Source organism: Flavobacterium sp. UW10123 (assembly GCF_040538975.1).
In the GTDB taxonomy this organism is placed as follows: domain Bacteria; phylum Bacteroidota; class Bacteroidia; order Flavobacteriales; family Flavobacteriaceae; genus Flavobacterium.
On the sequence record NZ_JBEWQE010000001.1, the window covers coordinates 57,672 to 115,342 of the forward strand.

Annotated in this window: 52 protein-coding genes and 1 tRNA gene (2 of these 53 cut by a window edge); 31 read left to right on the forward strand and 22 right to left on the reverse strand. The window is 33.4% G+C overall.

The genetic code is table 11. The annotated features are described in order from the left end of the window. The 5 genes in view from ABXT06_RS00240 to ABXT06_RS00260 are tightly spaced (at most 51 nt apart) and all read right to left on the reverse strand, a layout consistent with a single transcriptional unit that may run on beyond the window. Positions 1 to 1,225 carry the 5' portion of a hemolysin family protein gene (locus tag ABXT06_RS00240; protein ID WP_354588953.1) on the reverse strand. The gene continues 32 nt to the left of window position 1, outside the view, so 1,225 of the gene's 1,257 nt are visible here — the first part of the coding sequence; it begins with the start codon at positions 1,223 to 1,225; its stop codon lies off the left edge, out of view. A 2-nt stretch (positions 1,226 to 1,227) separates the two neighbouring features. Then, positions 1,228 to 1,422: a hypothetical protein gene (locus ABXT06_RS00245; RefSeq protein ID WP_111426242.1), complete on the reverse strand. Its 195-nt coding sequence runs from the start codon at positions 1,420 to 1,422 to the stop codon at positions 1,228 to 1,230. Between the two features lie 4 nt (positions 1,423 to 1,426). Continuing rightward, positions 1,427 to 1,984: an LPS export ABC transporter periplasmic protein LptC gene (lptC, locus tag ABXT06_RS00250; RefSeq protein ID WP_354588954.1), complete on the reverse strand. Its 558-nt coding sequence runs from the start codon at positions 1,982 to 1,984 to the stop codon at positions 1,427 to 1,429. A 51-nt stretch (positions 1,985 to 2,035) separates the two neighbouring features. Further along, a complete protein-coding gene (gene bamG, locus ABXT06_RS00255) occupies positions 2,036 to 3,265 on the reverse strand; it encodes a BamG family beta-barrel-assembly machinery protein (protein WP_354588955.1) in 1,230 nt (409 codons plus the stop codon). Then, entirely contained in the window at positions 3,258 to 3,992 is a 735-nt protein-coding gene (locus ABXT06_RS00260; RefSeq protein ID WP_354588956.1) for a type III pantothenate kinase, read from the reverse strand. Before ABXT06_RS00260 ends, bamG begins: the two co-directional genes overlap by 8 nt. A 99-nt stretch (positions 3,993 to 4,091) precedes the next feature. Between ABXT06_RS00260 and ABXT06_RS00265 the strand changes: the two genes are divergently transcribed. The 3 genes from ABXT06_RS00265 (at position 4,092) to ABXT06_RS00275 (ending at position 6,218) form a co-directional block, all read left to right on the forward strand. Continuing rightward, positions 4,092 to 4,164: transfer RNA gene (locus ABXT06_RS00265), tRNA-Phe, on the forward strand. A gap of 309 nt (positions 4,165 to 4,473) precedes the next feature. Then, on the forward strand, positions 4,474 to 5,967 hold the full coding sequence (locus ABXT06_RS00270; protein ID WP_354588957.1) for an MFS transporter: 1,494 nt from the start codon (positions 4,474 to 4,476) through the stop codon (positions 5,965 to 5,967). 14 nt (positions 5,968 to 5,981) lie between these two features. Further along, positions 5,982 to 6,218 carry a DUF6814 family protein gene (locus ABXT06_RS00275; protein WP_354588958.1) on the forward strand — a complete coding sequence of 79 codons (237 nt, stop codon included), beginning with the start codon at positions 5,982 to 5,984 and terminating at the stop codon, positions 6,216 to 6,218. 161 nt (positions 6,219 to 6,379) lie between these two features. Here the strand turns inward: ABXT06_RS00275 and ABXT06_RS00280 are convergent, their stop codons facing one another. The 11 genes from ABXT06_RS00280 to ABXT06_RS00330 all read right to left on the reverse strand — a co-directional run bounded on the left by ABXT06_RS00280 (position 6,380) and on the right by ABXT06_RS00330 (position 23,621). Continuing rightward, positions 6,380 to 9,256 carry an alpha-amylase family glycosyl hydrolase gene (locus tag ABXT06_RS00280; RefSeq protein ID WP_354588959.1) on the reverse strand — a complete coding sequence of 959 codons (2,877 nt, stop codon included), beginning with the start codon at positions 9,254 to 9,256 and terminating at the stop codon, positions 6,380 to 6,382. Between the two features lie 216 nt (positions 9,257 to 9,472). Continuing rightward, positions 9,473 to 10,771 carry an HlyD family secretion protein gene (locus ABXT06_RS00285; protein WP_354588960.1) on the reverse strand — a complete coding sequence of 433 codons (1,299 nt, stop codon included), beginning with the start codon at positions 10,769 to 10,771 and terminating at the stop codon, positions 9,473 to 9,475. 21 nt (positions 10,772 to 10,792) lie between these two features. Beyond that, positions 10,793 to 12,982, reverse strand: a complete 2,190-nt coding sequence (locus tag ABXT06_RS00290) for a peptidase domain-containing ABC transporter (RefSeq protein ID WP_354589290.1) — start codon at positions 12,980 to 12,982, stop codon at positions 10,793 to 10,795. A 2-nt stretch (positions 12,983 to 12,984) separates the two neighbouring features. After that, the gene (locus tag ABXT06_RS00295; protein WP_354588961.1) at positions 12,985 to 14,574 is read right to left on the reverse strand and encodes a vitamin K epoxide reductase family protein; all 1,590 of its coding nucleotides are present in this window, start codon (positions 14,572 to 14,574) and stop codon (positions 12,985 to 12,987) included. After that, positions 14,571 to 15,953: a DUF6734 family protein gene (locus ABXT06_RS00300; RefSeq protein WP_354588962.1), complete on the reverse strand. Its 1,383-nt coding sequence runs from the start codon at positions 15,951 to 15,953 to the stop codon at positions 14,571 to 14,573. The genes ABXT06_RS00295 and ABXT06_RS00300 overlap by 4 nt, the downstream gene beginning before the upstream one ends. A 5-nt stretch (positions 15,954 to 15,958) precedes the next feature. Beyond that, positions 15,959 to 17,125: a DUF6625 family protein gene (locus tag ABXT06_RS00305; RefSeq protein WP_354588963.1), complete on the reverse strand. Its 1,167-nt coding sequence runs from the start codon at positions 17,123 to 17,125 to the stop codon at positions 15,959 to 15,961. Between the two features lie 73 nt (positions 17,126 to 17,198). After that, complete coding sequence (locus tag ABXT06_RS00310) at positions 17,199 to 17,399, reverse strand: hypothetical protein (protein WP_354588964.1); 201 nt, start codon at positions 17,397 to 17,399, stop codon at positions 17,199 to 17,201. Positions 17,400 to 17,477: 78 nt separating this feature from the next. After that, positions 17,478 to 17,678 (reverse strand): hypothetical protein, encoded by a 201-nt coding sequence (locus tag ABXT06_RS00315; protein ID WP_354588965.1) that lies wholly within the window; start codon positions 17,676 to 17,678, stop codon positions 17,478 to 17,480. A gap of 477 nt (positions 17,679 to 18,155) precedes the next feature. After that, a complete protein-coding gene (locus ABXT06_RS00320; RefSeq protein ID WP_354588966.1) occupies positions 18,156 to 18,971 on the reverse strand; it encodes a SusE domain-containing protein in 816 nt (271 codons plus the stop codon). A 24-nt stretch (positions 18,972 to 18,995) separates the two neighbouring features. Further along, on the reverse strand, positions 18,996 to 20,603 hold the full coding sequence (locus ABXT06_RS00325; RefSeq protein ID WP_354588967.1) for a RagB/SusD family nutrient uptake outer membrane protein: 1,608 nt from the start codon (positions 20,601 to 20,603) through the stop codon (positions 18,996 to 18,998). Positions 20,604 to 20,639: 36 nt separating this feature from the next. Continuing rightward, positions 20,640 to 23,621, reverse strand: coding sequence for a SusC/RagA family TonB-linked outer membrane protein (locus ABXT06_RS00330; RefSeq protein ID WP_354588968.1), 2,982 nt, complete (start codon positions 23,619 to 23,621; stop codon positions 20,640 to 20,642). Positions 23,622 to 23,857: 236 nt separating this feature from the next. On the opposite strand from ABXT06_RS00330, the gene ABXT06_RS00335 reads away from it, so the two are divergent. The 14 genes from ABXT06_RS00335 (at position 23,858) to ABXT06_RS00400 (ending at position 41,382) form a co-directional block, all read left to right on the forward strand. Continuing rightward, on the forward strand, positions 23,858 to 24,889 hold the full coding sequence (locus ABXT06_RS00335; protein ID WP_354588969.1) for a LacI family DNA-binding transcriptional regulator: 1,032 nt from the start codon (positions 23,858 to 23,860) through the stop codon (positions 24,887 to 24,889). Between the two features lie 175 nt (positions 24,890 to 25,064). Further along, entirely contained in the window at positions 25,065 to 26,420 is a 1,356-nt protein-coding gene (locus ABXT06_RS00340; protein ID WP_354588970.1) for an MFS transporter, read from the forward strand. 18 nt (positions 26,421 to 26,438) lie between these two features. Further along, positions 26,439 to 27,092 (forward strand): beta-phosphoglucomutase, encoded by a 654-nt coding sequence (gene pgmB / locus ABXT06_RS00345; protein WP_354588971.1) that lies wholly within the window; start codon positions 26,439 to 26,441, stop codon positions 27,090 to 27,092. A gap of 142 nt (positions 27,093 to 27,234) precedes the next feature. Further along, positions 27,235 to 29,538 carry a maltose phosphorylase MdxK gene (gene mdxK, locus ABXT06_RS00350; protein ID WP_354588972.1) on the forward strand — a complete coding sequence of 768 codons (2,304 nt, stop codon included), beginning with the start codon at positions 27,235 to 27,237 and terminating at the stop codon, positions 29,536 to 29,538. A 29-nt stretch (positions 29,539 to 29,567) separates the two neighbouring features. Further along, positions 29,568 to 31,682, forward strand: a complete 2,115-nt coding sequence (locus tag ABXT06_RS00355; RefSeq protein ID WP_354588973.1) for a glycoside hydrolase family 97 protein — start codon at positions 29,568 to 29,570, stop codon at positions 31,680 to 31,682. Between the two features lie 213 nt (positions 31,683 to 31,895). After that, positions 31,896 to 33,749, forward strand: coding sequence for a glycoside hydrolase family 13 protein (locus ABXT06_RS00360; protein ID WP_354588974.1), 1,854 nt, complete (start codon positions 31,896 to 31,898; stop codon positions 33,747 to 33,749). Positions 33,750 to 33,966: 217 nt separating this feature from the next. Then, on the forward strand, positions 33,967 to 35,628 hold the full coding sequence (locus tag ABXT06_RS00365) for an alpha-amylase family glycosyl hydrolase (RefSeq protein WP_354588975.1): 1,662 nt from the start codon (positions 33,967 to 33,969) through the stop codon (positions 35,626 to 35,628). A 177-nt stretch (positions 35,629 to 35,805) separates the two neighbouring features. Next, positions 35,806 to 36,483 carry a glycerophosphodiester phosphodiesterase gene (locus tag ABXT06_RS00370; RefSeq protein WP_354588976.1) on the forward strand — a complete coding sequence of 226 codons (678 nt, stop codon included), beginning with the start codon at positions 35,806 to 35,808 and terminating at the stop codon, positions 36,481 to 36,483. Positions 36,484 to 36,681: 198 nt separating this feature from the next. Then, a complete protein-coding gene (locus ABXT06_RS00375; protein ID WP_354588977.1) occupies positions 36,682 to 37,890 on the forward strand; it encodes a BaiN/RdsA family NAD(P)/FAD-dependent oxidoreductase in 1,209 nt (402 codons plus the stop codon). Between the two features lie 6 nt (positions 37,891 to 37,896). After that, entirely contained in the window at positions 37,897 to 38,544 is a 648-nt protein-coding gene (locus tag ABXT06_RS00380; RefSeq protein ID WP_354588978.1) for an HAD family hydrolase, read from the forward strand. 4 nt (positions 38,545 to 38,548) lie between these two features. Beyond that, positions 38,549 to 39,121, forward strand: a complete 573-nt coding sequence (locus ABXT06_RS00385) for a Crp/Fnr family transcriptional regulator (RefSeq protein ID WP_354588979.1) — start codon at positions 38,549 to 38,551, stop codon at positions 39,119 to 39,121. Positions 39,122 to 39,182: 61 nt separating this feature from the next. Further along, complete coding sequence (locus tag ABXT06_RS00390) at positions 39,183 to 39,851, forward strand: MBL fold metallo-hydrolase (RefSeq protein WP_354588980.1); 669 nt, start codon at positions 39,183 to 39,185, stop codon at positions 39,849 to 39,851. Positions 39,852 to 39,932: 81 nt separating this feature from the next. Continuing rightward, complete coding sequence (locus ABXT06_RS00395; RefSeq protein ID WP_354588981.1) at positions 39,933 to 40,649, forward strand: BamP family beta-assembly machinery protein; 717 nt, start codon at positions 39,933 to 39,935, stop codon at positions 40,647 to 40,649. Between the two features lie 10 nt (positions 40,650 to 40,659). Next, positions 40,660 to 41,382 carry a BamP family beta-assembly machinery protein gene (locus tag ABXT06_RS00400; RefSeq protein WP_354588982.1) on the forward strand — a complete coding sequence of 241 codons (723 nt, stop codon included), beginning with the start codon at positions 40,660 to 40,662 and terminating at the stop codon, positions 41,380 to 41,382. A 36-nt stretch (positions 41,383 to 41,418) separates the two neighbouring features. Here the strand turns inward: ABXT06_RS00400 and ABXT06_RS00405 are convergent, their stop codons facing one another. Further along, positions 41,419 to 41,895 carry a TspO/MBR family protein gene (locus ABXT06_RS00405; RefSeq protein ID WP_354588983.1) on the reverse strand — a complete coding sequence of 159 codons (477 nt, stop codon included), beginning with the start codon at positions 41,893 to 41,895 and terminating at the stop codon, positions 41,419 to 41,421. A gap of 252 nt (positions 41,896 to 42,147) precedes the next feature. On the opposite strand from ABXT06_RS00405, the gene ABXT06_RS00410 reads away from it, so the two are divergent. The 6 genes from ABXT06_RS00410 (at position 42,148) to ABXT06_RS00435 (ending at position 47,445) form a co-directional block, all read left to right on the forward strand. After that, complete coding sequence (locus tag ABXT06_RS00410) at positions 42,148 to 43,248, forward strand: diphosphomevalonate decarboxylase (RefSeq protein WP_354588984.1); 1,101 nt, start codon at positions 42,148 to 42,150, stop codon at positions 43,246 to 43,248. A 46-nt stretch (positions 43,249 to 43,294) separates the two neighbouring features. Beyond that, complete coding sequence (locus ABXT06_RS00415) at positions 43,295 to 43,549, forward strand: hypothetical protein (RefSeq protein WP_354588985.1); 255 nt, start codon at positions 43,295 to 43,297, stop codon at positions 43,547 to 43,549. A 55-nt stretch (positions 43,550 to 43,604) separates the two neighbouring features. Further along, complete coding sequence (locus tag ABXT06_RS00420; protein WP_111367624.1) at positions 43,605 to 44,543, forward strand: mevalonate kinase family protein; 939 nt, start codon at positions 43,605 to 43,607, stop codon at positions 44,541 to 44,543. Positions 44,544 to 44,617: 74 nt separating this feature from the next. After that, entirely contained in the window at positions 44,618 to 45,208 is a 591-nt protein-coding gene (locus tag ABXT06_RS00425; RefSeq protein ID WP_354588986.1) for a DUF502 domain-containing protein, read from the forward strand. A 59-nt stretch (positions 45,209 to 45,267) separates the two neighbouring features. Beyond that, a complete protein-coding gene (locus tag ABXT06_RS00430) occupies positions 45,268 to 46,224 on the forward strand; it encodes a geranylgeranylglycerol-phosphate geranylgeranyltransferase (protein WP_354588987.1) in 957 nt (318 codons plus the stop codon). 312 nt (positions 46,225 to 46,536) lie between these two features. Then, a complete protein-coding gene (locus ABXT06_RS00435; protein ID WP_129746083.1) occupies positions 46,537 to 47,445 on the forward strand; it encodes a pseudouridine synthase in 909 nt (302 codons plus the stop codon). Positions 47,446 to 47,506: 61 nt separating this feature from the next. Here the strand turns inward: ABXT06_RS00435 and ABXT06_RS00440 are convergent, their stop codons facing one another. Both ABXT06_RS00440 and ABXT06_RS00445 read right to left on the reverse strand, forming a co-directional pair. Further along, complete coding sequence (locus tag ABXT06_RS00440; RefSeq protein WP_201998940.1) at positions 47,507 to 48,109, reverse strand: DUF937 domain-containing protein; 603 nt, start codon at positions 48,107 to 48,109, stop codon at positions 47,507 to 47,509. Positions 48,110 to 48,392: 283 nt separating this feature from the next. Next, the gene (locus ABXT06_RS00445) at positions 48,393 to 48,893 is read right to left on the reverse strand and encodes a DUF456 domain-containing protein (protein WP_354588988.1); all 501 of its coding nucleotides are present in this window, start codon (positions 48,891 to 48,893) and stop codon (positions 48,393 to 48,395) included. A gap of 154 nt (positions 48,894 to 49,047) precedes the next feature. Here ABXT06_RS00445 and ABXT06_RS00450 point away from each other — a divergent pair, with 154 nt between their 5' ends. Next, positions 49,048 to 49,533 (forward strand): hypothetical protein, encoded by a 486-nt coding sequence (locus ABXT06_RS00450; protein ID WP_354588989.1) that lies wholly within the window; start codon positions 49,048 to 49,050, stop codon positions 49,531 to 49,533. 108 nt (positions 49,534 to 49,641) lie between these two features. Here ABXT06_RS00450 and ABXT06_RS00455 read toward each other — a convergent pair whose 3' ends face one another. Together ABXT06_RS00455 and ABXT06_RS00460 are read right to left on the reverse strand one after the other, a co-directional pair. Beyond that, on the reverse strand, positions 49,642 to 50,745 hold the full coding sequence (locus ABXT06_RS00455) for a glycosyltransferase family 2 protein (RefSeq protein WP_354588990.1): 1,104 nt from the start codon (positions 50,743 to 50,745) through the stop codon (positions 49,642 to 49,644). Further along, a complete protein-coding gene (locus ABXT06_RS00460) occupies positions 50,742 to 51,686 on the reverse strand; it encodes a hypothetical protein (RefSeq protein WP_354588991.1) in 945 nt (314 codons plus the stop codon). The genes ABXT06_RS00455 and ABXT06_RS00460 overlap by 4 nt, the downstream gene beginning before the upstream one ends. 90 nt (positions 51,687 to 51,776) lie before the next feature. On the opposite strand from ABXT06_RS00460, the gene ruvC reads away from it, so the two are divergent. The 7 genes from ruvC (at position 51,777) to ABXT06_RS00495 (ending at position 56,492) form a co-directional block, all read left to right on the forward strand. Continuing rightward, a complete protein-coding gene (gene ruvC / locus ABXT06_RS00465; protein WP_354588992.1) occupies positions 51,777 to 52,331 on the forward strand; it encodes a crossover junction endodeoxyribonuclease RuvC in 555 nt (184 codons plus the stop codon). A gap of 69 nt (positions 52,332 to 52,400) precedes the next feature. Continuing rightward, positions 52,401 to 53,537 carry a radical SAM family heme chaperone HemW gene (gene hemW / locus ABXT06_RS00470; RefSeq protein WP_354588993.1) on the forward strand — a complete coding sequence of 379 codons (1,137 nt, stop codon included), beginning with the start codon at positions 52,401 to 52,403 and terminating at the stop codon, positions 53,535 to 53,537. Positions 53,538 to 53,616: 79 nt separating this feature from the next. Continuing rightward, positions 53,617 to 54,366 (forward strand): cyclase family protein, encoded by a 750-nt coding sequence (locus tag ABXT06_RS00475; RefSeq protein ID WP_354588994.1) that lies wholly within the window; start codon positions 53,617 to 53,619, stop codon positions 54,364 to 54,366. 187 nt (positions 54,367 to 54,553) lie between these two features. After that, entirely contained in the window at positions 54,554 to 54,955 is a 402-nt protein-coding gene (locus tag ABXT06_RS00480) for a GNAT family N-acetyltransferase (RefSeq protein WP_354588995.1), read from the forward strand. Beyond that, positions 54,952 to 55,302 (forward strand): DUF4260 domain-containing protein, encoded by a 351-nt coding sequence (locus ABXT06_RS00485; RefSeq protein ID WP_354588996.1) that lies wholly within the window; start codon positions 54,952 to 54,954, stop codon positions 55,300 to 55,302. Before ABXT06_RS00480 ends, ABXT06_RS00485 begins: the two co-directional genes overlap by 4 nt. Before the next feature lie 6 nt (positions 55,303 to 55,308). Continuing rightward, positions 55,309 to 55,677, forward strand: a complete 369-nt coding sequence (locus ABXT06_RS00490; RefSeq protein WP_354588997.1) for an MmcQ/YjbR family DNA-binding protein — start codon at positions 55,309 to 55,311, stop codon at positions 55,675 to 55,677. A 110-nt stretch (positions 55,678 to 55,787) separates the two neighbouring features. Next, a complete protein-coding gene (locus ABXT06_RS00495) occupies positions 55,788 to 56,492 on the forward strand; it encodes a PH domain-containing protein (protein WP_354588998.1) in 705 nt (234 codons plus the stop codon). 133 nt (positions 56,493 to 56,625) lie between these two features. Here ABXT06_RS00495 and ABXT06_RS00500 read toward each other — a convergent pair whose 3' ends face one another. Further along, a protein-coding gene (locus tag ABXT06_RS00500) for a DUF4407 domain-containing protein (protein WP_354588999.1) crosses the window boundary here: on the reverse strand, positions 56,626 to 57,671 show its 3' portion. Its footprint extends 55 nt past the window's final position; 1,046 of the gene's 1,101 nt are visible here — the last part of the coding sequence; its start codon lies beyond the right edge, outside the window; its stop codon occupies positions 56,626 to 56,628.

A 57,671-nucleotide genomic window follows, 5' to 3' on the forward strand; every position in this document is an offset into this window, starting at 1 on the left:
TTTTCTTATTTGATGCCTCTTCAATAGAAAAATGGAACTTATCTATTACAATTTTATCTCCTTTTTGAGGGATTTCTTTAGTATGATATACAATAAAACCTCCTAATGTTCCATAAGAATCCTCCTCTGGAATCATTAATTTATAGGTCTCGTTCAAATACTCAACATCTAATCTGGTAGAAAACAAATACTTTCCTTCTCCTATTTCTTCTTCGATCAATTCCTCATCCAAATCATGTTCGTCTTCAATTTCTCCAAAAAGCTCCTCGACAATATCTTCAATTGTAACAATTCCTGAAGTTCCTCCGTATTCATCTAAAACAACTGCAACATTTTTTCGTTTCTTGATCAATAAATTCAAAACATCTTTGATTAGAATTGTTTCTGGAACAAATTCAACTGTCATTAAAACCGATTTTATAGTAGCTGGCTTTTTAAATAAATCGAACGAATGCACATAACCAACAATATCGTCTAATGAATTCTGACTTATAATAATCTTAGAATAACCTGTTTCTATAAATAAAGCCTTAAGATCGTCAACTGTATCAAACAAATCGATATCTACAATTTCTGTTCGGGGTGTCATAATATCACGCGCCTTTACACCAGAAAATTCTAATGCATTTTGAAAAATCTGAATTTCAGAATCTACCTCTTCATCTTCCTCAACCGTGCTCATTTGTTCTGTTATGTAATTCCCTAACTCAATTCGGCTAAACAAATGAATTTGATTTCCTTCTGTTTTAAAAAACTTACTCAGCACAAAATCTGCGATCCAAATAAAGAAAGTCGAGATATAATAAAATAGTCGGTAGAATAAATAAGCCGGAAGCGCCAGAATTTTAATTAAAGAATTGGCATAAATTTGAAAAAACACCTTCGGAAAAAATTCCGAAGTCAATAAAACTATAAATGTAGCAAGAAGAGTCTGAATGAGAATATTCCACCAATCAGAAAAAATCAATCCAAAATAAGCCATCCAGCTTAAAATAAGATCGCCCATAAAAAAACCGTAAATCACCAAAGCCACATTGTTACCAATAAGCATGGCAGCAATAAATTTGGATGGGTTTTCGGTTAGCTTGGTTAAGATTCGAGACAAGAAATCATCTTGTTTCTTTTCGATTTCAAGATAAATTTTGTTGGCGGATGTAAAAGCAATTTCCATCCCAGAAAAAAAGGCTGCTAGTATTAAACATATTATTATAATACTAATTTCCATTTTTATTGGTTTTTGTTTCGGTCGTTGTGCTTGTTAAGAAATCTTCTCCTAAAGAAAAACATAAAAATAGCCATTCCTGCAATTACAAAATAGAAAGGATAGCTTTCATCGCCCTCATTTAGTTTTACGATACCATCATAAGTAAAGAAAACCGCAAAAAGGATGTAAACGTATTGTGTATATTTTAAATAACCCATAATATTATAATTCTTCGTTCGATTCAATTTCACCGCTTATTCGCTGCGAATTAATCACTTTAAAATCTTTGCTAAAATCTATTCCCTGACCATGGGAAACCCCTTTTGCGTCAGTCAACTTAAATTTTCTTTCTGTATAAAACCACTCGTTTTTCTGGTCAAAATACAATTGTTCTGTTTCTAATACCTGTCCCGCTTCTGAAGTGATTTTTACCTTACCAATCAAATCAATTATCTGAGTCGGCTTATACGAAACCGCATAATTTGCTTTTATAAAGGTACGCTTTTGCTTTTTATCGTATAAAGTAACATCGATTCCTTTTGGAAATTCTGTAAAAGGAAAATCAAGATTTGAATAATCTAACATTTTCGGACTTATCAAAATACCTGTAATGCGTCCAGAGTCTGTATATTTAATATTTACAGTATCAGCATCGCTGCCAGGAACAAATTCTGAGAAGTTAATTTTCTGAACTTCTTTAAAATTACTTTCGCATCCAAAAAATAGTGTCACAGCAAAAACTGTGACAGCTATGAGACTATATCTTTTTGGTAAATTCATTTGCCAAATGTAGTAAATTGTAATGAGCTTCGAAAAGATAATATGTTTTGATTATTGGTATTTGCTCTTCACGAACCATTTATCATTGAAAGAGAAACTCAGACTGAAATTAACATAATTCTCTTGAACTAAATCTGCAGCAGTTGTACCTCGTTTACCAAATTCGATTCCGAAGTTTACATTTGAAAATGATCCCGGAATTGGAATTCCTGCTCCCAATGACATTCCGACATCTTTAATTGATTCGTTGTTTACAATCAAACCAATTTTTTCATATTTCAGACCTGCTCTATAGGTGATTCTGCTCATATAACTTGTAAAAGAAGCGTAGTTTGGAAGGTAATATCCTCCAACAGCATATTTAGAATAGCTTTCGTATCTTACATTGTTAGCGGCATTGTAATAGTTCTCTAGCTGCCCATCTCCTTGAAAAGTCATATTTGCTCCCACAAGCCATTTTCTAGCTTCACCAACCCCAAAACCAATGCTTAGCTTGTTTGGAAGCTTTAATTTTGTTGATTCTGTTGGAACTACATAAGGTTCAGGATCTCCTTGAACTGAAATAACTCTAGTATTATCCGAATTTAAATTACTTGCAAAAGAATAACTTAAACTAGAGAAAAGACTAGTTTTTTTGTTGATCTTTTTCTGATACATGGTTCCAAAACTAAATCCTACACCAGAAAGCTCAGAAGTATTTACTTCTGCCGTTCCGTTTTGAACTCCAGTAACTGCTTCTATGCTTGTTGTTGTAATTTTTCCAAAGTTATACTGTGCGTCTAATCCAACATTCCAACCGTGCATTATTTTGTATGACAAACCAAAATATACTTTATTTACACCACCTTTTCCATCAAGCTGAGAACTTGTTGCTCCTTCTGTTGCCGAATTGTCGTCACGAATTTTGTATCCTACCGAACTTACAGGAATTAAACCAAATGAAGCACCGAATTTCCCCATCGGAATTCCTAATGCTAAATAATCAAAAGTAGAACGTTGTGCTTTTTCTGAAGAAGAAGTCGTTTTTAAATTTGAAGTCGCAAATGTTCCTCCAACTGTAAAAGTTGTCTGAATTAAGCTGGCATAACTTGCTGGATTTTCTAAATTTAAGTGAATCGAATCTTGCTCTACTGCAACTCCTGCCATAGATCTGTTTTCAAGAGTTCCCTTGAATCTTACATCTCCTATTCCGAAAAAAGAATAAGGTGAAGCAGTACCTTGTTGAGCGAATGAAACGAACGATATAAGCAAACAAGCGCTTAGTATTACTTTTTTAATCATTGTCGATTTTATATTGATATGTTTGGCTCAAACTCTCCAAAAGGAAATTTGAATTGGCAAATATGGTATTTTTTAATCGTTTAGCCAAAAAATCTGCATCGCCTCCCGTTAAAATTATGATAAAATTTGAAAACTCTTTGCGATATTCATCGATAAAACCGTCAATCTCATAGACGAAACCATTGACAACACCAGAATGTATAGCTTGTGCCGTAGAGTTTCCCACATAAGAATTGGGCTCTTCTAATGTAAGTAACGGCAATCTGGCCGTAAAATTATGAAGTGATTCATATCGCAAACGAAGGCCAGGAGAGATGGCTCCTCCCAAATAATTATCATTTTCGTCGATAAAATCGTAGGTAATGCAAGTTCCTGCATCTATAATCAACCGGTTTTGTTTTGGAAATTGAAGTGTGGCTCCTGCTGCCAAAATCATTCGATCTATACCTAAAGTTTTTGGAGTTGCATATTTATTATGAAAAGGAAAAACATCTTCGTGAGTAAAAAAATGAACTTTCAGCCTATTTTCAAAAGACAAAAATGACTGTTTTTCGATACTTCCTACTGAAGCAACAACCAAATCAGAGCATTTTGGATATTTTTCTAAAATTTTTTCAATTTTTTTTTCGAGTTCATTTTTATCAAAAACAAAATTTTCTAGAGAAGTATTATCCTCAAATACAGACGCTTTAATTCTGGTATTTCCAACATCGACCGTTAAAATCATATTTCCTTTTTTGCTTTTGCGAAGATACGAATTGATTTTTTCTAAAAAATGTTTTGCACAAACCAAAAATGATTATATATTTGCACCCGCAACAAGCACGGTACCTTAGCTCAGATGGTAGAGCAATGGACTGAAAATCCATGTGTCCCTGGTTCGATCCCTGGAGGTACCACAAAACCCGAATAGAAATATTCGGGTTTTTTGTTTTTTATACTTTTCTGTTTTATCTAACCGCAAAGAGCGCAAAGAAAAAAATCGCAAGGTTCGCAAAGTTATTTTTAAACTTTGTGAACCTTTGCGTAAATCTTTACGCTCTTTGCCGTTAAAAACCTCTTCAAATTTACTTTAGTTTTTAAAATCAAAAAGTCAACAAATAAATAGTTTTTGTTAAAAAAGTATTGACTGAATAAAAAATAATCTTATATATTCGTAAAACTGTATTTTTCTTTTTCATTCATTAACAAGATATCAAAGCAGTTTTATGAGCAAAACTTCTACTAAAGGCATTTGGAAAGTAATTTCGGCCTCTTCTATGGGCACCATGATCGAGTGGTACGATTTTTACATTTTTGGCAGTTTGGCTGTCGTTATTTCAACTAAATTTTTTCCAAGTGACAATCCAACCGCGGCGTTTTTATCTACTCTAGCCACATTTGCTGCCGGATTTGTCGTACGCCCATTTGGAGCTTTGTTTTTTGGAAGGCTTGGAGATATTATTGGACGTAAATATACTTTTATGGCCACCTTATTATTAATGGGGGGTTCTACCTTTCTAATAGGCTGTATTCCAAGTTATGAAACAATTGGTTTTCTGGCTCCTTTATTAGTTTTGATTTTACGTCTGCTGCAAGGTCTTGCTCTTGGAGGTGAATATGGTGGTGCAGCAACGTATGTTGCCGAACATGCGCCGGCAGGAGAAAAAGGATATTGGACTTCTTGGATTCAGACTACAGCTACTGTGGGATTATTTATTTCGCTGATGGTTATTCTAGCTACCAAAAGCGTACTTTCTGCCGAGGCTTTTGATTTATGGGGATGGCGTGTTCCTTTTTGGGTTTCTATTGCCATGGTTGGAGTTTCATATCTGATTCGAAAAAATATGGACGAATCTCCTGTTTTTGCGAAAGCTAAAAAGGAAGGAACAACAAGCACAAATCCGTTGAAGGAAAGTTTTGGAAACAGATACAATTTAAAATTTGTTCTTTTGGCTCTGTTTGGAGCTACAATGGGACAAGGTGTTGTTTGGTACACGGGACAATTCTATGCAATGAGTTTCATGAAAACGGTTATGAATGTTGATTCTTCGCAAGTTGATGAATTATTAGGAATTGCACTTTTATTTGGAACTCCATTTTTTATTGTTTTTGGATGGCTGAGCGATAAAATTGGCCGCAAGTATATTATGATGTTTGGTATGCTGATTGCCATACTTTCCTACAGACCTATTTATAAGATGATGTACGATACGACTGACGTAAGCAAAAAAACAGAGATTCTTGAAAATCCAAGGGTTACAACTGAAAACAAGGCTAACGGAAATTCGATTACAACTACAGAAAAAAAATATACCGACGGCACATCCATGGTGGAGAAAAAAACGTATCTGAACAAAAAAGATGCTCAAACTACTGTATCAATACTAATTAATTCAAGCGATAAATGGACATTAACCTTCTTAGTTTTCATTCAAGTATTATTTGTGACTATGGTTTATGGTCCGATTGCAGCATTTTTAGTCGAAATGTTTCCAACTAAAATCAGATATACTTCTATGTCACTTCCTTATCATGTAGGGAATGGAATTTTTGGAGGATTGCTTCCTGCCATTTCAACTTACTTTGTATCACACGCCAAAACAGCAGGCAAGACCGATTTTTATCTGGACGGATTATGGTATCCTATAATTATTGCTGGAATCTGCTTTGTTATTGGAATGATTTATATTGACAACAAAAACAAAATTACTCACCTTTAAAATTTACAAAAAAAATGAATGCGATTAAACAAGTTTTAGGGGCGTTATGGATTGCTTTAGCACTGGCGGCCGCCTACTTTTGCGTATTTGAATTTGGTTTGCCAAAACTTCTTTCAGACCAGCAAGACGATTTAGTATTTGGTGTAATTATCCTATTTATACTAACTCCTCTTATTGTTATGGGCTTAGGAACATTTGGGTATTATTCTTTGATTGGAGAATATAATGATCCTAAAACTAAAAACAAGTAAAACTCAAATAAAAATCAAAATACAAAATACTGCATACTTATTTAATTACCTCAAAAAGACATTTAAGTATTAAAATAAGACGTTTTTATATTATAAAAAAAACTCTAAACAAAAAAAAGGCTGTCCATTTCTAGACAGCCCTTTTTCATTACTAACCAAACCTAATTTTTAATAAACTTCACAACACGAACTTTATTATTCTCATCAAACGTCTTTACGAGATACAATCCAGAAGTCAAATCATTTACAGAGAATTGATATTCTGTATTTCCGTTTGTATTAAATGTCTTTACTAATTGTCCTGTAATAGAATAGATATCTACTTTTGAAGCTGTAAAACCTAAAGTAAAATAATCGGCAACAGGATTTGGATACAGACTAACCTGGTTTCCTTTTTCAAAATCTTCTATTGCCAGATTTGCCTGTTTATTACCATAAATTCTATATTCTCCAGGAGCTATGGTTATTGGCGCATTTACATTTGTAACGTTAATGGTTGAGTTATCCATTAAGTTGTACCACGCGCCAGTATACTGAAATCCTGGAATCATATTTTGTGCAGTTGTTTCAAAATTGGCTAAAATCACAACATCTTTAAGCTGAGCCGAAGTCAGACTACTGTTTGTAATTTTGATATTTACTGTCAAAGTAGCCGTATTGGCCATTGTTGCTGTGCCTAGAAATACAGGTTCTGTCTTTTTTAGGGTAATCATTTTAGCCCACTCATTGTAAATTTTATTTCGATTAGAATCACCTAGCCAGTTTTCTGTCCATTGAGGCTGTGGTTTTAAATCTAATTTACAATCTCCTGGAGTAGTTGTTGTTTCATCATTTACAGTTCCGTTATTACAGCTAAAAATAGAATCGTCCATACCTAATTCACCAAAATGCCAAATCATTTTTGGTCCCGGAATTAGTAACGAAACTGCTCCAATGGCAGACATTCTTGACAATGCTGTATTTAATGTTTTTACATTGTAACTTCCGTTTGAAGCTCCATATTGCACATTTTTATACATCAAACGTTCTTCATCGTGGCTTTCTGCATAACCCATTAAACGATTTTTTGTGAACCCACGGTTTACACTATTCATTCTAAAAATATTACTTTCAGAAGCGTATCCCATTGACAATTGATTGTACTCTTTTGTCATTTTACCCCACATCATTACACCTTTACTTGGTGTTTCTGTAATTCTGTAATTTGCCCATTGCTGTTCTTCAGTATCAGACCCTAAGTGCTCAAAAATAGTATAATGTGTCGGATCTAAACTCCACGAATAATCGGCATATTTTTTTAAAATATCAACACGATCTTGCTGGTATGCATTTGTACAAACTTGATCCGAATCTGTACAAGCTTGTGTAAAACCTTTGGTTAAATCCCAACGGAAACCATCAATTTTATACTCCTCAATCCATTGTTTAATAACTCTATTTACGTAGTACTGGGTTTTTAACGATTGATGATTAAAGTCTTCACCAACACTATAACTATGTTTTGCTACAGTGTTAAAATATGGGTTTTCTGCAGTTGGCGAACCAAAACCATCTCCATCAGGATCATTCATCCACATTCTCACCATTGGATTTCTTCCAAAAGCGTGATTTAAAGCTACATCTAGAATTACAGCGATTCCGTTTTGGTGGCATAAATCAATAAACTCTTTTAATTTATCTGAAGTTCCATAAAACTTATCCAAAGCCATATGAAATGAAGTATTATAACCCCAGCTTTCATTACCTTCAAACTCCATTACTGGCATTAACTCAATTGCATTAATTTTTAGATTTTTAAAATAATCTATTCTATCAATCAAGCTCTGATAACTTCTTGATGCATCAAAATCGCGAATCAAAACTTCATAAACTACTAACTTTTCCTTTTCGGGTTTTACAAAATTGGTCACTTTCCAATTATAACGAGTTTGTCCCGTTTTTAAGACTGTAACCTCAAAATTTTGCCCTGCAGGATAAACTGGCATGTTTGGATATTTAGCTGCAGGAATCGAAGGGTCATCATAAGGAGATAATACTAAAGTAGAATATGGATCTGCCGTTTTTACCATTGATGGCGAATTTGCAAGCGGCGTCGCATCACCAACCCAATATTGATAGGTATTATTTACGCCAGAAACTAGACCTGATATTTCTAACCAAAATTTTCCCGAAGAGGGATCTTTTTTCATAGCATAGGCTGATGTTGGTTGCCAGTTGTTGAAACTTCCGGCAACATATACAAAATCTTTTAAAGGCGCATCTAGAACCAAAGTTGCTTTTGTGACATCTGTCGCATTGTAATTAATTCCATCAACCATACCTGCTGGCATGACTTGTGATACCGTACTTGGATTTACCACAACAGAAAATTTCTTAGAAACTGTTGTTGTTCCTTGAGTTCCAATTAATTCATAATTTTGATTTCCTGTAATATTTGTATGTGTATAAGAATAACTTGAAGTGCTGGTGTTTGTATTAATTGTTGTTCCGTTAGATTTTAAAGTATAACTTCCAGCACCGCCTGTGTTTGTTGCACTGATAGTGAAATTTGAACCAGAATTAATAATTGTAGTGCTATTTTCAGCTGGAGAAGTTAATGTTACTTGAAAAGATCCTACATTAAGAAAAAAATCTGTACAGGAAGGAGCTAGCTTTAATGTCTGAGAACCTGTCGCATTTCTAAACACAATACCCATTTTTGTTGCTGCAGTTTGCTGAGCCGTTGTTAATCCAAAATATGTGCTTGGAGTAATTGTAATACTCCATGTTCCATTTGCATTTTTAGTCATTAATCCGATGCTATCATCAGCACCCCAATTTCCTTTAACAACCTGCCAAGGATTTGCATCTGTACCTATTCCAGAATGCATATATACTTTAGTTGGAGTTGTCCCCATTGTATTGCAAGTACTTGATGAAAATGAAGCCGTAATCGTGATAGGTTCATTAACTTGAAATATAGCAGGAGAAACCGTTATTTGTTGAGAATTTGCAACAAATGACAACCAAAAGAAAAATAAAAGTAAAGTTTTTTTCATAATTTGATCATTATAATTTAAAGCGAGATAGAGATAATTAATTAAAGATATCTTATTAGAAACACTTTTTACTAAAGCGTTTTCGAAACACTGTAACGCAAACGTTGTAGTGTTTAAAACTTTGTTCTAAATATCTGAAAGCGTTCGAAAAACGTGAATTTTTCAGACAGAAAAACAACCCTTAAATAGTAAGTAATAGTCTTTGAAAAAAGCTGATTATCGTTGCATTAGTTTTCTGAATTGATAAAAAACCCGCTCTATTAAACGCATTTGTTCTGTTATGATTTCTGCGGAACCTATTAATTCTTTATCAAACCTTATCTTTTTCCCGTAAGTTGTTTTTAAACCTTGCGGCATTTCAACTTCAATAAAATATTCTCCGTCTTTATCTGTTATTGTCGACATAGATTGAACACGCCCTTCAAGCATCCCGTATTCCTGAAAAGGGAAATTATCGAGTTTAATCAATACTTTTTGGTTAAGTTGAATTTTACCTGAATTTTGCAACGGAACTTTTAAATTTGCAACATACTCACCTTGATTTTCAGGCAATATAGTTGCAAACAGATCTCCTGCTTTTATAAGCTGATTTTCTTTCCATGAATTTTGAAATTTAAAAACACCATCATAAGCCGCAGTAAACAAATAGTTTTGTTTCCAGACATGAATACTTTTTTTTAGCTCATCAAGAGCTTGAAACAATGTACTCAAATTTGTAACATCAACCTTTTCTTGAGTAATCTCGTTTATTACAACCTGCTTTTTTGCTTGATTTATAGCTTCTTTTTGCTGAGAAATAGCCAAATTAGTCTGATCATAACTTTGTTTAGCCTGCAGATTATTTGCTTTTTGAAGATCTAAATCATATTTAGAAATGACTCCTTTTTCAAACAATTGTAACGACCTTTTATATTGAGCATCGCTTAAATTTAATTTTACTTTTTCAAGTTTCTGCTGTTCATATAGTGATGCCAATCTATTCGAATTTTCAGATTGTGAGCTTTTGGCAGCTGCAATTTCTTCTGAATAAGGATGGAGTTTTTGATTTAATTCATTCTCTATATATGCTTTATGAAATTGACTAAATGAAGTTTGAATATCCCCAAGCTGCAAATTATTTAATTTCTGAAAAGGAAAATAAAACAATTCATAATCAGAAGGAATTGAGTTTACTATTTTATCCAATTTCAAAACGTCATTGTAATTAGCTGTACTTTCTAAAATAGCTAACATCGCTCCTCTTTTTACTTTTGAGGAGTTGGATGTGCAAAGCTTAACTATTCTCGAATTAACCTTAGACTCTAATCGTTCTGGCGGATGATGTGAAGTAATTACAGCTTTTGCTGAAATAACGTCGGGGTATTTTATAAACCAGCATCCTATTATAAACAATAGCATCACTCCAAAAATGACAGAAATACCATAGCGAACGATCCAAATCGGTGGATTGGACAGCACTTCTTGAACTGATTCTGACCTCAATTCTATATCATTTAAAACTTTATTCTCTGTCATTTAATTTAATTTTTCAACGTTTTAGCTGCCCAATTCTAATTGGTTTTTTACTAATTGATAGTAGTTTTTTTGTGCAAGGACTAATTCTTTATGAGTTCCAATCTCGACTATTTTCCCTTTTTCAAGCACCACAATTTGATCTGCATTTTTTACAGTCGACAATCTATGTGCAATTATAACAGCTGTTTTACCTACTAAGAATTGATTTAAATTTTCCATAATTATCTTTTCATTATTAGCGTCGAGAGATGAAGTTGCTTCATCAAAAAACAAATAATCAGGATTTTTATAAACTGCTCTGGCAATTAAAAGACGTTGTTTTTGTCCGCCTGAAATCCCAGTACCTTCGTTTCCAATTTTTGTATTATATGAAAGCGGTAAACTTTCAATAAAATCTTTGATATTTGCTGTTTCAACAGCATGAAGCAATTTCTTTTTATCAATATAGTCTTCTCCTACAGCAATATTATTAGCGATTGTATCATTAAATACAAATCCCTCTTGCATTACAACTCCACATTTTCCTCTCCAAGCACTTGGAGAAATTGTATTGAATTTCATTTTCTCTAAAAGAATTTCTCCCGAATTTGGTTCGTAGAATTTCATTAAAAGTTTTAGTAAAGTTGTTTTTCCACTGCCACTTGTTCCCACTATTGCAGTTGTTTTTTGTTTTGGTATTAATAAACTCAAATCCTCTAAAACATAATCTGGATTTCCAGTATATCTAAAGGATACGCTTTTAATAGAAATGTCTGAATGTCCTAAATCATAGATTTTAGGATTCAATAAATCTTCTTCGTCTTCTTTGTCATGAATTTCACCTAATCTTTCTAGACTTATTTTAGCATCCTGAAGTGAACGCACAAAACCTACCATCTGCATTAACGGATTATTTAGCTGTCCAATTATGTACTGAACAGAAAGCATCATCCCTAACGTTAAATCTCCTTTGACTACTAAGGTTGCCGAAAAAAAAGTAATTAATAAATCTTTAAGATGGTTGATAAAATTTGACCCTACAGATTGCCACTGTTCTAAAGTAAGGGACTGCATATTGACTTTAAAAAGACGTATTTGAACAAACTCCCATCCCCAACGTTTTTGTTTTTCGGCATTATGCATTTTTATCTCCTGCATTCCATTTATAAGTTCCATAACCTTAGATTGTTCGTTTGAAACTTGAGAAAAACGTTTATAATCTAATTCTTTTCTCTTTTTTAAAAAAAACAAAATCCAAGCAAGGTAAAGAGTACTGCCAATCAAAAACACCAAAAACAGTTGAAGGTTATAAAAAATAAGCACAAAACTAAATACGACTAGATTTACCAACGAGAACATAACGTTGAGCGAACTACCTGTAAGCAATTGTTCTATTCGCCTATTATCTCCTATTCGCTGCATTATATCTCCTGTCATTCGGCTGTCAAAATAACTAATTGGTAATTTCATGAGCTTTATAAAAAAATCTGAAACCAACGAAATATGAATTCTTGTACTTAAGTGAAGCATTATCCATGAGCGCAGTACTTCTATTGAGGTTTGTCCAGCAAAAAGCATTAACTGAGCCAGAAGAATCAAATAAATAAAATTCAAATCTTGCGTCTGGATTCCAACATCTACAATACTCTGAGTAAGAAAGGGAAACAATAATGAAAATAAACTCGCTGCTGCCAATCCGATTATCAACTGAATTACTAAGCCCTTGTAACGGAAGAGGTATTTGGTCAAATAACTAAAACTCCTTTTAGAGTTTTCGTTATCCCATTCATTTCTGTAAAACTCTGGTGTAGGCTCCAGTAAAAGTGCAATTCCTTCTTCTGTTTTTTCGTGTGCATTTTTGCCAATCCAAAATTTAATAAATTCTTCTTTAGAGTAAGTTATCAAACCATGGCTCGGATCAGACACATAAACCTTATCGCGTTTTATTTGGTAAACTACTACAAAATGCTGATTATTCCAATGCACTATGCATGGCAGAGGCATTTCATTTTGTAAAGTCTCAAAGTTATTTTTTATACCAAGAGTATGAAATCCCAAAGCTTCACCGGCATCACTTAGCCCTAATAAACTGCTTCCCTCACGAGTAGTTTCAGAGAGATTTCGTATTTGCTGTAGTTCAATTACTTTTCCATAGTATTTTGCAATAATGCGTAAACAAGTAGGGCCACAATCTTTAGCATCGGGCTGTTTATAAAAAGGGAAATTCTTTATTTTCAAAATACTAAAGTTTTTTCTTCTATTAAATTGTCAATGAAAAATTGAAGTTCATTAACTTGGTAATCTTTTGGCAATAATTGTTCATTTAGAATGATTGCCGGAGTATGCAAAACCTTATTATTGAGACACCAATTGTATTGCTTTTGTATTATTACCGCGGCTTCTTCCGATGGCTCATTCTTCCATTTTAAATTCCATTCTTCAAGAGTCAATCTTTCAATATGCCAATCTTTCAGTGCTTCTGTGACTTTATAATAATCACCTTCTAGATGATAACTTAAGAGCTGTTTGTATACTGTATTATAAGGGTTTGAATGATTATCAATATTTATATTGAAAATAAGTTTTATGTTTATTTGTTCCAGATGTTTAGTTTGCAATTTCATTAAATTCTCGTAGGCGTTATGGCAATGCATACATGAGGCACTGAGAATAGCGTAAAGTGTAATTGGGGTATTTTCTTCTCCAATTACAATTGTTTTAATACCTTCTAAACTATTTCCATCTACTGCGTGATCAGCATTTAATAATGCTTTAAAAACACTATACTTTCTCTTAAGCTGGTTATATTTTACTTCGCTGTTTTTATTCTTTAGGTTACTCTTAATTATTTTTTTTATTGTCATCCAAACCATTGCAAACAAGGTCAAAATGGCAAAAAACACAACTAGTCCTTTTACATCTACTGAGGGCAAAAAATCATTAAAACTATAAATTAGGACTAGCGCAATTTGGATTATCAATACACCAATAATACCCAAACATAAAACGCACCATTTTTTTATTGTAAAATACTGTATGAAAATTGAATAAAATAATACAGGAACACTCAGTAAAGACAGGCAACTATAAACGAAAAGACTATCCTGAAATACTGTGAAAATTGAAAAAACAGTTAAAGCTAAAAAGTAAACCCAGGAAATGTCACTTAATTTAAATCTGCCAAATATTTTTGCTTTATTGGAAAAAAGAACATCTTTACAACTTGTATTTTTAGCTGCATGGCATATTTTAGAAATAGAGCTATCTATAAACCCTAAATCTTCTCTCACTAAAAAAACACTAATAAATAACCCTGCAAATGATGTTAACGCATAACACATTGCTAGTATAATATTGGATGAATTCTCTAAGCAAATATTTAATAAAGCGCCACAGCAAATTGCAATTAAAAGCAAACGGTGAGTACTTGAGCCAAAATTATTTTCAGTGTTATCAGTATTATCATTTTCCTCGATAGCTACAATTATTCCGTTCCATCCCTCAAGATATTCTGCTCTAGAAAGTTTTTGAACGTAACCATTTGCAAATTGGATTTCAAAATTACTTCCTGCTTTTTTGGTATAAACAATTTCACTTCCTGTATGCGTACAAAAAACCGAAAGAAATGTCTTAGGCAGATTAATTAAATCACTTTGATCTATTCGGGCTGCGATATTTTCTATATCATAAAAATTAAGTACATCAACAATTGCCGCTAAACTCGGATAATCAGGATGCGATTCTAATTCAGATAATATTTTGTCTTCAAAATGATAATATTTATGCTCTTGAAGATACTTTTTGAGATAAAAAAAATCTGTCATCTTACCGTAATTAACTCTGTTTCATCAATTTTTACCTTTAAAAAAAGTACTTTCTCAACTATAAAAAATCGCGTTCTATTTTGAATCAATTCTATAAAATTTACTTTTCCTTCCTCATCAATATCTTCTTCTAAATAATTCTCCATTGTTAATACAAAATCTGTATAAAGTGTTGGATACTCTAATTCCTGCAAAATTAATTCATCAATTTCGTCAATACTTAACTGTGAAATTCTATGTCCCAGCTCAGGAACGATTACAGATCTTACTTCTTGATTTAATTGCTCATTAAAAAAGTCTTTAATTTCTGCTTCAGTCAATTTGAACAATTCAAATGGTTTATTGTCTGCAATTAATTGATCAAACTCCTGAGGAAATTCCAAAGACATAAAATTTCTTCCAATAATGTATTCACTAGAAATGCTTTGATTATTTCTCAAACCATTTTTTAGTTTAAAATCATTTTTCAACTCTTGATTCTTAGATTTATCAAAAGACATTTGATAAGATGAGAAGTAATCTGGAAATAATTTTCGTAAACGTTCAAAATATTCTGGATATTCTTTAATCACATACGTTTCTAGATTACTGCAAATACGCGTGCTTTTTTTATAGGTTCCCAGCAAATGCAGATATGTTTTTTGATTGGGTACTTTATCAAAATCTCCAAAACCAATATAACTGCTATCATTTGGTGTATCTGGAAACAAACAATTAACTTTTTCCGAAGTTTCATTTACCATATTATAAAATAAAACCTGCTCAAAAAAAATATTAAAATTAAACCCATTAATAAAATTCCAAACAGGTCTATTATTATCTACAAAGGCTGATGATACTGCAGCATATTTTTTAAAATACTCATAATTATTACCACCAATGATTCCCATATTATAAGCATAATTACTGCTATTATTAATATAGTTTTTCATTTCATTTGGAACATACGATAAATTAGGATAAATATCTTTCCACATTTCTTCATAATATTCTGTTGTAATCTCCAAATTTTGAGCAATGAAGTCGCCACTTAATAACTCTTCTGAAAATTCTTTCCAAATAAACACATCACCATCAACATGCAAAAAAGGTTCATTTTGAAGGCTATAGGTTTTAATTTTAGGCATCGCCCAAAGACTTTTGTGATAATGATTGAGCTCGTCTAAAACAACATGAACTTTATGATATGGCAACTGAAGTTTATCAATTAATATTTCATATCCTTTTTGATCTGTATACAACTCTACTTTATAAAACTTGGCTAATTGATTGGCACTCAATATCCAGCTTAACCAATTGTGTGCCTCAGAAAGCCATCCGTAATTTTCAGCTAATGGGTCTTCTAGATTTTGAGACCAAAACGATTGAATTATTTTCATTTGATTTAGGATTTGGAGTATTTAATTAAATTTCCATCAAGGAGTACTTCATAGAAACCATTCTCATCACTCTTATAATATTGCTTTGTCTTTCTATTGAAAAAGTATTTTGCATGAAAAGTCATTTTGATTAAATCAAAATGATTTCCAGAATTATCATGAGTTATATAATTTTGTTCTTTGCTGTTTTTACCAATAAAAACATGTCTGTTCATGTATGAATACTGACCGTTTTCTAAACTTCGCATTGGCTTCATATTTAAAGTTTTAGAAAAGAAAATATCCATTCTAAAAAGATTATTTCTAAGATTTGGTTTAATAGAATCGTTCCATTTGGCAGTAATTCCGAAATTTGAATATTTGCGTATGCTATATTTATCGATATAGTATTGTTTCGGTATTTTTTTCCACTTTTTTATACGCGAAAAAACATTATTCTTGTAACTGCTAAAATGATAAAGCAAAACTTCGTATTCATTTTTATAGCTCAAAATTCCGTTCTCCCATTTTATTTTTCCAGGAGTTCCCTCGATAATAAACAAATCAAAATGAACTCTTATATTGTTTTGTTCCTTTACTAAAACGTGATGAATGCTTTCTGTTTCTGTTTGCACATCAAGAATATTAAACCCAGCTATAACTTCATCATAAGCTCCACCGCATTCATCAAAACAATGATTATTATTTGATGTGAAAACGAATTTGTAATCATTACTTTTTTCAAATAAATGATTCACATTTGCATTGTTTCTAAAAAGCAGAAAATATCCTGATGGAAAAGAATCTTTAACCGAAATAACATCATATTCTTCAAGTAATTCTTCTGTCATGAATTCTCTAATTCTACCAAAAACCACATCAATATCGCAAACTCCCCAGAAATCATAATTCAAGATTTCATCTTGAAAAATAACTCCAAAAGCAGGTTTGAAATCGCAGATTTTATAAGCATTTTTAATCTTGATATCGAGATTAAGTTTTTGTGATGCAAGATGATTAAAGGCATCCAATGAAAACTTTACCATTTTTACATTTTTCGGAATCTCTCTTTTTTCATCATCATTTGAAAAGATAATAAAATCAATAGTGGGATTGGTTTCGCAGGATTTTAAGAAAAAATCAAAGTACCACGGCAATTTTCCCAGATAACAATTTAGTAGTACTATTTTCATTTTGTCAAATTAAAAAAGAGACTATGCCATAATTTTACTTATAGCATAGTCTTTTATGAACTATAAGAATCGTTTAGTAGCAGATTCCTGTATAAATGTCTCCTGGATATTGTGGTTTAGGAACACATTTTAAAGTTGGAGCGCAATTAAAGATACCGTGATTCAAATAACAAAAACTTCCTGCAGGCGATCCACATCCTGAACCTCCTTGAATCATTCTCATTTCATCTCTTTTTAAACCTTCGGTAATGTTTTTTAAACTAATCTTTTTCATTTTAATAAATTTTGATTTTTTACATGTCTACTCATTAGCTTTTCGACTTCCGCTTTTTGGTTGGTTAAAACAATAGTTTTAAGAACAAACTGCTGTAAATGTATCTCCAGGAAATAATGGTTTTGGAACACATTTTAAACGAGGTGCACAATTAAAGACTGGGCTATTAGGAATACAAGAACTACCTAGACCTGCTCCGCAGCCACAGCCGCCTTGTATCATTCGCAGTTCTTCTCTTTTCATTCCTTCATAGATATTCTTTAAACTGATTTTTTTCATTGTTTAGTAAGTTAAAACCAGCCTACTCATTAGCTTTTCGGCTTCCGCTTTTTTTCTAAAATCCTATTTTAGTGACATCAATTTCGGGATCGGTCTTGGCTGCGCAGCCGTATTTAAAAATCTTTTAATTTGCATTTGCAACTACAAACTAATCAGACAAATAAATCAAAGTAAATCAATGTCTTAAAACTTAAAAAAGCGACATTAACATCTTAAAAATATAAAAAATACCTTACCGATTTACAGTGATTTTTTCTTGATTGCAACTATAACGTTATAGTGTTAATAAATAAAAATAGTATCACAAAAACAGTTAACTTTTTATTATTTTAAAAAAATAATTCTCTCTTATTTATCAAATTAATAATTCATGTCGCTTTTGTACCAATACACAAAAAACTTAATTAAATAAAAATAAAGCATAAAAAAAGAGCTGTCTTTCGACAGCTCTTTTCCTCATATTATTCTAGGCTAGAATTAATCTAATGTTATTTTTTTCGCACCATTGTCAATAGTTAAAACTCTTGGTCCAGTTGGTCCAGTATATTTAAAGTTACTATCACCATCTCCAGCGTTTACTAATTCGTCATCAATAGTATAACCTAATCCTGAATAGTAAGAATAATTGTGACTTGCATCCCAGTTACCATTACTTGTAAAGTTATTTCCTAAGAATTCTCTAAATGCTTCTCCGCTTTTAAGAACAACTGTTACTTGATAAACATCTGTTTTACCAACTACTAATGGGAATTCAGTTTCAGCATCACCATCCCAAGTCCATCCACCTGGAGTTGCAGCACCTACTAACCAGTGAGAAGTTGCTAATGGTGTGTGATAAGGAGTTGCTTTAAATGTATAGAAATTAGAATATTGTGCTTCTGCTCCAGTACCAACTGTAGCTTTAATACGAATATCAACATTGTTTTCTTCTTTTTCAATAAAACCTCCATTAACCAAAGCAGAATTTAGTTCAGCTACTGTTAAGGCTTTATAACGTGCTGTAGTTGTCGTAACAGCAACAGGCGCTGCAAATTTTGTTCCCGCTTTTGCGATTTCAATAGTATAATTAACAACAGTTGCTGTACCATTGTACTTTGCATAATCCCAAATTACTGTTGTTGCAATCTCTTTTTCGTTTTCTTTGGTAAGAACAATGTTAAAGTCATTTTGTGGACTAAGTAAAACTGGAGCTTCTTCTGGCGTAATTACTGGTCTGTCTTCTACATCATCTGCATTACATGACACCGCTAATACACCAATGAATGCGATTAAAATTTTATATATATTTTTCATTTTATTTATTTTTATAAGGGTTAGTTAGTATCCTGGATTTTGCTTTAAAGTTGGGTTTGCTTGGATAGTACGTGATGGAATAGGCATCAAATCTCTGAATGAGTCTGTACCGCTACCATTTTTAACGCCACCTTTCCATTGCCAGATTTTAGACGATCCTGTGAATTTGCCAAAACGAATCAAATCTGTTCTTCTATGACATTCCCAAAACAATTCACGTCCTCTCTCATCTAAAAGAAAATCTAATGTTAATTCAGAATTTGTAATAAGACCAGCATTAGCTCTTGCTCTGATTTTATTTACGTACTCTAAAGCTAATGTCATATTACCTGACGATGCACCTCTAAGTGTAGCTTCAGCATACATTAAATATACGTCAGACAATCTGTACATTGGAAAATCTGTGTCTGGCATATCTGGTCTTTGTGCCTTAGAACCATCAGAATTTACATTTGTAAATTTTGTAACTGCATAACCGTTAGAAAATACTCCATAATCAGCTATATCCAAAGTTTGTCCATCAGTAAAAAATGTTCCTCTCTTATCAGAAGCAGCATTTACGTCAGGAAATAATTGAACAAATTCTGGTCTTGTTCTGATACCAGACCAACCTCCATCCATTCCTTGATCTCCACTAGCCATTTTTCCTCCGATAGATGCGTGCAAAATAAAACTCATACCTCCTCCAATTGCTCTAATTGCATTTCCATCACCAACAATTGGGAAAATAACTTCGCTTTGTGCTCCATTTCTATTATTATCTGCAGAAAATAAATAACGGTAAGGAACATTTGCAAAAGTATATGCAGAACCTGTTATAATTTCATTACATATTGTAGCTACATCATTATATCTTTCTGTTCCTGTATAAACCTTAGAATTCAAGTAAATCTGTGCCAATAAAAATTTAGCAGCTGTTTTATCAACTCTACCGTATTCATTAGATCCAGAAGGAGCTAAAGTAGCATCCATATCTTTTAATTCTGATTCTACAAAAGCAAAAACTTCTGCTCTTGTTTTTTGTTCTGGAAAGTAGTATCCTACAGGGTCATTTTCAGTTGTAATTGGCACATTACCAAACAAGTCCATCAAATTTACATAAGAAAAAGCTCTTAAAAAACGTGCTTCTGCTCGTAAAGTCGTAACCTCTGCTTTTACTTTAGCATCAATACCTCTCTGCGTAAGTTTTTCGTCTGTTGTCTGTCTTAAAAATTCATTAGCAACACTAATTTCATAAAAAGCTCGCGAAAAGATTCCGTACAAGAATTGATTACTTGGACTCCATTTTTGCCCATTTATTGCAGGCAAACCATCATCACTCCACGCAACAATCGCCTCATCTGTTGGAAACTCCTGAGTTACAAATAGTAGTCTAAGGTAACTACTAAAATCTCCTCCAAGTCCAGAAATATCAGCTTGTCCGTCACCATCATTACCCCCTACATACAAACCTGCATATAATTTTGCCATTACTTGCTTGTATGATGCTGGATCTTGAAAAAAGTCATCAGAAAGAAACTCATCATCATCTGTTGGCTTCACATCTAAGTCACTCGTACATGAAGTAAGTGTCATACTTAATCCTAATATAAATAGGAGAAAATAAGATATATATTTAAATGATATTTTCATTTTGTTTATTTTTTAAATTTAATTTTCAATGTACTATTAGAAATTCGCGTTTACTCCAAACAAGAATGTTCTCGCTCTCGGATAAACATTATTATCTATTCCGTTGAATTTTTCAGGATCTAAACCATTGTATTTTGTAAATACCAAAACATTTTGAACTCCAGCTGTAAATCTTAATGAAGCAGCTTTTAATATTGTTTTGTCAAATGTATATCCTAATACGATGTTATCTAACTTAATGAAAGAAGCATCTTTTACATAATAATTTGAGTAATTACGTTGAGTTCCATTAGAGTTACTTTCAGTTGTAAAACCTGTATTGTAATAATCTGTAGTAATATTTGCCAAATCTGAATCTCTTCTTAAACCGGCTTGTAAATATCCTTTATCAGAACTTACGTTATCGAAAATATAATTTCCTAAACTAGCTCTCCAGTTCATTGTAAAATCGAACTTTTTGTAATTCAATGTAGAATACAGTCCAAAAGTATAGTCTGCTGTTGGTTTATGATATTTATAACGGTCAGCATCTGTAATTACACCGTCACCATTTCTATCAGCGTAAGCACCTTGAATAGGTCTTTTGTTCGCATCATACAATTGCTCAAATACGAAGAATGAATTTGGTGCGTATCCTTCTGAGTGAATTAACACCTGATTTCCTGTACCACCAGCAATTACATCTCCAGTAATATATCCTTGGAATCCTGGAACTGTTACACCCAAATCAGATATTTTTTGATCAATATATGTTACGTTAGCGGCAACATTCCATGTCAATTTATCATTTTTAATGATATCTGATTGAAGACTAAACTCAACCCCTTTTGTTCTAACGCTTCCAATGTTGCTATATCCTTGGTTACGAATGTTTGCTCCATCAGGAACTGGGATATCTGCCAATAAATCACTAGATTTTTTATCAAAATAGTTAAGAGTACCTGTTAGCCTTTCGTTAAAAAAGCCAAAATCTACTCCAATATTCATTTCTGCTAAATCTTCCCATTTAATATCTTTGTTATACCCTTCAGGTCTTGCAGCTCTATAAATAACACCATCAAAAACATATTGTGTATTTAGCGTTCCTAATGTTACTCGCTGCAAATAATCGTATGCACGCGGAATATCTTGCTGGCCAGTAGTTCCGTATCCAACTCTTAATTTTAAACTAGATAAAGTTTCATTGTCCTTTAAGAATGCTTCTTCTGCCAAGTTCCATGCAAAGGCACCTCCTGCAAAATTACCCCATCTGTTTTCTTTAGAGAAACGTGAAGTTCCGTCTCTTCTATAGTTCACAGTTAATAAATATCTACTGTCATATCCTAAATTCAAACGTCCAAAATACGACTGCAAGTTAACGTCTGCGTCTGTTGTAACATCCGCAGGCGGATTAGGCTGTTTAATATCTCCTGAGTTAAATCCTTCTCTCTGGAATAGCTGATAGTTGTAACCAGCTGTAGCATCAATTTTAAACTTACCAATATCTTTAGTATAATTAAAGTATGTGTTTAAGTTTTTGTTCTGACGAGTATCTGTATAATGAGTATACCCCCCTAAATTAATCCAGTTACCTTTATCAAATGTGTTAGGCTGGTATCCTAAAATACTTTCAGTACTGATTGCATTATAACCATCACTATCAAATTTATCGATACCTGCTTCGGCAACGATCCTTAAATCTTCAAAGAAATGAAATTTATAATCTACTCTAATATTACCCCACTTTCTAGTAGATGTCGCTCTTCTGTCTTCTTGATTTATTCTTGCCACAGGGTTTCTCGCTGGCAACAATGGTACATTTCCATTTGCTTCTAGCCATTCAAAGTATCCTCCATATCTAGAACCTTCTTGATAAACTGACTGTGTAGGATCAAATATAATAGCACTACTAATTGCTGCTCCTTCATTTTGGAACTGATTTTTTCCAAAAGCTAAATTTCCTGTAATATCGATTTTTAAATGATTATCAAATAAAACTGGATTTAACGATAACGATGTCGTAGTTCTCTCAAAAGAAGTATTCATTAATATTCCAGGATTATCCACATTACCTACAGATAAACGCACAGGAAGTTTATTAAATAATGAACCACTTACCGATATGTTATTATTTGTTGTTAGGGCTGTGTGAAAAATTTCATCCTGCCAATTAGTATTTGCTGTACCAAGTAAAGCTTTTTGAGCTGGAGTACCGTTTGCATTTACAATTGCACGATATTCATCAGCACTCATCACATCTACAGTGTTAGCAACAGTATTGATACCAACTTGAGAGCTAAAGTTTACTTTCACACCACCTTTTGTTCCTTTTTTAGTTGTAATTACAATTACTCCATTTGCAGCACGAGAACCATAAATTGCTGCTGCAGATGCATCTTTTAAAACAGTAAATGATTCAATATCATTAGGGTCAATTGTAGACAAAACACTTGTAGCACCATCTGGAACAGCATTGCTCATAGGAAGTCCATCGATTACAATTAAAGGCTCATTAGAAGCACTCAAAGAAGATCCTCCACGAATTCTAATATCTGCTTTTGCTCCTGGAGCTCCACCTCCAACAACATTAACACCAGCAATACGTCCGCTAATTAATGTTTCTGGCGTTACGTTAATTCCTTTATTAAAATCTTTTGCTGCAATTTGAGAAACAGACCCTGTTGCATCTTTTTTCTTCACAGTTCCGTAACCAACTTGCACCACAACTTCTTTAAGCTGATTAGTGTCTTCTTCTAAAGTAACGTTAAGTGTTTTTTGACCTGTGTACTCGATTGTTTCTGTTTTGTATCCAATAAAAGAAACAACAATTTTGTTACCGTTTTTAACATTTGACAGCTGGTAATTTCCATCAAATCCAGTTGATGCACCGTTTGGAGCACCTTGTACATTTACATTTACTCCTGGTATTGGCTGACCTGTTGTTTTGTCTACAACAGTCCCTTTTAAAGTGTTCTGAGCCAACACTGTAAAAGGCAACAATAGGAATAAAAATAACAACTTTTTGTAAATTGTTTTCATACTTTTTGTTTAAATTAGTTTTGAGTTTTTGAACGTTAGTTAAGTTTTTAATTTTACTTCGAATTTCAAAATTATGAATTTATTAACATGCTCGACAACAGGCACTTTTTATTGCTTTACGAAAACGTGGTAGTGTTGAAAACTTTCTATTTTTTGTAATCTTTTAGCGTTAAAATTGCAAATACCAAAAATATTATACACCTTTATTATTAATTAGATTTTTTTGAATTAACTCCATGAAACGCAAAATAACCCTAAAACAGATCGCAAAGGAACTTGATGTATCAATCTCAACTGTCTCAAAATCACTAAGAAACAGTCTCGAAATTGGAGAAGAAACCAGACTAAAAGTGCAAGCTTTTGCTAAGTTTTACAACTACAAACCAAACAACATTGCCCTTAGTTTAAAAAACCGAAAAACTAAGAGTATCGGCATCATTATTCCCGAAATTGTACACTACTTTTTTTCTACTGTAATCAACGGAATTGAACAGGTTGCAAACGAATATGGCTACAGTGTTGTTATCTGTGTATCTGATGATTCTTTTGATAAAGAAGTCCTAAACATGGAGATGCTAGCCAACGGAAGTATTGACGGTTTTATCATGTCTCTTTCTAAGGAAACACAGTATAAAGGAGACTTTCACCATATAACAGAAGTTATCAATCAAGGAATGCCTGTGGTTATGTTTGACCGCGTTACCAACGATATTCTTTGCGATAAAGTAATTATTGATGATAAATCTGCAGCGTATGAAGCTGTTCAAAGCTTAATTGACAGCGGACGTAAAAAAATCGCATTAGTTACAACAGTTGATTATGTAAGTGTTGGAAAACTGCGAACAGATGGTTACGAAAAAGCTTTATTAGATAACGGATTGCCTTTTAACGAAGATTTAATCATAAAAATTGAAGATGTAGATACTTGCGAAATAACCATTTCTGAACTTCTTCATGCCAGAGCTTTCGATGCTGTTTTTGCTGTAAATGAGCTTTTTGCAGTAACAATTATTAAAACTGCATCGAAAATGGGATTAAAAGTTCCTGAAGATATAGCCGTAATTGCTTTTACAGACGGAATTATTTCAAAATACTCTACTCCAACGATTACAACTGTTAGCCAGAGTGGCGAAAAAATGGGGAATAAAGCGGCTAAAATGCTTATAGAAAGAATAGAAGCCGAAGAAGATGACGACGAAGAACACAATGAAAATTATATTACAGAAGTCATAGAAACTCATCTTATAAAAAGAGAATCTACTGACTAATTTTCTTAAAATCAATACTTTCTAAAGCCATAAAAAATATTTATGGCTTTTTTATTAGCATATATAAAAAAATAATTTATAATTTTACGCCCGTCAAGGCTTTTAGTTTTACTTCGAAAGAAACAAAGTTTTGATAAGCAAAGCGCTTATCGTATAATTTTCACAAATTACGATAATGGAAAAGCGTAAATTAAGTTTCTGGGAAATCTGGAATATGAGTTTCGGTTTCTTAGGAATCCAAATGGGGTTTGCACTACAAAATGCAAATGCCAGCAGAATTCTTCAAATTTTTGGTGCCGACGTACATGAACTTTCATGGTTCTGGATTATTGCTCCCCTTATGGGATTAATAGTGCAGCCTATTATTGGTCATTACAGCGATAAAACCTGGGGAAAATTCGGCAGACGAAAACCTTTCTTTTTAGTAGGAGCCGTTTTAGCTTCAGTGGGATTAATTTTAATGCCACAGGCTAACATTTTCATTTCTGTTTTACCTGCCTTATGGGTTGGAGCTGGAATGTTAATGATCATGGACGCTTCTTTCAACATTGCAATGGAACCTTTCAGAGCGCTTGTTGGGGACAATTTAAGAACAGATCAGCGTACTGCAGGATTTAGTATCCAAACTTCTTTAATTGGTTTTGGAGCCGTAATTGGTTCTGCATTGCCATACATTCTTACGAAATATTTTGGTGTCCCAAACAGTACAGTTCCTGGAAGTGTTCCGTTAAATCTAACGTTATCTTTTATTATTGGAGCGGCGGTTTTAATTGGTTCAATCTTAGTTACATTATTCACAACCAAAGAATATTCGCCAGAAGAACTGGCAAAATTTGAAGATCCGCAAAATGATGCGATTTCTGATTCTGATGAAAAATCAAAAATCACAGACATCTTTACCGATTTTGCAAAAATGCCAACTACAATGCGCCAGCTTAGCTGGGTGCAATTTTTTTCTTGGTTCGGATTATTCGGAATGTGGGTTTTTACCACTCCAGCAATCGCACACCATATCTATGGTTTACCATTGGAAGATACATCAAGCCAGCAATATCAAGACGCTGGTGACTGGGTCGGAATTCTGTTTGGTGTTTACAACTTAGTTTCTGCCATTGTCGCTTTGTTTTTCTTGCCCTATATCGCTAAAAAAATCGGAAGAAAAGCAACACATTCACTTTCATTAGTCATTGGAGGAATTGGTTTAATCTCCATTTATTTCATGCCAAATGAAGATTGGGTTGTTTTGCCAATGATCTTAATCGGAATTGCTTGGGCGAGTATCCTAGCAATGCCTTATGCTATTCTTGCGGGTTCAATTACACCTAAAAAAATGGGAGTTTACATGGGAATCTTCAACTTCTTTGTTGTTATTCCACAAATTGTAAACGCTCTAATTGGTGGTCCAATTGTAAAATACCTTTACAACGGAGACGCAATTTATGCCTTAGTTACTAGCGGCGTTAGTTTCTTAATCGCGGCAGCTTTAGTATCTAAAGTAAAAGACGTAGACGACTTTACTCAAAAATCATAATAAAGAATTTTCCACACAATGAGCAAAAAAGCATTCATATTCGATCTTGACGGAGTGATCGTTGATACCGCTAAATACCACTTTTTGGCTTGGCAAAAAATTGCCAAATCGTTAAATATCAATTTTACGCACGAAGACAACGAACTTCTAAAAGGTGTTAGCCGCGTTCGTTCACTAGACATTATACTTGGGTTAGGAAATGTTCAGGCTACTCAAGAACAAAAAGATCAATGGTTAATTCAAAAAAATGAAGATTACCTATCTTATTTAGTTGACATGGATGAAAGTGAGGTTCTTCCAGGAGTTTTAAAAATTCTAAAACTATTAAAAGATAAAAACCAAGGAATTGCATTAGGCTCAGCGAGTAAAAATGCAAGACCAATTCTAGAAAAAACAGGTGTTCTGTCTTACTTCGATGTTATTGTTGACGGAAATGACGTTACCAATGCAAAACCAGACCCTGAAGTATTCTTAAAAGCGGCTCAATTATTAAACATTGATCCAAAAAATTCAATCGTATTTGAAGATTCTGTTGCTGGAATTCAGGCAGCAAACATCGCAGAAATGGTAAGTGTGGGAATTGGTGAGGAAACAATTTTACATGAAGCTGATCACATTTTTAAAGATTTTACCCAAATTGAAACAAGCTTTATTGAAGAGTTAATCGGATAATTAGAAAATGTGTCAATGAGATAATACTACTCCTCATCGACAAATATTCTAATGCAACAATTACTCAAATGAATGTAAAAAGTTAATAAGAAACCAAGGCAATTATCTAATTACCAAATTGCCGAATTATCTAATTTAAAAGATGAACCAAGATTATATAAAACCAGACAATTGGTCTATTATTGAAGAAGGATTTGATGCAGAGAGAGTAAAATCTTCTGAAAGTCTTTTTAGTATCGGGAACGGCGCTATGGGACAGCGTGCGAATTTTGAAGAATCTTATTCCGCAGAAACTTTTCAAGGAAGTTATATTGCCGGAATTTACTATCCAGACAAAACAAAAGTGGGCTGGTGGAAAAACGGTTATCCGAAATATTTTGCCAAAGTACTTAACGCTCCAAACTGGATCGGAATTGACATTGAAATCAACGAAGAAAATCTTGATTTAAATACTTGCTCCGAGGTTAGAAACTTCCGCAGAGAATTGAATATGAAAGAAGGATGGTACAACCGTTCTTTTGAAGCAGTTTTGAAAAACGGAACTGAAATCGCAGTAAACGTTCGTCGCTTTCTTTCGTTAGATTTAGACGAAGCCGGAGTTATCAAATATGATATTACGCCTTTAAACAAAGATGCAAAAATCGTTTACAAACCGTATATCGACGCTGGTGTAACTAATGAAGATGCTAACTGGGAAGAAAAATTTTGGGAACCGCTTGAGGTTAAAAAAGGAACAAACGAAGCTTTTGTAACTGCTCAGACTTTCAAAACGCATTTTAAGGTTACGACTTTCATGCACAATACGATTTTGGCCAACGGAGAAAACATCAACGTTTCGCCATCGACAATCGATTCAACGGTAGATAAAGTTCAGTACACTTACGGAACTATTATTGCAAAAGGACAAACCTCAACAATCCAAAAAATTGGAGGTTATACGGTTTCTTTAAACCACGAAAATACTTTGGCTGGAGCCGAAAAAGTAATCAAATCTGCTGTTGCTTTAGGTTATGAAACCTTGCTTCAAAACCAAATTGATGCTTGGGCAAAAGTTTGGGAAATGTCAGATATTACTATTGAAGGCGATGTAAAAGCGCAACAAGGAATTCGTTTTAACATCTTCCAATTAAACCAAACCTATTCAGGAAAAGACAGCCGCTTAAATATTGGTCCTAAAGGTTTCACCGGAGAAAAATACGGCGGATCTACTTATTGGGATACTGAGGCTTATTGTATTCCGTTTTACATGGCTACAAAAGATCAGCAAGTTGCGAGAAACTTATTGACGTATCGTTACAATCAATTGGACAAAGCGATTGAAAACGCTAAAGATAATTTAGGTTTCAAAAACGGTGCTGCATTATATCCAATGGTAACCATGAACGGTGAAGAATGTCACAACGAATGGGAAATCACACACGAAGAAATCCACAGAAATGGTGCAATTGCTTTTGCGATTTACAACTACAACCGTTACACGGGAGATTACTCTTATATTCCAGAAAAAGGATTAGAAGTTTTAATCGGAATTGCACGTTTCTGGCACCAAAGAGCTTCTTTCTCAAAAGATAAAAATCAATATGTAATTTTGGGAGTTACAGGTCCAAACGAATACGAAAACAACATCAACAATAATTTCTACACCAATTATATTGCAAAATGGTGTATTGATTTTGCTGCTGAACAAATCGAAAAAGTAGCTTCAGAATATCCTGCAGATCACAAACGTATTTTAGAAAAAGTAAGTCTTTCGGCGAATGAAATTCAGGAATGGAAAAAAGTGGCAGACGATATGTACTTCCCTATTTCTGAAGAACTTGGAATCTATTTACAGCAAGATGGTTTCTTAGATAAAGATTTAGTTCCTGTAAAAGATTTAGATAAATCACAGCGCCCGATTAACCAAAAATGGTCTTGGGATCGCGTATTGCGTTCGCCTTACATCAAACAAGCTGACGTTTTACAAGGTTTCTATTTCTTCGAAGATCATTTTTCGAAAGAAGAATTAAAGCGCAATTTTGAATTTTATGAGTCGTTTACCGTTCACGAAAGTTCACTTTCGCCTTGCGTACACTCAATTCAGGCTGCAGCTTTAGATAAAATGGACATGGCATACACATTTTATTTAAGAACTTCTCGTTTGGATTTGGACGATTATAATAAAGAAGTTGAAGAAGGTTGTCATATCACGTCAATGGCCGGTACATGGATGAGTATCGTGGAAGGCTTTGGAGGAATGCGTGTGAAAAATGATCAACTTCATTTCTCGCCTAAAATTCCAAAAGAATGGAAAGGTTATTCGTTTAAAATCAATTTCAGAAACCAAATTCTTAAAGTAGCTGTAAATCACAACGAAACCACATTTACTGTAGACGGCGATCAAGATTTAACAATTATCGTTAACGGAAAAACTGTAAATGCAAGTAAATTTGTACAAATAAATTAAATTACAATACACCTAAAAATCTAAAAAACATGAAAAACTTATTTTTCGCAAGTTTAATCTTGTTTGCTTTTAGCTCTATTGCAGAAGCACAACAATTAAAATCACCCGAAGGAAAGTTCGTAATGGAATTTTCTCTTCAAAACGATGGAACTCCAACGTACAATTTAAAATACAAAAACAAAGAAGTTGTAAAAACCAGTAAACTAGGTCTTGAACTTAAAGATGACAAAAAATCTTTATTGAATGACTTTACAATCGCTGATACTAAGACTTCAACTTTTGATGAAACTTGGAAACCAGTTTGGGGAGAAGTAGATCACATTAGAAATCATTATAATGAATTGGCAGTTACTTTAAATCAAAAAAGTACAGACAGACAAATCGTAATTCGTTTCCGTTTATTCGATGACGGCTTAGGATTCCGTTATGAATTTCCAGCTCAAAAGAATCTTACTTATTTCGTAATCAAAGAAGAAAGATCACAATTTGCCATGACTGGAGATCATACAGCTTTCTGGATTCCGGGAGATTATGACACTCAGGAATACGATTATACAAAATCTAAATTATCTGAAATCAGAGGTTTATCTCAAAAAGCATATACAGCAAACGTTTCTCAAAAATCGTTTTCACCAACAGGAGTTCAAACTTCTTTGATGTTAAAAACGGCTGACGGAATCTACATCAACTTGCACGAAGCGGCTTTGATTGACTATTCTTGTATGCACTTGAATTTAGACGATAAAAACCTAATTTTCGAATCTTGGTTAACTCCAGATGCAAAAGGAGATAAAGGTCATATGCAAGCTCCAAATCATTCGCCTTGGAGAACGATTATCGTAAGTGACGATGCTAGAGAAATTCTTTCATCAAAAATGACTTATAACTTAAACGATCCATCAAAAATTGAGAATACTTCTTGGATTAAGCCAGTAAAATACATTGGTGTTTGGTGGGAAATGATTACAGGAAAAAGCTCTTGGTCTTACACTAACGATTTCCCGACAGTTCAATTGGGAGTTTCTGATTTCTCAAAAGCAAAACCAAACGGAACGCACGGTGCAAACAATGCTAACGTAAAGAAATACATTGATTTCGCTGCGGCAAATGGTTTCGATGCCGTTTTAGTTGAAGGATGGAACGAAGGCTGGGAAGACTGGTTTGGACATTCTAAAGATTATGTTTTTGATTTCTTAACTCCTTACCCAGATTTTGATGTAAAAGGTCTTCACGAATACGCAAAATCTAAAGGTGTAAAAATCATCATGCACCACGAAACTTCTGGATCTGTTCGTAACTACGAGCGTCACATGGATGCTGCTTACAAATTCATGAACGATAACGGATACGATGCTGTAAAAAGCGGTTACGTAGGTGATATTTTGCCAAGAGGTGAAAACCACTACAGCCAATGGATTGTAAACCATTACCAATACGCTATCGAAAAAGCAGCTGATTATAAAATTATGGTGAACGCTCACGAAGCGGTTCGTCCAACAGGAATTGCTAGAACGTATCCTAACTTAATTGGAAACGAAGCAGCAAGAGGAACAGAATACCAAGCTTTTGGAGGTTCTAAACCAAATCACGTAACGGTTTTACCATTTACACGTTTAATTGGTGGTCCAATGGATTACACTCCGGGAATCTTCGAAATGGATATTAGCAAAATGAATCCTGAGAACAAATCGCATGTAAACAGTACAATTGCAAACCAATTGGCATTATACGTTACTATGTACAGCCCATTACAAATGGCAGCTGATACTCCAGAAAACTACAACCGTTTTCCAGATGCATTCCAATTCATTAAAGATGTAGCTGTAGACTGGTCAGAAAGTAAATATATCGAGGCTGAGCCAGGAGATTTTATTACAGTTGCACGTAAAGCAAAAGGAACAAACAACTGGTTCGTTGGAAACGTAAACGGAGAAACTCCACGTACATCTAACATTGATTTCAGTTTCCTTGAAAAAGGTAAAAAATATACAGCTACAATTTATGCTGATGCAAAAGATGCGCATTACAAAACAAATCCGCAAGCTTATACAATCAAGAAAATTGCTGTAACGAATAAATCAAAATTATCTCAGCTTTCTGCTCCTGGCGGAGGTTATGCGATAAGCATTATCGAAAACAAATAATTTTTAAAGACAAGTAATTACCCCCAAGATTACTTGTCTTTTTTTTAAATTGTAAAAAGCTTATCCTAACAGGTTTTAAAAACCTGTTAGGTATTATATCAATCCTGCAAAGTTTCCAAAACCTTGTAAGTCTCCTAAATATTTACATTCAACATACCTACAAGGTTTTGGAAACCTTGCAGGAAATCGAATTAAAATTAAATTCTACTCGCTATGAAAAACCATCATTTCTATAAATTAATTTTACTCGTTCTATTGTTTTCCGCTTCCGCGAAAGCGCAAATCCAAAAAGTAGAGCCGCCATTTTGGTATGCCGGAATGAAAAACTCGGAACTGCAGATTATGTTCTACGGAAAAAATATTGCACAATACGAAGCTTCAGTTTCTAATAATGTTGTGATTAAAAACGTTGAGAAAACAGAAAATCCAAATTACCTTTTCGTAACAATCGACACAAAATATGTCAAAGCTTCTGAGTTAGTTTTCTCTTTCAAAAACAAAAATAAAGTTGCTTTTACTCAGAAATATGCGCTTAAAGAAAGAAGAGCCAATTCTGCCGACAGAAAAAGCTACGATGCATCTGATTTGATTTATCTAATCATGCCAGATCGTTTTGCAAACGGAAATCCTAAAAACGACAGCAATGCTTCTTTAACTGAAAAAGGAAACCGTCAAGATCCAAGCGGACGTCACGGAGGAGATATTGAAGGAATCATCAAAAACTTAGATTATATTTCGTCTCTTGGTGCAACCACAATTTGGAGCACGCCTTTATGCGAAGACAACGACAAACAGCATTCGTATCATACTTACGGACAATCTGATGTGTACAAAATTGATCCTCGTTACGGAACGAATGACGATTACGCACGCCTATCTGCAGAAATGCACAAAAAGAATATGAAATTGGTTATGGATTATGTGACGAATCACTGGGGAATTACACACTGGATGATGAAAGATATTCCAACTAAAACTTGGTTCAATCAATTTGAAAATTTCACACAAACACATCATCGTCGTGAAGTAATTACAGATATTCACGCTTCAAAAATCGATCAGGAAGTTTGTATTGATGGATGGTTTGTGCCTTCAATGCCAGATTTAAATTTAAGGAATCCATTAGTTGCAAAATATTTAACTCAAAACGCTATCTGGTGGATCGAATTTGCAAATCTTGATGGATTTAGAGTAGATACTTATAACTATTCAGATAAAACTGCGATGGCAAATTGGGCAAAATCTATTACAGATGAATACCCAAACTTTAATATTGTGGGTGAAATCTGGATGCACAATCAGGCGAATTTAGCTTTTTGGCAGAAAGACAGTAAAATTGGTGCGATTGAAAACTACAATTCAAATCTTCCGAGTGTGATGGATTTTACGCTTCAAAGTCAGATTACTTCTGCTTTCAGTGAAGATGAACCAAACTGGGACAGCGGATTGATTAAATTCTACAACAATTTTGCAATGGATTTTTTATATCCAAACACCAATAATATTTTAGTTTTTGCCGAAAATCATGACACTGATCGTATGAACGAAAAGTTCAAATACGATATACCAAAATACAAACTAGCCATGACTTTATTGGCAACCGTTCGCGGAATTCCACAGATTTACTACGGTTCAGAAATTGGAATGGGCGGTGATAAAGGAAAAGGCGGAGATGCCGATATTCGTCAGGATTTCCCAGGCGGATGGGCTGGCGACAAAAACAATGCTTTTACTAAAGAAGGAAGAACTGCTCAACAAGCTGCTTTCTTTGATTTCTCTTCAAAATTATTCAACTGGAGAAAAACAAACGAAGCGGTTCATTTCGGTAAAATGACGCATTATATTCCAGAAAATAACACGTATGTATATTTCAGATATACTGATGCTAAAACCGTAATGGTCGTTTTCAACAACAATGCAAAAGAACAAGTTGTAAAAACAGCTCGTTTCAAAGAAAGCATCAAAAACTACAAATCAGGAAAAGATGTTATTACAGGAAAAACATTCGATTTAGCTTCTGAAATTACTTTAGAACCAAAATCAGCTTTAGTTTTAGAATTGGAATAAAGCTTAACCGCAAAGTTCGCAGTATTTTTTTGCCACAGATTATAGAGATTAGCACAGATTTGTTAGCCACGAATTACACGAATCTCCACAAATTTAAATATGATATATTAATTCGTGGAGATTCGTGTAATTCGTGGCAAAAGAAAAAAATCATTTTAATCTGTGTAATCTGTGGCTATTTTTTTCAACACAATCCATCCTAAAATATTCTAAAATAATGAAAAAATACACTTTCCTTTTTTTATCTTTAGTATTCATAATTACGGGTTGTTCTGGCTCAAAATCAGTTACAATGAATGATACTTCAAAAACACCTTTCGTTTGGGAAGGAGCAAATGTTTATTTTTTACTTACAGATCGTTTTTACAACGGAGATACTTCCAACGACGTCAATTTTAACCGAACCAAAACGCCTGGTAAACTCCGCGGATTTGAAGGCGGTGACATCATCGGAATCACAAAAAAAATCGAATCAGGATATTTTGAAAAATTAGGAATCAATGCCATTTGGCTTACGCCGATTGTCGAGCAGATTCATGATGGCGTTGACGAAGGAACTGGACTGAGTTACGGTTTTCACGGTTATTGGGCAAAAGATTGGACAGCTCTTGATCCAAACTTCGGTACAAAAGAAGATTTAGCCAATATGGTTAAAAAAGCACACGAAAAAGGCATCAGAATAATTCTTGACGGAGTTATCAATCATACAGGACCTGTAACTCCAGAAGATCCCGTTTGGCCTTCCGACTGGGTAAGAACTGGCGTTGTCTGCGATTACAAATCTTTCGAAAATACAACGATGTGTACGTTGGTTGATAATCTTCCAGACATAAGAACAGAAAGCATTCAGGAAGTTGAACTACCTCCTTTCTTAATTGAAAAATGGAAAAAAGAAGGCCGTTACGAAAAAGAAATTACTTCGTTGGATGAATTTTTCAAAAGAACCAATTATCCTAAAACACCTAAATATTACATTATAAAATGGCTTACCGATTATATTCTGGAATTCGGAATTGATGGTTACAGAGGAGATACAGTAAAGCATACTAACGAAAATGTTTGGGCAGACTTTAAAAAAGAATGTGAATACGCCTTTGAAACCTGGAAAAAACATCATCCTTTACAAGTTCTAGATCAAAATCCGTTTTATACCATCGCCGAAGTTTACGGTTACGGAATTAGCGGCGGACAGGATTATGATTTTGGAGATCGAAAAGTAAATTATTTTCAGAATGGTTTCAACAGCATGATCAATTTTGAGTTTAAATGGAATGCTGCGCAAAACGATTATGAAGGTTTATTTTCTAAATATTCGAATGCGTTAAACAATGATTTAAAAGGCTATTCTGTTCTTAATTACATGTCTTCACACGACGATGGGCAACCTTTTGATGCCAATAGAACCAAAAGCATCGAAACAGCCAACAAACTATTACTTTCTCCGGGAATGTCTCAAATTTATTATGGCGACGAATCGGCGAGATCTTTAGTTGTTGAAGGTACACAAGGCGATGCAACTTTACGTTCGAACATGAATTGGAACGATATTCAGAACAATCCTGAAACACAAAAAACGCTTTTACACTGGCAGAAATTAGGGCAATTTAGAAGAAATCATCCTGCTGTTGGTGCTGGTGTTCACAAACTGATTAATCCGTATCCTTATACTTTTTCCAGAACATTTACTCAAGGCTCTTTTACTGATAAAGTTGTTATGGGATTAGATTTACCAAAAGGCCGAAAAGAGCTTCCTGTTGGCGACGTCTTCCCAAACGGAACAAAACTAAAAGATACTTACTCGAATCAAGAAGTTGAGGTTATTGATGGAAAAGTAATTATTGACAATGATTTTGATATTGTTTTATTGGAGAAGATTTAACCGCAAAGCACACAAAGAAATACGCAAGGTTCGCAAAAGTTTTTAGCCACAGATTATTAGGATTAACACAGATTTAAAAAAATCCTTTTAATCCTAATAATCTGTGGCTAACTTTTTTTATAATCCTTGTGTCCTTTGCGTAAAACTTTGCGACCTTTGCGGTTAAACTCACAACAAATGCTAAAAATTGGACATCGCGGTGCAAAAGCCTACGAACCTGAAAACACCTTACAAGCTTTCCAAAAAGCCTTAGACCTAAATTCAGACGGAATAGAACTCGATGTTCATTTGAGTTCTGATGGACATATAATCGTAATTCATGACGAAACCATCGAAAGAACCACTAACGGAAAAGGCTTAGTAAATGATTTTACTTTAGCAGAATTAAAATTATTTTTAATTGATGGAAAATACCAAATTCCAACTTTAAACGAAGTTTTTGATTTGGTCGATAAAAAATGCTTAATCAACATCGAATTAAAAGGTTTAGGAACCGCTCCTAAAGTTGTGGCATTAATTGAGGAATACATTGCAGAAAAAGGCTGGAAATACAAGGATTTTATCATTTCAAGTTTCGATTGGAATATGTTAGAAGAAACATCAAATCTAAATCCCAAAATTCCAATCGGTGTTTTAACCGAAGAAAATATAAATACCGCTTTAGCTTTCGCCGAAAAAATAAAAGCAAAAGCCATTCATCCTGATTTTCAATTATTGAATGCGGAAAATGTCAACGAAATGCAGAAAAAAGGTTTTCTAGTTTTACCATGGACAGTAAACTCAGAAGAAGATATTCAAAAAGTAAAAAGTTATCAAGTAAACGGAATTATCTCTGATAATCCAGATAAAATATAATATTAGCCACAGATTAAAAGGATTAACACAGATTTGTTTGACACTAATTTCACGAATTGACACTAATTTAAAAATGAATAAATTAATTCGTGAAAATTAGTGCAATTCGTGGCTAAAGAAAAAATCCTTTAAATCTGTGTAATCTGTGGCAAAAAAAATTAGTGCCAATTAGTGTAATTCGTGGCAACTCAAAAAAATATGATCAAAAATTTCGACATCATTATCGTTGGCGGAGGCGCAGCCGGTTTTTTTACCGCAATTAATATTGCAGAGAAAAACCCGAAACTGAAAATCGCCATTTTAGAAAGAGGAAAAGAAGTTCTTTCCAAAGTTCGTGTTTCCGGAGGCGGACGATGCAACGTTACACACGCTTGTTTTGAACCAAACGAATTAGTAAAGTTTTATCCGCGAGGCGAAAAAGAACTTCGTGGACCTTTTCATCAATTTTGTTCTGGCGATACAATCGAATGGTTCGAAAAACATGGCGTTGAATTAAAAATTGAAGAAGACGGCAGAATGTTTCCGGTTTCAAATTCATCACAAACCATAATTGATTGTTTCCTTAAAGCAACTGAAAAATTAGGCATAGAAGTCTTGACAGGACAAAGCGTACAATCTATTTTCAAAAAAGAAAATCATTGGAAAATAGATACTCAAACAGATAATTATGCTGCCGAAAAATTAGTAATGGCAACGGGAAGCAATCCTAAAATATGGGAAATGCTTCAGGAACACGGACATGCCATCGTCAGCCCTGTCCCTTCCCTATTTACTTTCAATATCAAAGATTCGAGAATTAAAGAATTGCCTGGCGTTGCGGCTCAAGTTACGGTTCATGTAAAAGATACCAAACTAGAATCGACAGGGCCATTATTGATTACGCATTGGGGAATGAGCGGTCCCGCAATTTTAAAGCTTTCGGCTTGGGGCGCACGAATTCTGCATGATAAAAATTATCAGTTTACCATTTTTGTGAATTGGTTAAATGATGTTGATTTTGAAGATGCCGAAAAAATCCTAAAAGACTTAAAACAGGAACACGCTAAAAAAGCCGTTTCTAAAAAATCCCCTTTTGATTTTCCAAACCGTTTGTGGGAAAGTCTGGTTTTGGCTTCAGGAATTGATGCAGAAACCAAATGGGCAGATTTATCAAAAATTCAATTACAGAATCTGGCTTCACAACTCACAAAAGCTGAATTTAAAGTCAATGGAAAAAGTACTTTCAAAGAAGAATTTGTAACCGCTGGCGGAATCGATTTAAAGGAAATCAATTTCAAAACCATGGAAAGCAAAATTCATGAAAACCTGTATTTTGCTGGCGAAATTGTAAACATAGACGCTATTACCGGCGGATTTAATTTTCAGAATGCCTGGACAAGCGGGTTTATTCTGGCTCAAAATATTTAATGAAAAATGAAATTTAAAGGAATTATTTTTGATTTAGACGGAACTTTGGTCAACTCATTACACGACATTTCAGATGCGATGAACAAAGTGCTTACTGCTCTAAATTATCCAACTCATACTTACGACACTTATCAATATTTTATTGGAAGCGGTTTACGAAATCTGGTAAGCAAAGCATTGCCAGCAACAAACAATTCTGATGATGAAATCGAAAGTTGTTTTGAATGTATGGTCGATGAATACACTAAAATCTGCACGCTGAAAACAAAACCATACGATGGAATTGTTGAGTTGTTAGAAAAACTGACTTCACAAAATATCAAAATGGCTGTTTTCTCCAATAAAGCCGATGAGTTAACAAAGAAAATAGCTCATGAACTATTTCCACAGCAATTCGATACAGCGGTTGGTTTGAGCACAGAAGAACTTAAAAAACCAAATCCGTTTGAAGCGATTGAAATAAGTAAAAAGTGGAATTTAAAACCAGAAGAAATCCTTTTTGTCGGCGATTCTGATATTGATATGAAAACGGCTGTAAATGCTAATATGTTTCCTGTTGGTGTTACTTGGGGCTATAGAACCGAAGAAGAATTGAAAGCCAGCGGTGCAAAAACGGTTATTAATACTGCTTCGGAACTGATTGCTATTTTATAAAATCATGAATCCTTCTTTAAAAAAACAAATACTATCAATCGCTTCGTTTTCTGAAAATGAAATCGAAAAGATTGATTCTTGTTTTGAATATGAAAAATTTACTGCTAAAGAATTCCTTTCTGAAATGGGAAAAACTAGCAACAAGATTTTCTTTATTGTCGAAGGTCTTGCTCGTGTTTATTATTTAAAAGACGGAAAAGAAATCACCACTTATTTAAGCTGTGATAACGGTTTTATTGCTTCATATTCCAGTTTTATAAACCAATCTATTTCTTTTGAAAATATTCAGTGTATTGAAGACTGTGAAATGTTTTCGATCTCTTTCGAAAAAATGCAATTTTTGTATAATGAAATCCCAAATTGGGAACGAGTTGGAAGAATTCTCGCCGAACAAAATTACATTTGCATGGCCGACAGAGTTTTAAAACTGCAAATGATTCCAGCTAAAGAAAAATATCAGACTTTTTTAGCTTCGGCTCCAGCCAAAATAATTCAGCGAACACCTTTAATTTACATAGCTTCTTTTCTCGGAATTACTCCAGAATCGTTGAGCAGAATTCGCCAAGACATTTCTTAACATTTATCAAGTGGATTGAAAAACGGAATTCAAATCTTTGTCAAAATAAAATTTGAAAAAGATGAAGAATATTGCCAAAGACGTTTACCAGATTCCTTTGTTTCCAAGAAATGCCATTAATTGTTATTTGATCGAAGATGTCTTAATTGATGCAGGAATTAGAACTTCTTTTAATAAAATATTAAAATCAGTAAAAGACAAATCTGTTACAAAACACGCGTTGACGCACGCTCATGCCGATCATCAAGGAAGCAGTAAAATTATCTGCGAAGCACTCAAGATTCCGCTTTTGTGCAGTGAACCCGAAAAAGAATTCGCCGAGAACGGAAACGTAATTACAGAATACCCAAATCCGAAACATTTCATCTCAAAATTTCAGAAAAACTTTTGGGCAGGAAAAGGGCATTCGGTTTCTCAGACTTTAAAAGAAAATGATCAAATTGGCGGATTTACGGTTATCGAAACTCCAGGACATTCAAGAGGTCATTTATCTTTTTTCAGAGAAAAAGATGGTGTTTTAATTGTTGGCGATGTGATGACCAATATGAATTTGCTTACTACAAAAGTTGGTTTGCATGAACCACCACATTTATTCACCGCTAATAAAGAATCAAACAGAAAATCCATTCTAAAACTAGCTTCCCTAAAACCAAAAATACTTTGTTTTGGTCACGGACCTGTTTTAATCAATAATGGTGAACTGGAAAAAATTGTTCAAACCATAAAATAGATTATTAACAAGAATTTACATGTTCTGTAAGTTTTCGTTAAGACTATTCTAATAATTTTACTCTCAACTAATTAATCCTATATGAGAGTAAAATTACTTACCACAATTTCTATTTTCACCTATCAGCTTAGTATTTCTCAAAATGAAAAATTATTAAACGGAAAAGTTCTTTCACAGAATATTCCGCTCAATAATGTCGAAGTAATTAATAAAACAGCCAAAACCAGTACAAGAACAAACGAACTTGGCGAATTTTCGATTCTGGTGCACGTACAAGACAGTTTGCTGTTTTTCTCTAAAGATTACTTTTTTAAAAGGCTAAAAATTTCTCAGGAAAATATAGATCAGAACAATATTATTGTAAATATGATTCTAAAACCTGAAGAATTGGATGAAGTTTTAATAACAAATATCAAATTTCCTAAAGTTGGACAAGCCGACGAGAATTCCACTATTGTGCCAATGGGGCCAATATCTACAGGTGTTTACAACGGAACTATCGCAAATGGAATGGATTTAGTCGCTATTTTCAATTTGTTTAGAGGAAAAAGAAAAAAAGAGCAATTTAAGTTCAAGGAATTGGATTTCAAAAAATTAGCCGAAGCAACTGTTCCATTAGATTTCTTTACAAATGATTTGAAAATAAAGCCCGAAGAAAAAGAACTGTTTTTACAATTTTGTGATGCTGATCCACAAGCTAAAGTTCTCGTACAACAGAAAAATTTACTTTACACAATGGATTTTCTGCATACTAAAAACAAAGAGTTTCAAAAACTAAATTCAGGAATTAAAAACTAAAAGTCATTAGATGAAAGTAAAATTACTTACTACAATTTCTTTTTTAACTTATCAGCTTAGTATTTCTCAAACAGAAAAATTACTTTACGGAAAAGTCCTTTCTCAAAATAACATTCTATCAAATGTTGAAGTCATAAATAAAACTGCCAAAACAAGCAGCAGAACAAATGAATTTGGCGAGTTTTCAATTTTAGCAAAAGAGCAAGACAGTTTATTGTTTTTTTCAAAGGATTACTTATTTACAAGATTGAAACTAACTTTAAAAGATCTACAAAAAAGCTATCTCATTGTTGAGATGACTCCAAAAGCTGAAGAATTGGAGAATGTTACAGTTTCTAGATCTGTTTTTAATAAAAATGATATTCAAAAAATTGCCAATAATAAGGAAAAAATAAATGAAATTAAAAATCGCAAACAATTTGATGAAGTAACTTCAAAAGTGACAGTTTATGACGGGAGGATCAAAAATGGATTAAATTTCAGCTACCCTATTTTTGATAAACCGAAGAAAAAAATTGAACCTCTCGACGATCGTTTTAAGAAACTTGTCATTGCTTCTTGCCCTCCTGATTTTTTCATCAACAATTTAAAAATAAAACCCGAAGAAAAAGAAATTTTCTTAAAATTTTGTATTGCTGATCCAAAATCTAACACTCTTTTAGAAAAGTCAAATAATTTCGAATTGATAGACTTTCTATATACAAAAAATGAAGAGTTTAAGAAGCTGGAATAGCTAAACTTGAACAAAGAAAAACGTGAAACTAAAATTTTACTTATTCAACCACCAAATACTAGCATTCAAAACAGTAGCAAATCCAACCCAAGCTAAATATGGAATCAATAAATAACCTGCTATTTTATTGATTTTGATGAATTTTAAATACGTTTCATAAATCATAAGCCATAAAAGCACAATTTCAATTAAAGCTAACATCGGATTTTTTAATCCGAAGAACAAATATGACCAAATGGCATTCAATGTCAATTGAATCAAAAAGAAAACTAAAGCTTTTTTAACTTCTTCAGTCTGCACTTTTATTCTGTCCCAAACCAACGCAGCTGCAATTGCCATTAAAATATAAATCACAGTCCAAACGGGCATAAAAACCCAATTCGGCGGATTAAAAACGGGTTTTTCTAGCATTACATACCAAGTTTCAATACTTGGTTTTGTAACCACTCCCGCAGAATATCCAACTGTTAAACAAATTACTAAAGCTATAGCGATTTTTACGAACTTATTCATGGCATCAAATTTTGAATTCAAAAATAGTCAAAAGAAAAGTTTAAACCATATAAGTTATATAAGTTCATTTGAAGGATTTAATTCTGTGTCATCCTGAGCGGAGTCGAGGCTTATGAATTAGAAAAGGCTTCGACTCCGCTCAGGATGACAATTATCTCAAAGTTCATTTTTAGTAAACCATGCTTATAATTTCTTATATAACTTACATGCTGGAAAAATGAAAAAGTTATCTTTGCCAAAATTTTATAATTCATGTTAACAGCGGCCGATTTTATACCAAATCCATATACTTCAACAATCGAAAACGGAAACTTTGAATGGAGCGCTCCGAGCAACATTGCCTTAGTGAAATACTGGGGAAAAAAAGAAAACCAGATTCCAGCAAATCCTTCTGTTAGTTTTACTTTAAACAACTGTAAAACAATTACAAAATTAGGTTTTGAAAAAAGAGACGCTTCGACTCCACTTAGCGGAACAAATGATTTTTCTTTTGATTTGCTTTTTGAAGGAAAACCAAAAGAAGATTTCAAACCAAAGATTCAGAAGTTTTTGGAAAGAGTTGAGGTTTATCTGCCGTTTTTAAAGGATTATCATTTTACAATTGATACTCAGAATACATTTCCGCACAGTTCGGGAATTGCTTCTTCGGCTTCTGGAATGGCTGCTTTAGCAATGAATTTTATGAGTTTAGAGAAATTGCTGAACCCAGAAATGACTGACGAGTATTTTCATCAAAAAGCTTCATTTCTAGCGCGTTTAGGTTCTGGAAGTGCTTGCCGAAGCGTAAAAGGAAATGTAGTAGTTTGGGGAAATCAGTCAAATATCGAAGGAAGCACTGATTTATTTGGAGTGGAATTTCCATATACAATTCATGAAAATTTCAAGAATTATCAAGATACTATTTTATTGGTTGATAAAGGCGAAAAACAAGTTTCTAGCACGGTTGGACATGATTTAATGCACAATCACCCGTACGCAGAAAGACGTTTTGCTCAAGCGCACGAAAATCTAGATAAATTGATTGCCATTTTTGAGAGTGGAAATTTAGACGAATTCATCAAAGTTGTAGAAAGTGAAGCGTTGACTTTGCATGCCATGATGATGACATCTATGCCTTATTTCATTTTAATGAAACCAAATACGCTGCAAATCATAAATGCAATTTGGAAATTCAGAACTGAAACCCAGATTCCAGTATGTTTTACGCTTGATGCTGGAGCAAATGTGCATGTATTATATCCTGAAAACGTTAGCGAAAAAGTACTTCAATTTATTCAGGGCGAATTAGTTGTATTTTGTCAGAATAGTCAATACATTTGCGACAAAATTGGACACGGTGCGGTTGCATTATAATTTTCCGTATCTTTAATATTTAAAATATCCTTTATTAGGTAATTGTATGAATACTGCTGCTATAAAACTTTATGATTTGTTTAGAAAAGAACTTAATCTTGATGAGAGTAAGGCTAAAGAGTTTGTTGAAGCAATTGATAGAACTATCAGTGAAGAAATAAGACAAGATAAAAACGAAATTGCCACTAAAGATATTGTAAAAAAAGAAATCACAGAAGCTAAAAATGACATGATAAAATGGTTCGTTGGATTATTTTTTGCTTTAGCCATGATGATTATCGGATTATACATAAAAGGCTAATATAAATACAAAACTAAATTTTCTCTATAAATTAAAGAAAGACATAAAATAAATCATGAAAGGACCACTATTTTACTCAAAAATATTACTCTTTGGAGAATACGGAATTATCCGAGACTCTAAAGGACTTTCTATTCCTTATAATTTTTACAATGGCGCTTTAAAAAAATCCGAAGAGCCTACAGAAGAAGCTATTGCTTCTAACAGAAGTTTAAGAAGTTTTGCTTCTTATCTTGAAGTACTACATACACAGCAACCAGAATTGGTTACTTTCGATTTAGAAACTTTAAAAAATGACGTTGAAACTGGAATGTATTTCGATTCTAGTATTCCGCAAGGATATGGCGTTGGAAGCAGCGGTGCGCTTGTTGCGGCTATTTATGACAAATACGCTACAAACAAAATTACTGTTCTAGAGAATCTAACTCGCGAAAAATTATTACACTTAAAAAATATATTCTCTCAAATGGAAAGCTTTTTCCACGGAAAAAGTTCTGGTTTAGATCCTTTAAACAGTTATTTGAGCATTCCAATCTTAATCAATTCAAAAGACAATATTGAAGCAACTGGAATTCCTACTCAAAGTTTTGACGGAAAAGGTGCTGTATTTTTGTTAGACTCAGGAATTGTTGGAGAAACAGCTCCAATGGTTAGCATTTTTATGGAAAACTTAAAAGATAAAGGTTTCCGTGCGATGCTTAAAAACCAGTTTGTAAAATATACAGATGCCTGCGTAGAAAACTTCTTGCATGGCGATATGAAATCTTTGTTTACCAATACCAAAAAACTTTCTAAAGTTGTTCTAAATCACTTTAAACCAATGATTCCGGAACAATTTCATGGAATCTGGCAACACGGAATTGACTCTAATGATTATTACTTGAAGCTTTGCGGTTCTGGCGGAGGAGGTTATATCCTTGGTTTTACTGAAGATTTAGAACGTGCAAAAGCAGCTTTAAAAGATTATAAGCTAGAAGTAGTTTACCAATTCTAAATATAAATCCCATAAAAACAGATAATTATTTGAATACACTTTCCTAATTTTAATCCTAAAAAAAGTTACTAAATATGAAGAGTATTTTAAAAATCATCAAAGCAACTTTTTTAGGAGGACTTGTATTTTTAGTGCCGCTTATCGTTTTGCTAATTGTTTTAGAAAAAGGATATGGCATTATTCAAAAAACGACACTTCCACTCGTAAGTACCTTACCTAATGTAAGTGTTTTAGGACTTGCAATTCAAGAACTTATCGGAATATTAATCATAGTTCTCATTTGTCTAGTAGCAGGATTATTGGCAAAAACTGCGAACGCAAAAAAACTGGTTGAAAGATTAGAAGACGGCATTTTGAGCTTCGTCCCAGGATACTCATTTATGAAAAACATGAATGAAAACATATTGGGTTTAGAATCTAAAGACGATTTAAAAGTAATTTTAGTTCCTACTGACGCAGGTTTGCAATTTGCTTTTTTAATTGAACAAGTCAGTGATGAGAAATTTACAGTCTTCATACCAGATGCTCCAAATCCGTGGAGCGGATCTGTGGTTTTTGTCGATAAAAAAGATATTACAGAAATTGATATTACGCAAAAACAAGCTTTGGCTTGTATTAGAAAACTAGGCTACGGTTCTAAAGAATTGTTAAAAAACAAACTCTAAATTTTTGAATTAAAAAATATCTTTTAACTTCCCTCATATAATCCAACAAACCAAACTTTATGTTAAGCAGACAAAATAAACTTTTAATAATGAAAATTGTTAGTTTGTTCTCTGTGGTTAGGGGTTATAACATTCCAATAATAGTTTTAGCACAATATTTATCGGCTATTTTTATTCTAGCTCCAGAAATTAGAGCACTAGACATTTTGCTTGATTTTCACTTGTTTTTAATTGTTTTTGCCTCGGCTATTACAATTGCTTCTGGGTATATCATCAATAATTTTTATGACAGTCAGAAAGATTTAATTAATCGTCCAAATAAATCGATGCTGGATCGCTTGGTTAGTCAGAAAACTAAATTGAACGTTTATTTCAGTTTGAATTTTCTTGCTGTTCTAATGGCTTTTATAGTTTCCTGGAGAGCTTTCCTGTTCTTTTCGGGTTATATTTTTATGATTTGGTTTTATTCGCATAAAATTAAAAAGTATCCAATTATTGGAAATTTAATGTCTGCGTTACTTGCTGTCACACCTTTTTTTGCCATTTTACTTTATTTCTATAATAAGATTTCGTTTGAAGAAATTGAGAATCACATGAGTCATTTTGTAGTGATTTCGGCTCATGCAGTTTTCTTGTTTTTACTTTTACTAATTCGCGAAATGATTAAAGATCTTGAAAATTTAAAAGGTGATCTAGTAACTGATTACAGAACAATTCCTGTTTTATATGGCGAGAAAATCTCGAAACAAGTCATTACAGCTTTAACTATTTTGACCATTGTGCCGGTTTATGTTTTGGTCAATATACATGACGTTGGTTATATGGACATCTATTTTTATGTGTGTTTTGGGGTACTGCTTTTTTTCCTGATTTATTTATGGCAATCAAATTCTAAAGAACAGTTTTTAAGACTTCATAATGTTTTAAAATTCCTGATTGTTTCTGGCGTTTTCTGTATCGTCCTAATTAATCCTAGTGTTTTATGGCACGGAAAGGAATTGATTTCTAATTACTAAAGTCTTTTTAGTTTTCTAGCAGATTTATCAGATTTTTTCTTTTGTATAACTATCGGGATTGCTAATCTATGTGCAATAACAATCTTTAAAAGAAGCCAATTGTTTGATTTTAGCCCCGACTGAAGTGGAAATCTTTTTATTTTTTTCTTTAAAAAATAAAAAATTGGGAACGGAAGACGGGAAACTATGTCTCAAAAAAAAGCCAATTGTATTGCTCCTGAACATCTTAAAATAAAGCGCTATTAATCTAAGAACATTGAACTTAAGATTTATTAGCAGGAAAAAACTATCTTTGCACAAATTAATGATTCTATGAACAACAAGGAAGGCAACAATAAAAGAGGCGGATCGAGACCAAACAGCTCACGATCAAACTCTAACAAGCCAAAACCTCCTATGGCTAAGCGCGCGCAAGGGCCTAAAAAAGTAAAACCTGAAGTTAAAGCTGCTCAGGAAGCTGCTGCTGAAAAATTCAGAAAACAAAACCAGCCGGCAAAGAGACAAAAGGCTTCAGATGAAATTCGTCTGAATAAATACATCTCTAATTCTGGTGTTTGTTCTCGTCGTGACGCCGACATTTATATTCAGTCTGGAAACGTTAAAGTTAACGGTACTGTAGTTACAGAAATGGGTTATTTGGTAAAACTAAATGATGTTGTAAACTTTGACGGTGTTACGCTAACTCCTGAAAAGAAAGAATATATTTTATTGAATAAGCCTAAAAACTTTACAACTGCCTTTGATGAAGGCCAGGAATATCGTAACGTTCTAGAACTTGTTCGTGGTGCTACAAATGCAAAAATTGCTGCTGTCGGAAGAATGGACAAGAATACAACTGGTTTGCTATTGTTTACTAACGATACTGATATGATTCGTAAATTTACATTACCGAATCAAAAATCGTCTAAGATCTATCAAGTTTCTTTAGACAAAAACTTAAAATTTGAAGATTTAGAAAAAATCAGCAAAGGTCTTGTTCTTGACGGACACCGCGTTTTTGTTGAAGAAGTAAGCTATATCGATAATGAGCCAAAAAGCGAAGTTGGCCTTAAACTGCGTACTGCTAACGTAAAAGTGGTGCGTTCTATTTTTGAATCTTTCGAGTATAATGTATTACGAATTGATCGTGTTTCATTTGCTGGACTGACCAAAAAGAATCTTCCTCGCGGAAACTGGCGCTTTTTGACCGATCAAGAAATTATCAATTTGAAAAACGTGTAATTGTTTTTCAAATTTTAAATCATACTGAATCCTGTTTTCTCGAAAATGGGATTTTTTATTTTTAAAAACTAAAGAAATTATGTCCGAAAAGGGTAAAAATAGATCTTCCGATAGATTGGTTTTTGTCTTCTACTGTCTCGTAATTTGAAAAACCTAGGATGATTTTGATTCCGGGCGGAATGCTGTTTAAAATATCTCTTTTTTGATCTTCTAAAAGGAGTTTTAAACTTTCTATTAATTGCAGATTATATCTTAAGTAAGACATTACAAGTAGTGCAGAAAAGTTAAGTATTTCTCTGGCTGTTTCGCTTTTAATTCCAACTTCGTTGGAAACCATTTCTGAAATTCTGCCTTTTTTATTGGAAAATAATTCTTTAAGCAGTATGTTTCCTTCTAAACGGTAACAGTCGTCGACTGATAAAATCCTGCCTGCATTAAAATCTACTTCTTGATAAAAAGTGGAATCTTCTTGAATTAATGAAACAATTTCAGAATAAAAATCAGATTCTTCGGCTTTGTTGTAGAGTCCCATTAAAATTGTGCCGATCGAGACGTCTATTCCCTTGATTAAAAGTGCATCATTCTCAAAATAAAACTTGTTTAACTTGGAGACAACATTAGAAGAAATAAAGCGTCTAAGTTCAATTTGTAGGTTTGGGGTCATACTCATAACTTAAAAAATGATTATTTATACTTATTTAAAATAACCGATAAAGTGAGGCTTTTCATCGATTATCGTGATAAAAATATAAAATATTTTAACATTTCCAAAAATTAAGTTAAAAATTTAGGTAGTCGATTTTCAAGCATTTAGCCCTAAAAAATAAGGAAATGAGTAAATATAAAGCTTGGCGTAGTTATAAGATACGAAAATTATTTTTAAAATTTTAAGAGTTTTTTTCAAAAAACAAAAAATATAAGAAAAAGCTTAAAGTCAAAAATACCATTTAGAAAATTAATGCTCTATTTTGCCAAAGGATAGTCAAAAAAATCCCGAGATAAATAACTGAAAAAAAGAAGTTCACAAAACTCGAAGCTAAGAATCCGAGAACAGAACCGGTAGCCGCTTTTATTGCGCGTTTATGATTTTGAGAATCGTATAATAACTCGCCAATAAGCGCGCCTACAAACGGCCCAATAATAACTCCAAACGGAATTGGCGCCAGGATCCCGACAATTAAACCAATATTGGTCCCCCAAACTCCATAGGAACTTCCTCCAAACTTTTGGGTTCCTTTAGACGGAATTATATAATCTAAAATTGTGATTATCACCATCAATACAAATGTGATTCCTAAAATCCAATAATTGTTTTCTACCGCTTTTGTCAGATACAATAACAACAACCCTACCCAGCAGCTCGATAATCCAGGCAAAACGGGAAGAAAACTCCCGAAAACACCAACGATTACGCATATAAATCCGAGTAGCACTAAAAGTAAATCCATATCATTTTGTAAATTTGTTTTTACAAATTACTACTTTATTTTTTTCTTTACAAACCCTAAAATATGTATCTTTAAAGTATAAAGATTCGTAAGCATCAGAAAGCTTCACAAAAAAATAATCCGTATTTTTGTTCATTCATTCAATTTTAAAACTTTGAGGCAGTTTTTCCCTTTTTTTATTTGTATTCTTTTTAGTTCTTGTCAATATTTTGAGAAGCAGGTTCCGTCTGAAAAAGAATTACTTCAAAAAGAGTTAAAATCGATCAACTGGAAAGAAGTTGATGAATATCCTTCTGTTCCTAATTGCGAAAAAATTGCCGATAAAAAACTTCGTCAGCAATGTTTTTTTGAAGTCATGTCAAGCCTTATCCAAGAAAAACTAAACGTAGATACTCTATCTATATTATACCCAGAATTGGACACGATCGAAGTAAAAGTAACTGTTTTTCCAAATTCAACCATGAAGTTTGAGCCTCAGTTCCCTAAAGATTCTGTAGCGTATGACACCATAAAAATTGACAGTATTCTTCATGCGCGTCTAGTAGATTTCCCAAAAGTAAATCCTGCCATAAAACGAGGTATTCCGGTAAAAACACAATTTATTTTGCCTGTTATTCTAAAAGCAAAAGACGAGAAATAGTTTTATAAGGAGCTAATTCCTGCTGTCCGCTATATCTTTTGCTTTTTAAAGAAAAAAGCAAAAGGATATCGCTCCCATCAGGGCTAAGGCACTCTATTTTAAAAGAAATTATTTTTTAAACTGACGATCTTTCCATTCATAAGAACCAAACAAACTATAAAGGGCAACAGTCGAACTAAAAAACGGATACAGCAAACTACTCAGTAAAAGGCTTTTTATTCTGGTTTTAGTCAAAAATTGATTCGTTATTGAAAGTAAAACATAATCAATTACAAACTTAGAAAAAGCAAAAAGCACAAAAATCGGATAAGACCAGAGTCCGAAAATCATAAAGAGAAATCCAATTACAAAACTCAAATTTCCGAAGAAAACAATTAAACCCAAAAATTTGCCAAAAGTGCTTCTATACGAACTTGTTTTGGCCGCCCAACGCACTCTTTGATGAAATAATGCTTTCCAATTTTCGGTTGGCTTCGTTGTAACAATTGTTTCATCGGCTTTTAAATAATGAACTTCATCAGGAAACTTTTCAATTGCTTTCTGCAATAAAAAAACATCATCTCCGCTAGCGATTTTGTCGTTTCCTTCGAAGCCATTCAAACTTTCAAAAAGTGATTTAGTGTAAGTAAAATTAGCTCCGTTGCACATAAAACCTTTATTCAAACCAAAACTTCCAATTGTTGCGCCTTGCAAACTCGTTAAATCTAATTGCTGGAAATGATCTAAAAATGAGTTTTCACATTGATAAGTTACAGCGCCTGCTAGCATTGAAACTTTATTCTGCCGAATATAATTATCAAATGTCAAAAGCCAATTTTCAGGAACAATACAATCGGCATCTGTTGTGATAACCCAATCTGTTTTTACGTGCTGCATTGCCGCTGTAATCGCGTCTTTTTTGGGAGAATTTGAAACCCGAATATTATCTATTTGCGAAATGTGAAATGTGAAATGTGAGACTTGAAATTTTTCATCTGAGTTATCGTCTACTAGAATTACTTCAAATAAATCTTTTGGATAATTTAAATTCGAAAAACTCTCCAAAAGTACAGGCAGGTTTTCTTCTTCATTCCGAAACGGGACTATAATTGTAAAACTGGTCTTCGGCTCTAAATCTGCTTTTCGATATTTTTTCACTTTGAAAAAACCATAAATCAGCAAAGAAATACTGAAAATATAAATGGTTAATATTGTGAACAATCCAAAAATCATTCTGCAGTTTTGGTTTTAAAATTCAGCACAAAATAGCTTCCTAAAACAACTGGCAATACTACATTCAAAAACCACATTAAAGTGCTGATGAAAATCACAATCCATTCGTTTACACCCAAAATTCCGAAGAAATAAATCGCAACACTTCCTTTTACCGCAAAATCTAAAAACTGAAATGTTGGCAATGAAGAAGCCAAAAAATAAACTGATGTAATGGCCGCCATTAAAGTTAAATAAGGCAAATCGACATCAAATCCTAAAAACAAAAAGTAATATTGATGCGAAAAAACCAAATAGCGGCAAATTCCCAAAAAGATATTTTTCTGATGAATTGATTTTGGAATTTCATTGATTTTATGAATCAATTTTTCGATTGAATATCCTTTTACTTTTATCTTTTTAATGGAGAATAATAGAATCAAAATCAGTACAAATCCACCAAAGAGAATCAAGACTGTTTTAGTTGTAATTACATTAAACTCCGTATTAAAATACAATAGTCCGAAAATCCCAAAAATGATTGTTAGAATCATTTGGATTCCGTTGCAGATTAAGTTTAAGAAAACCACTCTTTTGGCTTCAGATTTCGGGTAATACAGCGCTTTTCCTGCGTATTCTCCTACTCCATTTGGCGTAAAAATTCCTGCTGTCAATGCTGCTAAAACCTGTTTTGTGGCTTCATAAACTGATATTTTATGAATAACCTGAGCCAGATTCTGCCATTTCAAAATCTCGAAATAACGGTTCAAAACACTCAAAAGAAGAATAAACGAAATCCCTAAAACCGATTGATTTTTCTTGAACAGAACAATAAACTTCTGCCAGTCTAGTTTGTCGTTGTTAGCCAACTGATTATAAATAAAATAAAATGCACCGCCAACAATTAAAAGTTTGGCCAGAAGAACTAGGAATTGCTTAGCTTTGTGAGGAATTGAAATCATGCCGCAAAAGTAATCAAATGTGGCAATTAGGAAGTTAGAAAATGAGTCAATTTTCTAAACTTGAAACCTTAAACTTGAAACTACAATCTCTTGACACAAGAACGCATCATATTAGGTATTGACCCGGGAACCACAATCATGGGTTTTGGATTGATTAAAGTAACCAATAAAAAAATGGAATTTCTGCAATTGAATGAATTACAGCTTTCCAAATACGATAATCATTACCAAAAACTAAGAATCATTTTTGAAAGAACCATTGAATTAATCGAAACACATTGTCCAGACGAGATTGCAATTGAAGCGCCTTTCTTTGGCAAAAATGTGCAATCGATGCTAAAATTGGGACGCGCTCAAGGCGTTGCTATGGCAGCAGGACTTTCGAGAGGAATTCCGATTACAGAATATGAACCTAAGAAGATAAAAATGGCGATTACCGGAAACGGAAATGCCAGCAAAGAACAAGTTGCGAAAATGCTGCAACAACTTTTAGGTTTAAAAGAATTACCTAAAAATCTGGATTCTACAGACGGTTTGGCAGCAGCGGTTTGTCATCACTTTAATTCTGGAAAAGTTGTGGCTGGAAAGAGTTATTCTGGCTGGGATGCTTTTGTAAAACAGAACGAGGATAAAATTAGAAAATGAGATAATTATTTCTTTTCGGTCTAATAATCATTATCTAATTATCAAATTGACACATTACCTAATTAAAAAATGAGCGGCATCTATATTCACATACCTTTCTGCAAGCAGGCTTGCCACTATTGTGACTTTCATTTTTCGACTTCGATGAAAAAGAAAGACGAAATGGTTTTGGCTTTGTCCAAAGAAATTGGCATGCGAAAAAACGAGTTTGTTAATGAGATAGTAGAAACCATCTATTTTGGTGGCGGAACTCCTTCGGTTCTGTCAAATGAAGAAATCAACTTTTTAATTTCAGAAGTTTATAAAAACTATAAAGTTGTAGAAAATCCTGAAATCACGCTGGAAGCTAATCCAGATGATTTGTCTGCCGAAAGAATTCTAGAATTATCTCAAAGTCCAATAAATCGTCTCAGCATCGGAATTCAGTCTTTTTATGAAGATGATTTGAAGATGATGAATCGCGCTCATAATTCGGCGGAAGCCAAAAAATGTCTTGAAGAAGCAACAAAATATTTCGACAATATTTCACTCGATTTAATTTACGGAATTCCTGGATTGAGCGACGAAATGTGGAAACATAATATCCAGACCGCTTTAGATTTCGGCATTCCGCATATTTCGAGTTATGCTTTAACGGTTGAACCGAAAACGGCTTTGAGTAAATTAATTCAAACTGGAAAAATCGCTGAACCACAAGACGAAGTGGCTTCAAATCATTTTATGATTTTAGTTGAAATGCTTCAGAAAAATGGTTTTATTCACTACGAATTATCGAATTTCGGAAAAGAAAATTATTTCTCTAAAAACAATTCGGCTTATTGGTTAGGCAAAAAATATATCGGAATTGGTCCTTCGGCGCATAGTTATGATGGTGAAAAAAGAGGGTGGAATATTGCGAATAATTCATTGTATTTAAAAGCAATTCAAAACGATGAACTTCCTATTGAAACCGAAATACTAACCATTTCAGATCGTTATAATGAATATATTATGACAGGATTGCGAACCATTTGGGGCGTTTCTTTAGAAAGAATTGAAAAGGAATTTGGTTCAGAATATCTCAATTATTTATTAGAACAATCTCAAAAGTTCTTAAACGACGATTTGCTTTCGATCGAAAACAACATTTTAAAACCAACCATTAAAGGAAAATTTTTAACGGATGGAATTGCTTCAGATTTATTTTATCTAAATTTGGATGAATAAAAATTAGCCACGAAGGCACAAAGGCTCAAATTTATTAAACTTTGTGACTTAGCGTCTTTGCGGCATAAAATCCAAATTTGTGTTAGCAAAAATCAACAACTTCGAAATCGACTTATCAAAACCCATTGATATCTCCATTCCATTAACCAATACAGATGAAAACCCAATTGCCTGGTACATCGAAAAACCAGTAATTGAACCCGTAGTTTTTGGTGATTGGATTGGAAAAGTTTCTGAAGGAAAATCATCTACGAATTTCAATAATATCCTTTTTAATCCGCATGGGCATGGAACGCATACGGAATGTTTGGGACATATTACAAATGATTTTTACAGTATCAATCAGTCGTTGAAACAGTTTTTCTTTTTTGCTAAATTGATTACTATTGAACCTGAAAAAATTGGGAAAGATTTTGTGATTACAAAAGAACAGATTTCGTCTTTACTAAATACAAAATCAGAAGCTTTAATCATTAGAACACTTCCGAATTCGAAAGACAAAAAATCTACAAAATATTCGAATACCAATCCGCCATATTTGTCTGAAGATGCCGCGATTTTCATCCGCGAAAGCGAAATTCAACATTTATTGATTGATTTGCCAAGTGTGGACAAAGAACACGACGAAGGCAAATTATTGGCTCACAAAGCATTTTGGAATGTAAAAGACACACACGAGGTAAATCCAGACGCAAGATTTAATGCCACAATTACAGAAATGATTTACGTTCCAGACGAAATTGAAGATGGAGATTACATACTAAATCTTCAAATTGCTTCGTTTGAAAATGACGCAAGTCCAAGCAAACCAATTTTATATAAGATTTAAAAGGTTGCCACGACCCGAGCGATAGCGAACAGGCGAAGCAATTACACTAATTTGCACTAATTTCTTTTTTTTATTTTGCCACAGATTAAAAAGATTTGCACAGATTTAATCATTTTTAATCCTTTAATCTGTGGCAAAAAATAATTCATAAAAATTTGTGTAGTTAGTGGCAAAAAAACTAAACAATATGATTAGTGTTTCAACAGATAAAACCAAACTCGACGTTCCGTTCATACAGAACTTTTTAAAAGACATTTATTGGGCTGCGGGGCGAACTATGGAAGAAGTTCAACGCACGATTGATGCTTCGGTTTGTTTCGGAATTTATTTGGATGACAAACAAATTGGTTTTGCACGTGTCATAACCGATTACGTCGTTTTTGCTTATTTAATGGATGTTTTTATTGATGAAAAATATCGCGGAAAAGGATATTCTTCCATTTTAATTGATGCAATGATGAAGGAACCAGAATTGCAAGAGGTAAAAATCTGGCGATTGGCAACAACCGATGCACACTTTTTATATGAAAAATTCGGATTCACAAAACTGAATCATCCTGAAAAGATGATGGAAAAAATAGACAAATGAAAACAGTCTTAAAACTTGAGGAAGCCGCTTTGTTTTTTCTCGGAATATTTCTCTTTAACCGCTTAAATTATGAATGGTGGTGGTTTCTGGTTTTAATTTTAGCACCCGATTTATCAATGATTGGATATGTCTTTGGAAATAAAATTGGTGCTTTGGCTTATAATATCTTTCATCATAAAGGAATCGCACTTTTAATTTATGCCATCGGATGTTATTTAAGTATTGAAATTATTCAATTAACAGGAATTATTTTATTTTCGCATTCGGCAATGGATCGTGTTTTTGGTTACGGATTGAAATATGAAAAAGGTTTTAAGTATACACATTTGGGTGAAATTGGTAAATAATCAGTTATGAATTTAGAAACGTTTTACGAATATTGTCTTTCTAAAAAAGGAGTCAGCGAGCATTTTCCTTTTGATGAAGACACTCTGGTTTTTAAGGTTGGCGGCAAAATGTTTGCCTTGTCTTCTTTATCGCAATGGGAAAAAAACGAGCAATCGGTAAATTTAAAATGCGATCCAGACCGCGCGCAGGAACTGAGAGCCGAATATGACGAAATTCAACCTGGATATCACATGAGCAAAGTGCATTGGAACACGGTTTCCTTAAACGGAAATTTACCTTTAAAATTTGTCAAGGAATTGATTGACCATTCGTATGAATTGGTTTTCAAAAGTTTGACAAAGAAAATTCAGAATGAAATTACTGACTCGAGGTAAAATTTTTTACCGAACTGGCGAAGCAATTAGAAAATTAGGCATTACATTTGCACGGTAAGTTCAAAACTTAAAAACCCAAATCAGTTTGCAAATTAGCAATTTATAGAATCATGAAAGAACAATTTAAAAAATTTCTGAACGAAGAACAAGATCCAAAAGCGATTGAAAAAATCACTTCGAAACTTAACGATTTATTGATGAAAGGCGAAGAAGTTGGATATATCGCAGTGCAAAAAAAGCCTGCAATTACTGTTTTTCCAGATAGTATTGTATTAACAAACAAACGTATCATTATCTGTAAACCTAAAAACTTAGGTCTTTCTATGGATTTTACAGATTACACTTGGGATGATATCGCAAGCACTTTTGTAAAAGAAAACATTTTGGGTTCTGAGTTTTCATTTGGAACAAAAACAGATTTAGCTGTTTCTATTGATTATATTCCGAAAATTCAGGCTAGAAAAATTTATACTTACGCTAAAGAGCAATTGGATTTATTGAAAAATCCTGTTCAGACTGCAACGCCAGTTCAAGAAACTGCTGAACCTGTTTTTGAAGAAGAAGCGGAAGAAGAAATCGAAGAAGTAGAAACTGAAGAAGTAACAAGCTTTGCTGAGATTTTACCTGCAGCGCCAGTAGTTACAGAAACTTATGAACCGCTTCCAACGCAACCAGCAGGAGAGCGTAAATTAAGCGATTTGTCTAAAGAAGAGCTTTTTGATAAATTACAGAACTACAAAAAACTTCTTGATAATGGTTTGATCATGCAGGGAGAATATGATGCTTATAAAAAAGAGATTTTAAGTTATATGTAAGTCTTAAAGTCGAAAGTCTTAAAGTTTTCTTCTCTTTATAAATAAAAAAGCCAGAAATAGAGTTTCTATTTCTGGCTTTATCTTTTTAAGTCTGTAATGTTGACTTTATGACTTTTGACTTTCCAACTTTAGACTAAAGCGTAGCCTTTTGCTTTTCTACAAATTTATGCGACTGTAATTCCAGTAGTTCTTTTGCATTCTTTCGCTGTAAATCAAATAAGCCTTTGTCTTCGGCGATATCAGCATATACTCTGTCGTGCATTTCGGCGCTGGTTTTCACTAATAAATCACGCTGGTATTTGTTTTGTGCCAAAGTTGCTTTCATCGCAGTTTCAGCTTCTTCCTGTTTGAAATCAAATTCCCCTTTTGGCGCTAATAATTTTGCAATAATTGGTGATGTTTCGATCGCTAGAAACAAAAGCATGATAAAAAATGAAGGAAGCCAAGGCAGTTTATTCAACGCATTAATACGCGCCATTAATCCGTCGAAACCTTCTATGATAGGCTGGGTCTGCGAAACTTTTTTGTCTAAATCGGCTTGAAGCTGTACGCCTGCTTTTTCTTTTTCGGCAATTTTAGCTTCGTTGGTCTTTTTAAGCGTTTCGAATTCTTTTAAAGCTGCATCGTGTTTTTCGCGTTTTTCTTTATAAACTGGACCTTTTCCTAATTTTTTAGTTCCGGCAGTTCCTTCAGCTTCGGTAATATAAACCGAATACAAATCGTTTACTTCTTTTTCTTTCTTTACAATATCAGCTTTTAAAGCTACAATCTCAGCTTTATTTTTATCTAAATCCGTTTTGAAATAAGTTCCAATTTGTTTCTTGTTAGCCAATTCCATTTCGTTTTTCTCTTTCAACAAAACGGTATTGATTTCTTTTTCAAAGATTTTAATTTCTAAAGGTTTTGAAATTACAATTGCTATGATAATTGCCAATGCAATACGAGGAGTTGCTTGAAGAAATTCGTCCAGAAAACGATCTCTTTTCTTAATTGTAGAAACAATAAAACGATCTAGATTAAAAATCAATAAACTCCATACAAATCCAAAAATCAAAGCAGGATAAATAGAATCGAAAACGGTAAAAAGCGCATAAGCGCTGGCCAAGAAAGCCATAACTGCTGTAAAGAATACGGTGGCGCCAATACCAACATATTTGGTTTGTTCGCCTTCTGAACAGT

What these genes read in the sequence shown, in the direction of transcription:
- ABXT06_RS00340 (WP_354588970.1), top strand. Translation starts at nt 25,065, where the DNA reads ATGGAAAAGCGTAAATTAAGTTTCTGGGAAATCTGGAATATGAGTTTC.
- ABXT06_RS00490 (WP_354588997.1), top strand. Translation starts at nt 55,309, where the DNA reads ATGAATTTAGAAACGTTTTACGAATATTGTCTTTCTAAAAAAGGAGTC.
- ABXT06_RS00280 (WP_354588959.1), bottom strand. Translation starts at nt 9,256, where the DNA reads ATGAAAAAAACTTTACTTTTATTTTTCTTTTGGTTGTCATTTGTTGCA.
- pgmB (WP_354588971.1), top strand. Translation starts at nt 26,439, where the DNA reads ATGAGCAAAAAAGCATTCATATTCGATCTTGACGGAGTGATCGTTGAT.
- lptC (WP_354588954.1), bottom strand. Translation starts at nt 1,984, where the DNA reads ATGAATTTACCAAAAAGATATAGTCTCATAGCTGTCACAGTTTTTGCT.
- ABXT06_RS00295 (WP_354588961.1), bottom strand. Translation starts at nt 14,574, where the DNA reads ATGACAGATTTTTTTTATCTCAAAAAGTATCTTCAAGAGCATAAATAT.
- ABXT06_RS00395 (WP_354588981.1), top strand. Translation starts at nt 39,933, where the DNA reads ATGAGAGTAAAATTACTTACCACAATTTCTATTTTCACCTATCAGCTT.
- ABXT06_RS00270 (WP_354588957.1), top strand. Translation starts at nt 4,474, where the DNA reads ATGAGCAAAACTTCTACTAAAGGCATTTGGAAAGTAATTTCGGCCTCT.
- ABXT06_RS00415 (WP_354588985.1), top strand. Translation starts at nt 43,295, where the DNA reads ATGAATACTGCTGCTATAAAACTTTATGATTTGTTTAGAAAAGAACTT.
- ABXT06_RS00330 (WP_354588968.1), bottom strand. Translation starts at nt 23,621, where the DNA reads ATGAAAACAATTTACAAAAAGTTGTTATTTTTATTCCTATTGTTGCCT.
- ABXT06_RS00410 (WP_354588984.1), top strand. Translation starts at nt 42,148, where the DNA reads ATGTTAACAGCGGCCGATTTTATACCAAATCCATATACTTCAACAATC.
- ABXT06_RS00445 (WP_354588988.1), bottom strand. Translation starts at nt 48,893, where the DNA reads ATGGATTTACTTTTAGTGCTACTCGGATTTATATGCGTAATCGTTGGT.
- ABXT06_RS00355 (WP_354588973.1), top strand. Translation starts at nt 29,568, where the DNA reads ATGAAAAACTTATTTTTCGCAAGTTTAATCTTGTTTGCTTTTAGCTCT.
- ABXT06_RS00275 (WP_354588958.1), top strand. Translation starts at nt 5,982, where the DNA reads ATGAATGCGATTAAACAAGTTTTAGGGGCGTTATGGATTGCTTTAGCA.
- ABXT06_RS00245 (WP_111426242.1), bottom strand. Translation starts at nt 1,422, where the DNA reads ATGGGTTATTTAAAATATACACAATACGTTTACATCCTTTTTGCGGTT.
- ABXT06_RS00385 (WP_354588979.1), top strand. Translation starts at nt 38,549, where the DNA reads ATGAATCCTTCTTTAAAAAAACAAATACTATCAATCGCTTCGTTTTCT.
- ABXT06_RS00335 (WP_354588969.1), top strand. Translation starts at nt 23,858, where the DNA reads ATGAAACGCAAAATAACCCTAAAACAGATCGCAAAGGAACTTGATGTA.
- ABXT06_RS00310 (WP_354588964.1), bottom strand. Translation starts at nt 17,399, where the DNA reads ATGAAAAAGATTAGTTTAAAAAACATTACCGAAGGTTTAAAAAGAGAT.
- ABXT06_RS00440 (WP_201998940.1), bottom strand. Translation starts at nt 48,109, where the DNA reads ATGACCCCAAACCTACAAATTGAACTTAGACGCTTTATTTCTTCTAAT.
- ABXT06_RS00285 (WP_354588960.1), bottom strand. Translation starts at nt 10,771, where the DNA reads ATGACAGAGAATAAAGTTTTAAATGATATAGAATTGAGGTCAGAATCA.
- ABXT06_RS00435 (WP_129746083.1), top strand. Translation starts at nt 46,537, where the DNA reads ATGAACAACAAGGAAGGCAACAATAAAAGAGGCGGATCGAGACCAAAC.
- ABXT06_RS00420 (WP_111367624.1), top strand. Translation starts at nt 43,605, where the DNA reads ATGAAAGGACCACTATTTTACTCAAAAATATTACTCTTTGGAGAATAC.
- ABXT06_RS00300 (WP_354588962.1), bottom strand. Translation starts at nt 15,953, where the DNA reads ATGAAAATAATTCAATCGTTTTGGTCTCAAAATCTAGAAGACCCATTA.
- ABXT06_RS00365 (WP_354588975.1), top strand. Translation starts at nt 33,967, where the DNA reads ATGAAAAAATACACTTTCCTTTTTTTATCTTTAGTATTCATAATTACG.
- ABXT06_RS00305 (WP_354588963.1), bottom strand. Translation starts at nt 17,125, where the DNA reads ATGAAAATAGTACTACTAAATTGTTATCTGGGAAAATTGCCGTGGTAC.
- ABXT06_RS00495 (WP_354588998.1), top strand. Translation starts at nt 55,788, where the DNA reads ATGAAAGAACAATTTAAAAAATTTCTGAACGAAGAACAAGATCCAAAA.
- ABXT06_RS00370 (WP_354588976.1), top strand. Translation starts at nt 35,806, where the DNA reads ATGCTAAAAATTGGACATCGCGGTGCAAAAGCCTACGAACCTGAAAAC.
- mdxK (WP_354588972.1), top strand. Translation starts at nt 27,235, where the DNA reads ATGAACCAAGATTATATAAAACCAGACAATTGGTCTATTATTGAAGAA.
- ABXT06_RS00390 (WP_354588980.1), top strand. Translation starts at nt 39,183, where the DNA reads ATGAAGAATATTGCCAAAGACGTTTACCAGATTCCTTTGTTTCCAAGA.
- ABXT06_RS00455 (WP_354588990.1), bottom strand. Translation starts at nt 50,745, where the DNA reads ATGATTTTTGGATTGTTCACAATATTAACCATTTATATTTTCAGTATT.
- ABXT06_RS00425 (WP_354588986.1), top strand. Translation starts at nt 44,618, where the DNA reads ATGAAGAGTATTTTAAAAATCATCAAAGCAACTTTTTTAGGAGGACTT.
- ABXT06_RS00380 (WP_354588978.1), top strand. Translation starts at nt 37,897, where the DNA reads ATGAAATTTAAAGGAATTATTTTTGATTTAGACGGAACTTTGGTCAAC.
- ABXT06_RS00325 (WP_354588967.1), bottom strand. Translation starts at nt 20,603, where the DNA reads ATGAAAATATCATTTAAATATATATCTTATTTTCTCCTATTTATATTA.
- ABXT06_RS00315 (WP_354588965.1), bottom strand. Translation starts at nt 17,678, where the DNA reads ATGAAAAAAATCAGTTTAAAGAATATCTATGAAGGAATGAAAAGAGAA.
- ABXT06_RS00485 (WP_354588996.1), top strand. Translation starts at nt 54,952, where the DNA reads ATGAAAACAGTCTTAAAACTTGAGGAAGCCGCTTTGTTTTTTCTCGGA.
- ABXT06_RS00430 (WP_354588987.1), top strand. Translation starts at nt 45,268, where the DNA reads ATGTTAAGCAGACAAAATAAACTTTTAATAATGAAAATTGTTAGTTTG.
- ABXT06_RS00375 (WP_354588977.1), top strand. Translation starts at nt 36,682, where the DNA reads ATGATCAAAAATTTCGACATCATTATCGTTGGCGGAGGCGCAGCCGGT.
- ABXT06_RS00480 (WP_354588995.1), top strand. Translation starts at nt 54,554, where the DNA reads ATGATTAGTGTTTCAACAGATAAAACCAAACTCGACGTTCCGTTCATA.
- hemW (WP_354588993.1), top strand. Translation starts at nt 52,401, where the DNA reads ATGAGCGGCATCTATATTCACATACCTTTCTGCAAGCAGGCTTGCCAC.
- ABXT06_RS00260 (WP_354588956.1), bottom strand. Translation starts at nt 3,992, where the DNA reads ATGATTTTAACGGTCGATGTTGGAAATACCAGAATTAAAGCGTCTGTA.
- ABXT06_RS00320 (WP_354588966.1), bottom strand. Translation starts at nt 18,971, where the DNA reads ATGAAAAATATATATAAAATTTTAATCGCATTCATTGGTGTATTAGCG.
- ABXT06_RS00460 (WP_354588991.1), bottom strand. Translation starts at nt 51,686, where the DNA reads ATGATTTCAATTCCTCACAAAGCTAAGCAATTCCTAGTTCTTCTGGCC.
- ABXT06_RS00405 (WP_354588983.1), bottom strand. Translation starts at nt 41,895, where the DNA reads ATGAATAAGTTCGTAAAAATCGCTATAGCTTTAGTAATTTGTTTAACA.
- ABXT06_RS00360 (WP_354588974.1), top strand. Translation starts at nt 31,896, where the DNA reads ATGAAAAACCATCATTTCTATAAATTAATTTTACTCGTTCTATTGTTT.
- bamG (WP_354588955.1), bottom strand. Translation starts at nt 3,265, where the DNA reads ATGATTAAAAAAGTAATACTAAGCGCTTGTTTGCTTATATCGTTCGTT.
- ABXT06_RS00400 (WP_354588982.1), top strand. Translation starts at nt 40,660, where the DNA reads ATGAAAGTAAAATTACTTACTACAATTTCTTTTTTAACTTATCAGCTT.